The organism is Caballeronia udeis (genome assembly GCF_001544555.2).
In the GTDB taxonomy this organism is placed as follows: Bacteria; Pseudomonadota; Gammaproteobacteria; order Burkholderiales; family Burkholderiaceae; genus Caballeronia; species Caballeronia udeis.
The window spans coordinates 1-52957 of sequence record NZ_FCOK02000070.1 but is presented as its reverse complement, the minus strand read 5'-3'; the positions used below and the strand labels follow the sequence as shown (position 1 = coordinate 52957).

38 protein-coding genes and 4 pseudogenes are annotated in these 52957 nt (G+C 59.9%); 14 read left to right on the top strand and 28 right to left on the bottom strand.

The window, feature by feature from the left end; all coding sequences use genetic code 11:
- Positions 1 to 345 precede the first annotated feature (345 nt).
- Both AWB69_RS34730 and AWB69_RS34720 read right to left on the bottom strand, forming a co-directional pair.
- Positions 346 to 768 carry a DUF3331 domain-containing protein gene (locus tag AWB69_RS34730; RefSeq protein ID WP_156529064.1) on the bottom strand — a complete coding sequence of 141 codons (423 nt, stop codon included), beginning with the start codon at positions 766 to 768 and terminating at the stop codon, positions 346 to 348.
- Positions 769 to 1202: 434 nt separating this feature from the next.
- Complete coding sequence (locus tag AWB69_RS34720) at positions 1203 to 1772, bottom strand: NADPH-dependent FMN reductase (protein WP_062091320.1); 570 nt, start codon at positions 1770 to 1772, stop codon at positions 1203 to 1205.
- A gap of 1478 nt (positions 1773 to 3250) precedes the next feature.
- Between AWB69_RS34720 and AWB69_RS34710 the strand changes: the two genes are divergently transcribed.
- Both AWB69_RS34710 and AWB69_RS34705 read left to right on the top strand, forming a co-directional pair.
- A complete protein-coding gene (locus AWB69_RS34710; protein WP_062091318.1) occupies positions 3251 to 5338 on the top strand; it encodes an FUSC family protein in 2088 nt (695 codons plus the stop codon).
- 842 nt (positions 5339 to 6180) lie between these two features.
- Complete coding sequence (locus tag AWB69_RS34705) at positions 6181 to 6471, top strand: hypothetical protein (RefSeq protein ID WP_062091317.1); 291 nt, start codon at positions 6181 to 6183, stop codon at positions 6469 to 6471.
- A gap of 47 nt (positions 6472 to 6518) precedes the next feature.
- On the opposite strand, the pseudogene AWB69_RS49800 reads toward AWB69_RS34705, so the two are convergent.
- The 17 genes and pseudogenes from AWB69_RS49800 to AWB69_RS34635 form a co-directional block, all read right to left on the bottom strand.
- Positions 6519 to 6725: pseudogene (locus tag AWB69_RS49800) on the bottom strand (transposase domain-containing protein); the annotation flags it as partial.
- Between the two features lie 39 nt (positions 6726 to 6764).
- Positions 6765 to 8321, bottom strand: a complete 1557-nt coding sequence (locus AWB69_RS34700; protein WP_062091316.1) for a methyl-accepting chemotaxis protein — start codon at positions 8319 to 8321, stop codon at positions 6765 to 6767.
- Between the two features lie 678 nt (positions 8322 to 8999).
- Positions 9000 to 9956 (bottom strand): D-2-hydroxyacid dehydrogenase, encoded by a 957-nt coding sequence (locus AWB69_RS34695; protein WP_062091315.1) that lies wholly within the window; start codon positions 9954 to 9956, stop codon positions 9000 to 9002.
- Between the two features lie 58 nt (positions 9957 to 10014).
- Entirely contained in the window at positions 10015 to 10986 is a 972-nt protein-coding gene (locus tag AWB69_RS34690; RefSeq protein ID WP_062091314.1) for a 2-hydroxyacid dehydrogenase, read from the bottom strand.
- Positions 10987 to 11128: 142 nt separating this feature from the next.
- Positions 11129 to 11218 (bottom strand): annotated as a pseudogene (locus tag AWB69_RS48160) (IS6 family transposase); the annotation flags it as partial.
- Between the two features lie 138 nt (positions 11219 to 11356).
- Positions 11357 to 11710 (bottom strand): RidA family protein, encoded by a 354-nt coding sequence (locus AWB69_RS34685; RefSeq protein ID WP_062091313.1) that lies wholly within the window; start codon positions 11708 to 11710, stop codon positions 11357 to 11359.
- Positions 11711 to 11741: 31 nt separating this feature from the next.
- Positions 11742 to 12815 carry a porin gene (locus AWB69_RS34680; protein ID WP_231937326.1) on the bottom strand — a complete coding sequence of 358 codons (1074 nt, stop codon included), beginning with the start codon at positions 12813 to 12815 and terminating at the stop codon, positions 11742 to 11744.
- A 554-nt stretch (positions 12816 to 13369) separates the two neighbouring features.
- A complete protein-coding gene (locus AWB69_RS34675) occupies positions 13370 to 14407 on the bottom strand; it encodes an ABC transporter substrate-binding protein (RefSeq protein ID WP_062091312.1) in 1038 nt (345 codons plus the stop codon).
- A gap of 96 nt (positions 14408 to 14503) precedes the next feature.
- Positions 14504 to 14735 (bottom strand): annotated as a pseudogene (locus AWB69_RS49795) (IS5/IS1182 family transposase); the annotation flags it as partial.
- Between the two features lie 12 nt (positions 14736 to 14747).
- On the bottom strand, positions 14748 to 15104 hold the full coding sequence (locus tag AWB69_RS34670; RefSeq protein ID WP_062091311.1) for a non-heme iron oxygenase ferredoxin subunit: 357 nt from the start codon (positions 15102 to 15104) through the stop codon (positions 14748 to 14750).
- A gap of 88 nt (positions 15105 to 15192) precedes the next feature.
- Complete coding sequence (locus AWB69_RS34665) at positions 15193 to 16602, bottom strand: MFS transporter (RefSeq protein WP_062091310.1); 1410 nt, start codon at positions 16600 to 16602, stop codon at positions 15193 to 15195.
- A gap of 25 nt (positions 16603 to 16627) precedes the next feature.
- Entirely contained in the window at positions 16628 to 17311 is a 684-nt protein-coding gene (locus AWB69_RS34660) for a fumarylacetoacetate hydrolase family protein (RefSeq protein ID WP_062091309.1), read from the bottom strand.
- A 61-nt stretch (positions 17312 to 17372) separates the two neighbouring features.
- Positions 17373 to 18203, bottom strand: a complete 831-nt coding sequence (locus AWB69_RS34655; protein WP_082913716.1) for an ABC transporter ATP-binding protein — start codon at positions 18201 to 18203, stop codon at positions 17373 to 17375.
- Positions 18200 to 18940 carry an ABC transporter permease gene (locus tag AWB69_RS34650; RefSeq protein ID WP_231937325.1) on the bottom strand — a complete coding sequence of 247 codons (741 nt, stop codon included), beginning with the start codon at positions 18938 to 18940 and terminating at the stop codon, positions 18200 to 18202. The genes AWB69_RS34655 and AWB69_RS34650 overlap by 4 nt, the downstream gene beginning before the upstream one ends.
- A gap of 153 nt (positions 18941 to 19093) precedes the next feature.
- Positions 19094 to 20377: a Rieske 2Fe-2S domain-containing protein gene (locus tag AWB69_RS34645; RefSeq protein ID WP_062091308.1), complete on the bottom strand. Its 1284-nt coding sequence runs from the start codon at positions 20375 to 20377 to the stop codon at positions 19094 to 19096.
- A gap of 66 nt (positions 20378 to 20443) precedes the next feature.
- Complete coding sequence (locus AWB69_RS34640; protein ID WP_062091307.1) at positions 20444 to 21931, bottom strand: MmgE/PrpD family protein; 1488 nt, start codon at positions 21929 to 21931, stop codon at positions 20444 to 20446.
- Positions 21932 to 22732 carry an HpcH/HpaI aldolase family protein gene (locus tag AWB69_RS34635; RefSeq protein ID WP_062091306.1) on the bottom strand — a complete coding sequence of 267 codons (801 nt, stop codon included), beginning with the start codon at positions 22730 to 22732 and terminating at the stop codon, positions 21932 to 21934.
- Positions 22733 to 23006: 274 nt separating this feature from the next.
- Between AWB69_RS34635 and AWB69_RS34630 the strand changes: the two genes are divergently transcribed.
- Both AWB69_RS34630 and AWB69_RS34625 read left to right on the top strand, forming a co-directional pair.
- Positions 23007 to 23714: an HpcH/HpaI aldolase family protein gene (locus AWB69_RS34630; RefSeq protein ID WP_062091305.1), complete on the top strand. Its 708-nt coding sequence runs from the start codon at positions 23007 to 23009 to the stop codon at positions 23712 to 23714.
- Between the two features lie 235 nt (positions 23715 to 23949).
- A complete protein-coding gene (locus tag AWB69_RS34625; RefSeq protein WP_063977970.1) occupies positions 23950 to 24966 on the top strand; it encodes a LysR substrate-binding domain-containing protein in 1017 nt (338 codons plus the stop codon).
- Positions 24967 to 25430: 464 nt separating this feature from the next.
- On the opposite strand, the gene AWB69_RS48155 is transcribed toward AWB69_RS34625, so the two are convergent.
- The 3 genes from AWB69_RS48155 to AWB69_RS34615 all read right to left on the bottom strand — a co-directional run bounded on the left by AWB69_RS48155 (position 25431) and on the right by AWB69_RS34615 (position 29097).
- Entirely contained in the window at positions 25431 to 25577 is a 147-nt protein-coding gene (locus AWB69_RS48155) for a hypothetical protein (protein WP_156529062.1), read from the bottom strand.
- A gap of 562 nt (positions 25578 to 26139) precedes the next feature.
- Complete coding sequence (gene andAa, locus AWB69_RS34620; protein WP_062091304.1) at positions 26140 to 27366, bottom strand: anthranilate 1,2-dioxygenase system ferredoxin--NAD(+) reductase; 1227 nt, start codon at positions 27364 to 27366, stop codon at positions 26140 to 26142.
- 675 nt (positions 27367 to 28041) lie between these two features.
- Positions 28042 to 29097, bottom strand: coding sequence for an NAD(P)-dependent alcohol dehydrogenase (locus tag AWB69_RS34615; RefSeq protein WP_062091323.1), 1056 nt, complete (start codon positions 29095 to 29097; stop codon positions 28042 to 28044).
- A 767-nt stretch (positions 29098 to 29864) separates the two neighbouring features.
- Here AWB69_RS34615 and AWB69_RS34610 point away from each other — a divergent pair.
- The 3 genes and pseudogenes from AWB69_RS34610 (at position 29865) to AWB69_RS34600 (ending at position 34424) form a co-directional block, all read left to right on the top strand.
- Positions 29865 to 30989 (top strand): PLP-dependent cysteine synthase family protein, encoded by a 1125-nt coding sequence (locus tag AWB69_RS34610; RefSeq protein WP_062091303.1) that lies wholly within the window; start codon positions 29865 to 29867, stop codon positions 30987 to 30989.
- A 273-nt stretch (positions 30990 to 31262) separates the two neighbouring features.
- Positions 31263 to 32084 (top strand): annotated as a pseudogene (locus tag AWB69_RS34605) (isocitrate lyase/PEP mutase family protein).
- A 459-nt stretch (positions 32085 to 32543) separates the two neighbouring features.
- Positions 32544 to 34424 (top strand): ABC transporter ATP-binding protein, encoded by a 1881-nt coding sequence (locus AWB69_RS34600; RefSeq protein ID WP_062091302.1) that lies wholly within the window; start codon positions 32544 to 32546, stop codon positions 34422 to 34424.
- Between the two features lie 75 nt (positions 34425 to 34499).
- Here the strand turns inward: AWB69_RS34600 and AWB69_RS34595 are convergent, their stop codons facing one another.
- From AWB69_RS34595 to AWB69_RS34580, 4 genes are all read right to left on the bottom strand, one after another.
- Positions 34500 to 35858, bottom strand: a complete 1359-nt coding sequence (locus AWB69_RS34595) for a c-type cytochrome (protein WP_082913714.1) — start codon at positions 35856 to 35858, stop codon at positions 34500 to 34502.
- Positions 35855 to 37633 (bottom strand): GMC family oxidoreductase, encoded by a 1779-nt coding sequence (locus tag AWB69_RS34590; protein ID WP_062091301.1) that lies wholly within the window; start codon positions 37631 to 37633, stop codon positions 35855 to 35857. The genes AWB69_RS34595 and AWB69_RS34590 overlap by 4 nt, the downstream gene beginning before the upstream one ends.
- Positions 37633 to 38367, bottom strand: coding sequence for a gluconate 2-dehydrogenase subunit 3 family protein (locus tag AWB69_RS34585; protein WP_062091300.1), 735 nt, complete (start codon positions 38365 to 38367; stop codon positions 37633 to 37635). Before AWB69_RS34585 ends, AWB69_RS34590 begins: the two co-directional genes overlap by 1 nt.
- A 290-nt stretch (positions 38368 to 38657) precedes the next feature.
- Positions 38658 to 40220: an NADH-quinone oxidoreductase subunit M gene (locus AWB69_RS34580; RefSeq protein ID WP_063977969.1), complete on the bottom strand. Its 1563-nt coding sequence runs from the start codon at positions 40218 to 40220 to the stop codon at positions 38658 to 38660.
- Between the two features lie 745 nt (positions 40221 to 40965).
- On the opposite strand from AWB69_RS34580, the gene AWB69_RS34575 reads away from it, so the two are divergent.
- Complete coding sequence (locus AWB69_RS34575; RefSeq protein WP_062091299.1) at positions 40966 to 41340, top strand: hypothetical protein; 375 nt, start codon at positions 40966 to 40968, stop codon at positions 41338 to 41340.
- Between the two features lie 270 nt (positions 41341 to 41610).
- Here AWB69_RS34575 and AWB69_RS34570 read toward each other — a convergent pair whose 3' ends face one another.
- The gene (locus AWB69_RS34570) at positions 41611 to 42777 is read right to left on the bottom strand and encodes a porin (RefSeq protein WP_062091298.1); all 1167 of its coding nucleotides are present in this window, start codon (positions 42775 to 42777) and stop codon (positions 41611 to 41613) included.
- A 446-nt stretch (positions 42778 to 43223) separates the two neighbouring features.
- Between AWB69_RS34570 and AWB69_RS34565 the strand changes: the two genes are divergently transcribed.
- The 5 genes from AWB69_RS34565 (at position 43224) to AWB69_RS34545 (ending at position 50962) form a co-directional block, all read left to right on the top strand.
- Complete coding sequence (locus AWB69_RS34565; RefSeq protein WP_062091297.1) at positions 43224 to 44147, top strand: LysR family transcriptional regulator; 924 nt, start codon at positions 43224 to 43226, stop codon at positions 44145 to 44147.
- Positions 44148 to 44186: 39 nt separating this feature from the next.
- Complete coding sequence (locus AWB69_RS34560) at positions 44187 to 44861, top strand: response regulator transcription factor (RefSeq protein ID WP_062091296.1); 675 nt, start codon at positions 44187 to 44189, stop codon at positions 44859 to 44861.
- Between the two features lie 273 nt (positions 44862 to 45134).
- Entirely contained in the window at positions 45135 to 48365 is a 3231-nt protein-coding gene (locus AWB69_RS34555) for an efflux RND transporter permease subunit (RefSeq protein WP_062091295.1), read from the top strand.
- Positions 48355 to 49554 carry an efflux RND transporter periplasmic adaptor subunit gene (locus AWB69_RS34550; RefSeq protein ID WP_062091294.1) on the top strand — a complete coding sequence of 400 codons (1200 nt, stop codon included), beginning with the start codon at positions 48355 to 48357 and terminating at the stop codon, positions 49552 to 49554. The genes AWB69_RS34555 and AWB69_RS34550 overlap by 11 nt, the downstream gene beginning before the upstream one ends.
- A complete protein-coding gene (locus AWB69_RS34545) occupies positions 49547 to 50962 on the top strand; it encodes an efflux transporter outer membrane subunit (RefSeq protein WP_062091293.1) in 1416 nt (471 codons plus the stop codon). The genes AWB69_RS34550 and AWB69_RS34545 overlap by 8 nt, the downstream gene beginning before the upstream one ends.
- 88 nt (positions 50963 to 51050) lie before the next feature.
- Here the strand turns inward: AWB69_RS34545 and AWB69_RS34540 are convergent, their stop codons facing one another.
- Positions 51051 to 52229 (bottom strand): porin, encoded by a 1179-nt coding sequence (locus AWB69_RS34540; RefSeq protein WP_062091292.1) that lies wholly within the window; start codon positions 52227 to 52229, stop codon positions 51051 to 51053.
- Positions 52230 to 52602: 373 nt separating this feature from the next.
- Here AWB69_RS34540 and AWB69_RS34535 point away from each other — a divergent pair, with 373 nt between their 5' ends.
- The gene (locus tag AWB69_RS34535; RefSeq protein WP_062091291.1) at positions 52603 to 52884 is read left to right on the top strand and encodes a DUF4148 domain-containing protein; all 282 of its coding nucleotides are present in this window, start codon (positions 52603 to 52605) and stop codon (positions 52882 to 52884) included.
- Positions 52885 to 52957: the final 73 nt, after the last annotated feature.

Genomic DNA, 52957 nt, shown 5'->3' with positions numbered 1-52957 from the left:
GCGCCGCACCAGCGCTTCTTTTCTTTCTGCTGAGTAGGTTTTCATTCACTCTGATTTTACCGCCCCCGGACCATGTCTATAAGAATCAGATAACACGACAAGTAGTCTGACGCCGGGGGAGCACCACCACCTCATAGAGTTGCAACGAAGCCGGTTATGTGAATGATTGTCCAGCCAAGTACGCGGAACGAACCAGTTAAGTGATGTGAAACGATGCTATTTCTTGCTGCGAGTGGTGAGCCGGTATTTAACTCGCCGCAGAAGACCCATGACCCAACGTCAACGGGTGTGTGCTCATCTTTGGCTTGATTCAGCAGGGTAGGCGTGCGCAACCATGCAGATGGGTCAGTCTGCTTTCGCAAGCGCGGTAGCGAGGATCATCTCGTCACAGTTGGCTGGCCGAAGTCGACCTCGCCAGCGCGGCCTGAAGACCTGGTCCCCTCTCTGGATGCGCTGGCCGGTCAACGCGCAGTGCCCGCTGTAGCTGGCCGTGACCCGGCCCCAGACCTGGTCGACGTAGTGACACATCGTAGGATCACACCACGAAATCAGAACACATGCGTCGCTCTGCCTCTCTATCGCCGTAATCCTGTTGTGGGGCACCGCGACCGGCATAGCCTCAAGCGCGTTGCCCCACTTCCCTATCCGCCCCGTGCGTGCGCCGCGCCTGCAGGCGGCGCGCCATGACTCTCCGCCGGTGATATCGCCTCCGCTGGAGAGACGCGACAAAAGCGCGACTACCTGGCTCCACGAGTTGACTTGTTCCATGTTGGCATGCCTCTCAAGTAAGAAGAAACTCTTGCGAAAACAGCGGAATGGACCGCTATCCCGAATCGCGCTCTGCAAACCTGTTCGTTGTCTAGTTGACGAATCGTGGGCACGGGTCCAGTTGGTGGCGCTAGCTCTCAGACCTCTACGGACCCGGAGCTCTGAGCGCAAACCAATACACGACAATGTCGGTGACCATAAGCCGAGTCCAGCTGAGCCGTTACACTCCCGCAACCGTAATCAGAAAATCCCTCCAGGGCTTCGGGCCTGCGGTTGGTCTCGCGACCACCGACAACGATCGGGAGAGAGCGGACCGCCGCTGCGATTTGAGCGACAATCCCATCTCCAACAAGTACGCCAACGCGCGCGCATCGACCTTCATCGAATCTGACTAATCTTCACCACATCAACTCCGGGTGAGTTGGTGTTTCTGCTTATTCCGCTGCTGGCAGGAGGGTGGACACCAGTGACAGGAATTCCGCAAGATATTGTCTGAGAAATTCACGGGTTCCTTCATTCGAAATATTGCTATCGGAACCGATGAGATCTGGTCGGAAGGAAATATATGCTTCACCACCCATTACCAGGCTCCCAAGGATTCCGAGGATCTGGCGCAGATGTTGTTGACCGACCGCCGTGCCGATCGCGCCGGGAGAAGTTCCGGTGATGGCAACGGGCTTACCTTTCCAGACGTTCCGCTCGATTGGCTTAGAGCCCCAATCAAGCGCGTTCTTCAGCACCGCCGGGATTGAACGATTGTGCTCGGGTGTGACAAACAGAGCGGCGTCGGCCGCATCGACCTCATTGACAAAGCGAGCGACGGCGGCTGGCCTCGCAGTCTCGAGGTCGGCGTTATACATAGGGAGATCATCGATTCGAACGAACTCAAACTCGAACTTCTCGCTTTCCCCGAGGCGGATGAGAGCTTGAGCGAACCTGCGATTGATCGATTCTCGACGATTGCTACCGACGATCGTCGCGATTTTATATCCACGAATTTTCATATGATTTTTAGCATTCCATAGTAATTAGTTAATATTGCGCGCCCGGTTTCATGGCCCTCTCTCTTATTTGGCTAGTCGTGTAAGAGCATCGGCACCCAAGCCTCAGTGTACCGACCATGGTAGCCAACACCGGGCTGGCGACTAGGCCAATGAACTCACAAAACCCGACAAGCAGCGTAGTGCAATTAGCGCCCCGTGCGCGACGGACCGGATAGGCAATCAACACGACACGCACTCTAAATACACCGGACACTCTGCCCCGGCCATAAGAGATAAATCACTACAGCAAGAAGAGCGACATCAACCTTAGCCGCAATCGCCACCGCGTTCATCAAGTATTCTGGCCGAAGAGCGAAGCTCTGCGTTTCGGAGACTGCGTCAATCCATCCAAAAAGTTGCTGAATGTCCGTAACCCAGTAGGCAACCGTAATCCCAACCAGCGCAAACCATAGCGAATGCGACGTCGGAGCGGCGGTAAACCACGCTGACACCTCAGCCCAAACCTCCAAATTCATCCTTCGTTCCAAGCGCTTTTGCTAATTGAAGGAGTTCCGCCCATTGTCAAATTTAATCATGACTGTTTCTTCCGGCGCTGAGGCTCTTCCTCTACGCGTTCCAGCTTTTTCCAGCGCGCGCTCATATCGGATAGGCGTGTGAAATTTCGAAAAGAAACTACTGGAAAAGACGCGTCCACGAAAACTTCACGTGAAAATTAGTCTCCTATCGCAATGATGATTGAGTATGTCTAACTAAGCATGTTGTTTGTTGCTAAGAGTTGCGAAGCTCAAATTTCCAAACTATAAAGCGTTCGGATGCTATAGAGTGGGATTGACGAAGTGCCCGCATGAACGCTAGCGCGTTCCATCTAGCGTTGCGACAGCAGCGGTTGGGCTGCGCGCTGAAAGAGTGCGGAGCACGAGTGTCCAATCCACTACTGGCCGTACGTAGGGGACCATGCTGACGCTTGTGACGATTGCATTCGAATCACAAAACACGCGTCCGGACGAGATCCCTATCGGGGGGGCCGATTGATTGGCCAGGGTAAGCTTGCCACCATGCGAACCGTCGAACATGTCTTCGTGACGTTCAAGCACTGCATGAGGTACACGCACGACCTCACACCCCAGCGGCTCAACGGGGGCAACGAGATGAACGTGCACATCCTTGCCTACAACCTCACGTGGGTATTGAGGATTAAAGGCGTATCGAGAGAAATGAAAGCGATGCAGTCTGTGGGGCATGGGCAACCATTGGAGCCGGAGGCAGAGCCAATACAACTGCAGCACAGACCATCAACCTGCTTCAGCTTTTCGTCCTCATCGAATTGGCCGCAAGACCATCAAAGCAACCCCCGCTTTAGCTGGGCTTTGTTCAGAAGGGGGTGTTGCTGTTCGGTCGCGGTTCAGGTAAAACTGCGCGACCATAAGATGTGTGATTCACACATAAGAAAGCCGGTCGCAATTTAGTGACGAATGCCCATGACCCCATCCAGCCTGCGCCGTCTGCCCCTGCGCTATCAAGGGTATTTTCGCAACCTCGCCCGCCGGCGCCCCGCGTGGATGGTGTCGTTCGCCATTGAAGAAGCCAGCCTTTCCGAAGGACTACGCGCCGCGTGTGCGGCAACCGCCATGCTGCTGGTCGGGCGCATGCTTCACAATCACCTTTTCTCGTGGGCAGCAATCGGCGCGTTCTGGACCTGCCTTGCCGATGCGGCCGGCTCGGCACAGCGCCGGTTCGCGTCGATGATGGGTTTCGCCATACTCTCCACCGTATGTGGGGGACTGACGGCGCTCGCGTCCGGCGCAGGCACGCTCGTCGCATGCTTCGCCGTACTGGCCGTGTCGTTCTGCGCGGGTCTCTCATCCATCTGGACGCCCGCCGTGTATCAGGTCGCACTCGTCGCAGCCACGACCTGTGTCGTGATGGTCGACAGTCCTATACACAACATCCGCGAAGGTATGCCTCTGCTCGGTATCTATCTGACCGGCTGCCTTGTCGCGACTGCGCTCAGCTTCAGCGTATGGCGCATTCACCCGTTCGGCCCCGCCCGCTACGCAGTCCGGCTTGTGTATCAGCGCCTGTCCGACGCCGCTCGCGACACCGCCCAGCTCGCCACCGATCCGGCCAGCACGCACGACGACTGGACCCGCCACGCGACGGACTTCCGTGCCGAGGTCAGGCAGTCGCTCGAAGCGGCGCGCAAGGCACTGATCGACATGCCTCAGTCGCGTATCGAGAGGCGCCCGCGGTTCAGCGACCTGCTGCTCGCGCTCGACGACGCGGACTCGATACTCGTGAGTCTGATCGCGATCTCGACAGCAGCCGAACATTCAGGGAATGCCTCGGCCATCCCATCAATGCCCAGACACACCGCACGGCTTGCACGTTGCCTCACGATGCTGGCCGAAATACTCGCGCGCATCGGCGAAATCCTGGAAGAACCATCTGCACCACTTCCGCGGGCGCTGCGTGCCCGCCTGCCGGTACTTGCCAAGCGATTTGAAGCAGCAATGGGCCATACCCTATCAGTACGGTTATGGTCAGCGGGCACTCAACACCTCCCGCCCTTACCCGCATTCGGGAACACCACGCTGCTCGCCGCCGTGCGGCAGGCACTTGCCGCGCTGAAGCCAGACCGGTTGGTCGGCTCGCCCGGCCTGCGCCATGCGACGCGCCTGTGCCTCGCCACAACGGCAGCCTTCCTCGTGGTCAGAATCTTTCACGTTCCGTTCGGCTACTGGGCCACCATGGCCACGCTGTTCGTACTGCAACCCACCAACGGCACCACGCTGCCGCGCAGTCTGGAGCGGGCAGCGGGTAGTGCGGCGGGCGCAATGCTCGCCGCAGCGATCGGCCTGCTCGTTCACAGCCCTCTTTCGATCTCGCTGGTCGTGTTCCCGCTGATATGCCTGACCATGGGGTTACGACGCGTCAGCTACAGCCTGTACGTGGTGTTTCTCACGCCGTCGTTCGTGCTTGTCGCGGATTTCGCCACGCCCGCCAACGAATTGATGTATGCACTCGACCGGCTGGGTAACAACGTGCTCGGCTGTCTCGCCGCGCTGCTCGCTACCTGGCTCGTATGGCCAGTGCGCAGCGATAACGACCTGAAAAGTGCCGTCAGACAGGCAATCGAGACAAACCTTGCCTATCTGGCCGCAGCGGTCCATCTGGAATCGTCCCGCGGTGACGAAATCGAGGCGCTACGCCGCAACGCGGGACTCGCCAGTACGCACGCCGAAGAGCTATACCGGCGCGATTGGCCTGGCCACACAGCCGGGCGGCGTAAAACCGTTGCCATTCTCGCTTTGCTCCGGCGTATCCTTGGAACAGCGGCCCTCATCCAGAACTCGCCGGTGTCGGCGGAACGCGGCTCGCCTTTCCGTGAGGTGCTTGCCGCAGCAATAGACACTATCCGTGAACAGACCGACGCGCCTCCTGGCATCCCCTGCGACATCCGACTCCGTCCCATCGAATACGAGTCGCTCAGACAACTGGCGGAACTCTGCACCCTGTTGCATGACAGCAGCGCGTACGATGGCATGCCAAACGACCACCCACGGTAGCGTTCCATCGGACACCGCAACGCGCTCTGGCGAAGGCTAGGGGATTCCTAGCCGCCAACAATCGCTGCAGCCCCGGCGTCAAATGTGAAGCCAGAGGTTTCTTTTGGTCACCACATCGACAGCGAATCCTTATTCAACAAGGAAAACGGATGGAGAAGGAGAACAGTACGACACCGCTCCAATCAACAAAGCCAAAGGTGTAGCTTGCGTTCCGCCCTGCCGTACTGGAGTTGAGTATCGCGGCCGTTCCATTGACGGCCAGAACCCCAGTGTGATCCGCCGTAAGCTGCAAATTGAAACTCGCCACTGCGGTAGGCGTCATCTGCTGCGCGCCTCAACCTATCGCAAACAACTCGCGGTTAAATTCGTTGCATGATGCGAATTCAGCGAAGTAACACAACATCCGTCGACCGGCTTATGCCGTAGTACATGTGTCAGCTGCCCCTTGGGCAGAACCAGTTCGGCACGCTTCACGCCCTCCCGAAAGGCTGACCACGCATACCCTACTTACGCTCAACGGTCAGATGCTCAGTCAGGCGATGGCGATGGCGTTGACGAAGGCGCTCGGCAGCGGCTATCGCGCCGATCTGGCCGTCGAACCGACGCCGCGTTGACCGGCGCGCCGGCTAGGGTCAGCCGGCAATAGCGAGGCAGGTCCGTTGCTTTTATTTTTTCGTTAATGGAGGTCACCGTCGTAGCTGTCGGCATTTCTGGTCTGGTCTTAGCGTTTCGTGTTACCCAATCCACGGTGGCTCGGACTTTTGTCATCATCGAGTTTCGTTCTGCCTTACGGGTCGCGTCACTTGAGCTAGACTGGCTTGAGTAACCGGAAGGAGACTTGGATGATACGCAAGACGCTCAATGCCTCGCAGCTTCAGCAGGAGGTTAACCGGCGAATCCATCGACTGCAGGAAATCGTCGAGGATGGCGTGAAGATTCGTGTGCCGCGACCACAGTTGCAAGAGGCCGACAAGACAGGCTGCAACTGGAACATGACCCACTTCGGTAACGCGGTCGGCTTCGAGCGCGACATCGAGGGTGTGCTCAAGGCCATGCGTGCCGAATACAACCTCAACACTGAATTGAAAGACACCGGCAACCCGTTTGGGGACCAAGCGTTTCGACGAACTTAAAGTCAACGTGCTTGAGGTAAAGACAAGACGGCGTCAGCGGCGCTAGCTCATGTCGTATCCTTCGCATGTGCATAGGCTTTACGCTTACCGTCGGTTGAAAACAGTACAGTGGACATAGTTGCGCTTGTACAGTTGCACGACCAAGTTCCACGCAACAGTTCGTTGATACGGGTGATCCGGATACGGGTGAGCACATGCCGCAGATATACCTTTGGATCGAGACCGCCGAGCTTACACGAGCCGATCAGGGAGTACGCCGCCTGTGTTGACGCCCACGCTCAGCACGTGCGCCCTCAAGGTTTGAGCTTGAAAACCGAGACCAGTTCTCGCAATGAATTCGACTGAACTGCCATGGATTGCGCCGCAGCTGATGCCTCTTCCACCAATGCGGCATTTTGCTGCGTGACCTCGTCCATCTGCATGACAGCCGTATTGGCCTGCTCGATGCCGGTATGCTGCTCGACCGACGCGGAGGCGATTTCTCCCATCAGGTCTGTCACCCGTTTCACTGACTGGACTACTTCGTCCATCGTGCGCCCCGCCTGGTCAACAAGCTGCGAACCCGCTCTTACCATGGCGACCGACTCACCGATCAGACCCTTGATTTCCTTGGCCGCAGTCGCGCTGCGCTGGGCCAGTGTGCGCACTTCGCTCGCTACGACCGCAAACCCCCGCCCCAGTTCTCCGGCCCGTGCTGCCTCGACCGCCGCATTCAAGGCCAGGATGTTGGTCTGGAACGCAATACCTTCTATGACGGCAATGATTTCTGCGACTTTCGACGAACTCGATGAGATGTCATGCATGGTGTCCACCACCCGGCCGACAACTTCGCCTCCCCGGATCGCGACTGCCGAAGCGTTCGCGGCAAGCGCATTCCCTTGGCGCGCGTTTTCGGCATTTTGCTTGACCGTGGCAGTCAACTCTTCCATGCTCGCAGCGGTTTCTTCCAGCGATGCCGCTTGTGCCTCCGTGCGCTGGCTCAGGTCGGTGTTGCCGGCCGCAATCTGTGCGGAGCCTGTCGCAATGCTCTCGCCGCTCGCACGCACTCGTCCCACTATATCCTTTAGGCGTTCGTTCATATGCTTGAGTGACCGCAACAAATGGCTTGTTTCGTCCCTTCCATTCGTTTCGATATCCGACGTGAGATCGCCCTGGGCTACGCTTTCTGCAATGACGACCGACCGGCGAATTGGAACAGTGATAGACCGCGTGATCAGAATCGCAATCGCCACGCTTGCGCCTAGCGCGACACCAGTCAACCCGACGGTAACGATCAGCGCTTGATGAAAACTGTTGCCCGCCTCATTGCTCGCGTCCTCCGCTCCTCGCCGGTTGAGCTGGATTTCTCGCTCAATAATGCTTGCAACGGGTGCAAATGCGAGCGCCGAGTCCGCTGCCACTTTTGCTCGGGTGTCCTCAAAGGTACTTTCATTGACGACGGGCAGCGCATTGGCCGCTCGGTCGAGCGTCATGTACGCCGCCCATGCCGCTTTAAAGTCGCTGAAAAGGTGTTCTTCCTGAGCAGAAGCTACCATTTTTCCATACGTACCGAACGCGGCATCCAGCTTCACAATGGCGTCGTCGTGTCGACTCCTTTGCAATTGCTTATCCTTTGGCGTGACGGCCAACATAGATTCAAGGGTCGTCTTTCGAACAAGGCTAGCAAGGGAACGGACTTCTCCCAGCGTTTGAATGCGCGGTAGCCAGTTGGCCGCCAATTGCTCAGTGCCATCGAAAACACGAGAGGCCTGAACGAGCGCCAGCACGCCGATAAGGCACAGCAACAGTAGAGTGATGCCGAAGCCCATGCTCAGTCGGGTGCCGATTTTGATGTTGTTGATGAAATACATGATTGCCTCTTTGTATACTGTAGACCGACTAGCGGCACCTGAGCGCGAAGCTTTAATGCGAAGCGCCCTTTCCTTCTCGACCGGGACAATGGTCGCTTGCATTTAAGTGGCTCTGCATCGGAGCGATCTACAGTCAATGGTTTTTCGCCTGCGACCTTGCGTCGACATTTCCGTTGTCAGCTGAACAGCGCAACATTCAGCGATGTTGATAAGCCTTAGACGCGTTACGATCTCCTGGGCGCGAACCTTTTCGGCGATGACTGTGACGCTTATCTGGATATGGGGCGGAAAGCCGACTGTCGAATCGGTCTGTTCTTTCGGCGCTTACCCGACCATCGCGTCGTTTTCCAAGCTCGATAGTCGGCCCTGGTGAATTGGCAATCCTCTCTCTTTCGATCGCAGCCGGAAAACGTCGCTTCGATGACCACCCCTACCAAGTCCCGCGATGCGGCGCCAGCGCCGCCCGGATCTATGCCGGATCGTTGGGTAAGCGCCGTCGGTAGACGATCCGGTCAGCTTCATCGCCGACCACTAAAACACTGTTGTTCGGGTACAGGTCGATTCCACTAAACTTGTTCATGCCGGCCCCCTGTGCGTCAAGTCGCTGTCCGCACCCCGACTCTACGCCAGCCGTTCTACTGGGACGGAGGCAGGCCGGCTATATGATTATCAGAACCGTCAGGCCTTGCTAACTCTGTTCACAACATTGATTGGCAACCCTGAATTATAAGCGTTCAGATTCTCCCCGACACCCTGATTTAGTCTCCATGCTCCATTGGTGGCAGCCCAACTGATATGCGGCGTCACGATTAAATTCCGGTGAGAGCAGTGGAGCAAACGTTCCGTGATGTCGGGAGGTTCTTTTGGCAGGACGTCCAACGCTGCCCCACCCAGCCGGCCACTAGTCAAGGCATCGAGTAGTTCAGACGTATCGATAAGGCCGCCACGCGCGCTGTTCACCAGCATTGCGCCTGGCTTTAGCGAAGCCAACTCGTTTTTGCCGATAAGATTCTGCGTTTGATCGGTGAGCGGACAGTGCAATGACAGGACATCGCACCGTCGCAGGACTTCCTCGAACGGAAGAAAGCCTTCGCGCGCATCGGCACGCCCACGGTGCTCCGCGTAGATCACGTTCATTCCGATTGCGCTCCCGAGACGAGCGGTCGCTTGCCCAATAGCTCCCCGTCCCACAATGCCAAGTGTCGTACCGGCAATGTCAAGGATAGGCGCGCCATGTACACAGAACGATTGAGACGACGCCCACTTTTCGAATGCAAGAGTCCGATACTCTAGCAACTTGCGACGTAAGGCGAAAATTGAAGCGATTACCCACTCGGACACACTCTGCGCGGAATACCCTGGAACGTTCGACACGGCGATCCCCCGTTCGCGACATGCGTCAATATCCACGCAATCAAAGCCAGTAGCGGCGAGGCAAATGAAACGCAACCGAGGCAGGCGTTCCAAATCAGCGCGGCGGATCGGAACTTTGTTAGTAATCGCGATGGTGGCATCGCGTAACGCATCGACCACATCGCGGGGCTGGGTTGCCAAACGGTCGACCCAGCCTGTTGCCCAAGCCGGGCGAGCGATCGGTATAGGGAGCGTACCGGCATCTAAAATGACAACGTTCATCGGGGTTTTGTCTCTAATCTTACTGCTTCAAAAAATTCATTCCGTTGTAGGAAGTTCTTTAGGCTTGGACCACTGGCGTAAGCAACACCTTCCCGGCGAAATAGGCACGTAGGTTGTCGACCACGAGTTGGGCCATGGCCGCGCGCGCCTCAAGCGTTGCGCTCCCGACATGTGGCAGCAACACGACGTTGTCGAGTGCACGCAATTCATGTGGCACATGTGGCTCATGGGCGAAGACGTCGAGAGCAGCCGCACCGAGCGTTCCGTCGCTCAGCGCATCGATCAGCGCTCGCTCGTCAACGATCGAGCCGCGGCCGACATTGATGAGCGTACCCCCCGAGCCGAGCGCGGCAAGTACGCGCGCGTCGACCAGATGGCGTGTCGCAGTTCCTCCCGGTGCGGTGATGACAAGGTAATCAACGTGGCGTGCGAGCACCTCGAGATCGCTACAATAGGCATAACCGACATCAGGCTTGCGCCGTGGTTCGTAATAGCTGATCCGCATGCCGAACGCCTGCGCTCGGCGTGCAAAGGCGAGACCGACGCAGCCGAGCCCCAGTATGCCGACGCATGTGCCGGCGACACTGCGCCTCGGCGGCGGTAAGGCTTCCAGCGAACCGCGCGCACACGCGGAATGGCGGCCGGGGGCGATTTGATACGCCACGTGAAGCACCAGCGCCATCGCGAGATCGGCGACAGCCTCGGCTGTTACTTCGGGGGTGTTCGTGACCGCGATTCCGCCCGCGCGCGCTGCATCCAGATCAATATGGTCGAGCCCGGTCGACATGGTCGAGACGATCTTTAGGTTCGGCAGCGCATCGAGCAGCCGGGCGTTCACGGGGCCATCGGCGGATGTGACTAGCGCTTGCGCGGATTCGGCCCATGACGCCAAAGCCGCGTTGCTCTCGGGCGCCTCCCACAGCCGAAAAACCGTAAATTCTTTCTCCAACATCTCCAGCATCGAGGGAAGGATCGGCACCACGAGCACGACCGTGGGCTTGCCCGCCGCGCTCCGGGTCAGCCCGCGCATAGCCATTCCTCAGCTATGTCGGCCGCACCGCGCAGCGTCAGTCGACCGCGTTGTGATCTCATCGCAATTTTCCGGGGGATGGGCACTTCGCTCCTCCTTTTATCTTCGTCTGACCTTTCACGACCATGTGCATGATCTGGATAACGTACCATCGGACATAAATCAAGATCACCTCCAGAGGATAGGATAGGCGTTTCAACACCTTGGCCAGCGCCGAATTCAGCGTCTTCATCCGACCTCTCATGAGCGCATTTTGGATCGCCGTAGTTCTACCGCCCCATATTCACGCGGCACGACTGCTATGGGCGGCGGCTGCCTCAATGCAATGGCTACCACCGCAGAAGCAATGTGATATCCCAACGTCACCAAATCAGGCGAGCGCCGTCACCGATATCTCAACCAGCATGTCCGCCGCAGCCAGCTTCGCCTCGACGGTTGCCCGCGTCGGCGCGCAACCGGGCGGGAGCCACGCTTCCCACACCTCGTTCATGGCGGCAAAGTCGCGGGCAATGTCGGCCAGCCAGACTTGCGCCGAAACCAATCGCGTCTTGTCAGCGCCCGCCAGCGAGAGAAAGCCATCAATATTGGCCAATACTTGCCTTGTCTGCACTTTCACGTCGAACGTCCGGTCATTCGACGTCTGGCCGCCGACAAATATCAAGTCAGCGGCCTTTACGACCCGACTCATCCTTGAGTCGGTCGCAATCCTGACGATGTCACTCATTCGCGCGAATCTCCATTCAGTTAAACCGCCCTCAGAACTTGTGCAGTATCGCGATCCGCGCGTCGCTCTGATTGTCGCTGGTGGATGGCGCAAAGTGGCCACCGATCACCGGGTACACGCCGCTGGAGGCTCGCAGATAGTCGAAGCCGCCATACACGAATGTGGCTTTCGACAAGTGGTAGGTCAGGCCGGCCGCGAGCTGATGCCAGTGTGCGCCTTCGAACGTCGTGTACTGATAGCCGCCCACCGCCTGCAACGCAGGAGTGATGTTGTAGATGGTGCCCGCCTCCCCAACCCACATGCTCGACGTAACACCGTTCGCCTTAAAGGTCGTGCGCGTGACGTTGGCGATGATTCTCGCAGGGCCGAGCTGATAGGCGCCCGCCAGCACGAGCGCGCCGGAATAGTCGAGCCGGAAATTACCGGACGAATACAGGTCGGTCACCGCGCCCGTGTTGGGGTTGACCGTGGCGACACGCTGGCCCAGGAAGGAGGTGAAACCGATCTTCGCAAAGGGGTCGGTCGTCGTGCCGTTCAGGCGGGTATAAGCCAGGCCCACCTGCAGCGGTCCACCCGAATAGTTTCCCCCCGCGCTCCAGCCGCTGCCATCGTAGAAATCGCCTGCGGTGTTGCTGAACGAATACATGCCGCCAAACGAAAAACCATGTATGTTTGGGCTCACATACTTGACCGCATTCGGCAGCCGGTCTGTACCCATCCGGTCATAGTCACCCTGGTGCGAACCGTAACCTGTGACGTCGCCGCTGACGTTGTCGTTGGCTGCGTAGTCGTTGATGAAGTCATACTGCAGGCCAAAGGTCAAGGTACCGTAGGTATTGTCGCTCAACCCGGCGTACGCCTGCCTGCTGAACGCCGCCCCACCGCCGAGAGCCTTGCCGGTGCCGAGCGTGAAACCGCTTTCCAACTTGAAGACGGCGCGCGTGCCGCCGCCCAGATCCTCGACTCCCGTCATGCCCCAGCGATTGCCGGTATACACGCCGTCGGCGAACTGATAGAGCTTCTTACCGCCGTTATTGCTGGAATAGCTGATACCCGCATCGAGCAAACCATACAGCGTCACGCTGCTTTGCGCCTGTGCCGGCAAGTCATACGCCAGCAAGGTCGCTAATATTATTAGGTATACAAATTTTATCTTAGTGGTTTGAGCAGGCAATTTCACGGATACTCCAAAAAGTCGGTCTTTTTCTCTTATCCGCGAAGAGAGAATATCCGCCTTCGAATATTCACCGTGCGGCGCTTTCACATTACTTATTTGCTCTCGTCTTCGCTCGGTTTGGCGCGACGACGTTGCCGGCGGTCATTCGCCGCTTTTTAAAGTATTCCCGCGTGAAACGGCGAGTCCATTGAACCAATGAAATCGCACGACTCTCAGATGCTAAGAAAAATAAATCCAAGTAATGGCGAACGCAGGAATGTCTCCATGAGCAAGATTGACCGCCCAAAAAACAAGCGTCTAATATTATTTAGCTGTCGCTCTTAGTGGTCAGTCCTATAAGCGAGAACACCCGGCAAGCGCTTAACGCTGCGATAAATCCAATGTCGGCCATCAGGGCTCCGGCCGCGCGCCGCCGCGTCCAGCATCTGCAGATGCTGGTTCTGTGGCCCTAACCCTGCAACGCTCGCATGACGTTGCCGCGCCTAATTTGACGCCACAAGCGGCTTGTACGGCCCAAGCTTGGCCACAGCGGCCGCGGCAAATGAATCGTCGACGACATCACTCACCTCGATGTTGCCGCTTACATAGCCGCGCGCCTTAAAATATTTCAGGTCATTGGCGAGCGCCACTTCGTTGACGCTACCGTTCGGATTGGTTGCGGCTGGGGTAATCCTGCGATAGAAACCCGCATCCTTGATTTTGGTGTTCTTGATCAGGATATCGATCACCTTACTGGACGTCGGCCCTGCCAAACGGCCTCCCGAAAGCGCGTCGTTGTAAAAACGGACGGCGCGGATATACGCGATCATGAAGCGCGTCGCCTGGTCGCGGTCCTTCATGAACTTGTCGGAATACACCACCACGGCGTTCTGCTGCCCCGGATAAATCGCCTTGGGACTTGCCTTTACGGCGATAGCGCCCTCGATCGCGCGAGTGATCGTCGGTTCGTCCGTGATGCTAGCGTCGATTTTCTTGTTTTCCAGCGCGACTAGATGATCGGGAAAGCCAAGATAGACCACATTGACGTCATGCATCGTCAAGCCGCCCTTCTTCAATGCTTCGTTGAGCGCCGATTCGGACCCGGCCCCTTTGGCTGCGACTGCGACCGTCATGCCCTTCAGGTCGGCAAAGGTCTTGTAACGGCCGCTATCGACCAGGTCCTTGCGTATCAGTAGCGTCGAGTAATCGTAGCCTTCCTGGACGGAGCCCTTGTCGGCAACCACCTTGATTTTCACGCTGCGCAGCACCGCGTTGTAGAGACCGGCCGATGCGGTACCGCTGCCGACATCGAGCTCGCCGGTCGCGAGCGGCGCGATCATCAACGCCGCCGAGGCGAACGGCACGAGCTTGACGTCGATGCCCTCATCCTTGAAATAACCATTTTCCTTTGCGATCAGGACGCCGGCGTCAGCGCTGGTATTGGCGATGCCGACCGTGACCGTGTTCTGGGCCTGCACCTGGGAAGCCGTGGTCAGCGAAAATGCGAAGCAAACAGCCGATAGAAATTTGAAAAGAGACATTTTTTTCACCTCAGTGATCCTCAATGGTTAGAGACGGTTTTCTAAGACTACTCCACTCATTGGAGTGTATTCGAGCAGATCAAGCAACAGCCGAGTTGAGGAATGCTGCGTGCATGTCTCCACGCGCCGACGTTCGGCGATCAGGGGCTTGAAGCCGCGTTCGCGCAGTTCCTGCCGATATGGCTCGGCATAGTAACTGCGGTCGGCAAAGATGGCTTGAGGCTTTTGCAGAGGGTGCCCGCGCGGGCCACGAATCGGAGGAACCGCGGGAGATCAGGGCCAGCGGTTGCGTGGCATCGTGACTTTTTGTGCCGGTCAGGATCGCGGCGCATGAGTGAGTTCAACCCTGCGTTTCACGCGCGTTCGCCATGCGGGTGATCTCGCCCGGATCGATCTCGATGCGCCCGGCGACCACATGCGCGGTCCAGCTCCGAACCGGTTGGGAGCAGGGTGGTGCGGTAGGTTGACCGGTGCGGATGTCGAAACGCCCCTGATGAAAGGGACACTCGACTTCGCAGCCCTCGACATAGCCCTGCGACAATGAGCCGGGGCCATGCGAGCACATGTCGCTGAGGACGAAATAGTCGTCCTCCAGGACGAACACCGCATAGGCAACGCCGTTGCGCTCGCAGCGCACCGGCATATCAGTCGAGACCTCGCTGCTGTCGCAAAGAGTCAATCGCGTTGAATCTGTCATTAAATTGGTTCCTTGAAGAGATGAATCCGCTGTCTTTTTCAGACAACTCCCGCAACGGCCAACAGGACGATTTCAGCCCTAACGGACTTCAACGCGGTTCGGTATGGCGTTGCAAGGGCTGGCGACCGCTCAGCTCCGCGCCGGCCATGTCCGCCATCGCCCGGAACGGCCAGGCCGCGCCCAGCGCGATCGCGCCGATCACGAACAATGTGATGCGCATGTCGAGCGCGCTTAGTCGGCCGTGCGTGCTCATTACCCGCAGCAACAACGCGCTTGCGGCGATGCCCGCGGCCGATGCGAGTGGTTGGAGCATACTGGCGAAACTGGTCGCCGCGCTCATCAAGGCAGGTTCGACATCCGCATAGACCACGGCGTTAAGCGCCGCGAACTGCAAGGAGCGGGCAAAACCGCCCGCCAGCAGCGCCACCGCGATGACGAGGAGCGATGTCGCGAGGCCGAAGCCCATGCACACCAGGATCGACAGCGCGCTCAAGGCGCCATTGCACAGCAGTACCGACCGAAAACCGAAACGGCGCAGGATAGGCGGGGCGGATCCTTTCATCACGAAGGCGCCCAGCGCAGAGCTGAACACCAGTACACCGGCTACGAACGGCTTCATGCCCAGGACGATCTGCAGCAGCAGCGGCAATACAAAACCGAAAGCGGAGGCGGCCAGACGAAACAGGAAAGTGCCGCTGGCGCCTCGCGCAAACGTCGCCTTCGCGAGCAGTCGCAATTCGAGCAGCGGATGCGGGCACGCCTTCAGGTGACGGACCGCCAGTGCCCCGCTCACCGAACCGACTACCGTCAGCAGCGCCGCGATCGATATCCCGGGCGATGACGCCAGCATGCTCAGGCCCGCGATCAGGCAGCCGACCGCCACGCCCACGAGGCAGGCACCCCACCAGTCGAACCGCGAGCGCACCTCCCCAGCCTGCTCGTCCATCAGCCACGTGACAAGGCCTACACCGAGCAGCCCTATCGGCAAGTTGACGAAGAAGATCCAGCGCCACGTCAGGTAGCTGGCGAAAAATCCGCCCAGCAACGGACCCATGATCTGCCCTACCACGCCGGGCATGGTGACAAGCGACATCGCGCGAACATACTCGGCGCGGCTCGTGGAACGCAGCACGATCAGGCGTCCTACCGGCAGCATCATCGCGCCGCTCATGCCTTGCAGCGCGCGGGCCGCGGTGAATTCGGCCAATGTAGCGGAGACGCCGCACAGCATGGAGGCGAGCATGAACAAACCTATCGCCGCGCGGAAGACGGTCTTGCTACCGTAGCGGTCAGCCAGCCAACCGCTCACCGGAATGAAGATCGCGACCGCGAACATGTATGCGGTAATGCCCGCGCTAGCGGCCGGCGCACTCGAGGCAAACGAACCCGCAATCGAGGGCAACGCGGTGGTTATCACGGTGCCGTCGAAGTTCTCCATGAAATACGCGGACGCGACTATCAGCGCAACGATCGTGCTCTTCCCCTGTAGCTTGTCCATGTGCGGTCCCCAGGATGAGCGGGGCCTACTCGATGGTGATCATGAGGTCAGTCAGGCCGTCGACGTGCCCATGCATCGTCTCGCCCTTCTTCACCGGCCCGACGCCCTCTGGCGTACCGCTGAAGATCAGGTCGCCCGGCGCGAGTTCGACCAGGCCGGAGAGCGCCGAGATCGTTTCGGCGACATTCCAGATCAGGTCGGACAGGTCGCCTTGCTGACGCGGTTCATCGTTCACCTTCAGCCAGATCGCGCCCTTCGACGGATGCCCGACCTCGGACACCGGCGAGATCGCCGAACACGGCGCCGACCGGTCGAAACCCTTCGACATGTCCCACGGACGCTGCATTTTCTTGGCCACGCTCTGCATATCGCGGCGCGTCATGTCGAGCCCGACCGCATAGCCATACACCACGTCCAGCGCCTTCTCCACCGGGATATCGCGACCGCCTCCCTTGAGCGCGACGACCATTTCGATCTCATAGTGGTAGTCCGCGGTCTGGGTCGGATAAGGAATCGTGCTGCCGCTCGCGACGATCGCGTCCGCCGGCTTCATGAAGAAGAACGGCGGTTCGCGGTTCGGATCGTGGCCCATCTCGCGGGCATGCGCCGCGTAGTTGCGGCCGACGCAATAGATCCGGCGTACCGGGAACGATTCGCCGTTGGTGACCGCGACCGTGGTCACGTCAGGCGTGGGTATGGCGTATTGCATGGATGGTTCTCCAACGCAGCAACTAACAAATGAATCGTTTTCGACGCGGCGCTGCGAAGCCTCATCGTTGACGTGCTTTTTCCACTTCCTCGCGCAGATGTCCCCATATCTCGTAGACGATTTCGCCGTAACGCCGGTCATGGCGAAGCTCGACCACATTGCGGGGACGCTGCAGCGGCACTTCGATAATCTTCTTGATTCGGCCTGGCTGCGCCGTCATCACGATGATCTGGTCACCGAGCGTGACGGCTTCGTCCACGCTGTGCGTGATGAACACCACGGTCTTGCGGTGCACCTCCCAGATCCGCAGGAGCTCTTCCTGCAAGATGGTCTTGTTCTGCTCGTCGAGCGCCGAAAAGGGTTCATCCATCAGGAGGATCTCGGCGTCGTTCGCGAACGCTCGGGCGATCGACACTCGCTGGCGCATGCCGCCGGAAAGCTGGTGGGGATACATGTGGGAGAACCGCGTGAGCCCGGTCTGCTCCAGAAAATGGCCGACCGTATTCCGTATCTGCGTTTTATGGACTCGGCGCATCTTCAGGCCATAAGCGGCGTTGTCCCACACTGTCATCCAAGGGAAGATGGAGTCGCCCTGGAACACGACAGAGTTTCCCGGCACGCCCGGCATCGGATTACGCACCGACAAACTTCCAGCGGTGGCCGTATCGAGACCCGCGAGGATCCGAAGCAGGGTCGTCTTGCCGCAACCGCTTGGACCCACCACGCAACAGAACTTGCCATCGGCGATGTCGAAACTCACATCGTCCAGCACGGTCATGCCGTCATAGCGGCGCGTGAGGCCATCGACCCGGATCTTGACCGGCGGGCTCGTTATCTCGCACGGGTCTTCCGCTTCGTTTCGTACAGCATTCAAAGACAACACATGCTTCATTTAGAAGCCCCTTTCCAAGGCACGACGCGGCGCTCGAGTTCGTTGAAAAGAACGGTCAGCAAATAGCCGATCAGCGAGACCACGAACAAGCCGACATACATCTGCTCCACGTCGAAAGTCTCCCAGGCGCTCCAGATCATGTAGCCGAGTCCAGTTTTCGCGCCCATCATCTCGGCGATGGAAATCAGGATCAGGCCGAGCCCCGCGCCAAGCTTCGCGCCGGTCATGATGAAAGGCAGCGCTCCGGGCAGCGCGACCGTGCGAAAGATATCCCAGCGGCTCGCGTTGAAATTGCGTCCGACATCAAAATAGATCGGGCTGATCTCGCGCACGCCGCTGGTGGTATTGATGGCGATGGGATAGAAGGCGCCAATCGCCACCATCACCACCTTGGACGACTCCCCCAGCCCGAAGATCAGTAGGATCAGCGGCAGGATCGCGCTCTTCGGAATCGGATAGGTGGCGGCGATCAGTGGATCGAAGATCAGCCGCAGCGGGCGGTAGACGCCCATCAGGATACCCACGGCCAAGCCCGGCAAGCCGCCCAGTACGAAGCCGAGCAGCAGGCGCTGCAGCGTCGCCTTCGTATTGACGAGCAGCTCGCCTGAACGCATTGAGGAGACCATCGCCTTTGCGACATTGCTTGGGGCCGGAAAGAACCGCACGTCGATCCAGCCAAGCCGCGCGGCGAGCTCCCAGATCGCGAGCAAGGCAAGCGGCACGAGCAGACCCATCATCCGGTCGCGTGCCGACAACGTGTTCCGGCGTGAACGGATTGTCGTTGCTGGCGCTTTGGGCGGGGCGGAAATACCGTCCTGAAAGGCTGTCATATTGTTCTCCTGGAAACCGATTGCCTCGATTCCGACGTCGCTCCCGACCGCCCACTACCACTATACGGCAACGTGCGCTTCGCCTTCTCGGACCCTGACTGCATCCTCGATTGTCGCGCGGAAATTGCCCTCAACAGGCAACACGAAAGATGCCGAGCGCAACCGTTGCTGTTCGGGCGTGAGACCGGGCACCGGGCTTTGCTGCTGCGCCGCCTTGATGGCCTCGGCAAGGCGCTGCCGGGCCAGAATGATGGCGTTGTCGGTAGACACCAGATTCTCGACTGTCCGATCGGCAATGGCACCCATGCTCTCCTGCAACGACGCATCCTGGATGGCGATTCCGGCAATGCCGCTGTAATGCCTCCCGGACTTCTGGGCCTCGCGGTTCATCAGGTAGTCGTTGTCGCGATTGGCTACCGGACGGAATGTACCGGGGATCAGGTCCACGTGCACCCCGCGTCCGCTGGTCATCGCCGAGACTTCTTCCTCCGAGAGCGGCCGCACGGGATGGAACGTCATGCTCCATGCCGTGCAGTTTTCATCGTCAATCGGCACCCAGGCGTGGCCGTTCAGCGCGTGGCCGCCGCCATAGGGTGGAATCAGTGTGTACCACGGCATAATCCATTGTGTGATGCGCCAATAATTGAAGCCGGGATCCGCATCGCGTCGCGCGCCGATGATCAGCCCACCGCCGGACTCGACCACGTCGAACGTGGTGTTGGTCGAGCGGGAGTATTTTGCGCCGGCCGTGTCGCGGTGCAAGGGATCGGTGTCGAGCTCGCCGCGGTGCAAGAACGAGACGTGGCTTGAATCGATCCCACCCTCCATCGCCTGCAGATAGTTCGTTTCCTGGATCCGCTTGGACAGGAAGCGATGCGATGCCGGCAAGCCGACCCATTCAAACGATGGGGGCGGCGGCTGTAGTTCGGGCGGCCCCATGTAGGTCCAGATAACCCCGCCCATCTCGATGCACGGATATGACGTCAGTTTGATTTTCTTGCAGTAGCCGCTCTCCGCCGGCTCAGATGGCACCTCCGTGCATTGACCGTCGGTGTCGTACTTCCAGCCGTGATAGGGACAGCGAATGCCGGTTTCCTCGTTGCGGCCGAACCATAGCGACACCCCGCGGTGAGCACAGAATTCGCTGATCAAGCCGATCTTGCCGCTGGTATCTCGAAAGGCGAGCAGCTTCTCCGAAAGCAACGGCACCCGGACCGGCGCGCAATCCGGCTCCGGCAATTCCTCGGCGAGCAGCGCCGGGATCCAATAGCGGCGAAAGGTTTCGCCCATTGGCGTACCAGGGCCTGTGCGAGTCAGCAGGCGATTTTGTTCTGCGGTAGTCATCGGTCAACTCCTTTGCGATTCGTTTCAGACTGTAAGCAGGCGCGCGTTAGGCAACGCGCGCGCGTCTCATTCGGCGGCGAGCGGTACGTCGACCTGAGCGGGAGCATCGAATGCAAGCAGTTCCATCAGGCTGGTGAGATCGGGCATCCGGTCGAGTGACAGCATTGCATCACCCAGGCGTTGGGCGTGGCTCTTGCCAATTAAGGGTGCCGCGTTTTCGCTCAACTTGGCAAGCAGGTCGCTGTCCGAGAACGGATTGTCGGGATGTCCGGGGAATGGACGCGGCGCGCCGTGAAAGATCTGGCCGTCGAGCGTCTCCATTTCCACCCGGGACAGGTAGCCGGCCGCGGCCCGCGCAAGCTTGCCACCCGCCAGCGTGCCGAGTTCCGGCGCCGAACTGACCTTGATCTTGTCTTTCAGGAACTTGCGCCGCAGCGGGTCCAATACGGTGCCGAGATTGAAGCTGTCGACGTGCACATAGCCATCTATCGCTGCTGCTGCGACGATATAGGGCAGCGAGTGATCCGCCGTCTCACGCGAAATTGGCTCCCATGGCGCCGTGCGGATCTGCACGAGATGTTCATAGGCGCCTTCCTCGGCAAAGACCCGGATCTCTTTGAGACGGTCGATATCGCCGATCTGCGCGCGCGCATCGAGCGTCGCCTGGATCGCGCTCTGTGCTACGGATCCGACAGGCCAGCGCTTCATCATGGCTTGGCCGATGCGGGCAAGCGGCCGTTCGGTAACGAGCACCTCGCGCAACACCGCAAGTGGATCCCAAGTGTTTTGCATCTTCTTCACGAAGCCGCACTTGCCGACGAACGGGCGAATCGCGCCTTCGACGCCCACGGATGCCAGTAAGCAAGCCTGCAGCGCATTGCGCACCGCATCGCTGCCGTTGAAGCGCTTCCACATTGTCAGGTCGCCTCGCGCGTTGAGTTCACCCGACTCGATTTCATCGCTGGCGAAGTGCGGGACCACTGTCATCGCCAGCGCTTCGCGCGTTTGCGATTCATCAAGCTTGAGCACGGTCGCGATCGCAGCGGTCGCGCCGATCGCGGTCAGATTCGTATAGTCCCAGCCACCGGGCGCGGTGGAAAACGCGTCGAACGCGGCGCCGACCAGTTCATAACCGACCGCAAGCGCCGACAAAAGCTCCGCACCCGATGCGCCGGCCCACTCCGCCGCCGCGATCACGCCGCCGACCATGTCGCTCGGATGCCCGCTGTTGCGCTTGCCGACCATGAAGTCGTTATAGTCATAGCAGCGCAGCAGGACCCCATTGGTTAGCGAGGCGAGTTCGGGACTCGTGCGTTGCTTCGTACCCCAGATCAAGGCGCTACCGGTCGCGCCGGCGAAGCGATAGGCGTGCTGCCTTGCCTTTTGGGCGGCCGGATGGCGCAGTGCGCCGACCGACACCGCCATGGCGTCGATCAGCACGCACTTGGCCGCACGCTCGGTATGCGCATTGAGTTGCTTCGATACACCGACGACATACGAGGCGATCAATTCAGCGATTTCGTCGCGGAATGCTTCATTCGGGCGCGAGCTCATTTATGCGTAACCTCTTTGCTTGGTGCCTTGAACGGCTGAGTCACCGAACGCGGCGGTAATTTCTTTATCCATCGCGGACGGAATCAGCGACGAATCCTTGGCGAACGTGACGAACCGAAAGCCCTTGTCGGCGAACTTGCGCGCCGCGCGGCCCGAGCCGCATTGAATACCCGCGACAATTCCATGCTTCTGGCAGGCCTGCAGGACGCGCTCCACCGCCGCGACGTGCTCCGGCTCCTCCTTGTCGAGGTTAGGCGGCAAACCGAGGCCGAGCGCGAGGTCTGCGGGACCGACATAGATGCCGTCGAGACCCGGCGTGCTTGCGATCTCGTCGATGCGTTCCACCGCATCGCGAGTCTCCACCATGACGAAACACAGCATGCTGTCGCCGACCACCGCGACATCGCGTGAATCCAGGACCATGGAGGCGCGTACTGGCCCGAACGAGCGGGCGCCTGCTGGCGCATAGCGGCATGCGGCCACCGCTGCTGCCGCCTCGCTGCGGTTGTTAACCATCGGCACCACCACGCCTTGCGCACCCGCATCGAGCGCCTTGCCGATCATCCAATTTTCATTCGCAGGAACTCGGGTCAACGGCACCACGCCGCGGCCTTCGATGGCGCGCAGCATGCCTACCATGTCCGAATAATCGACCAGCCCATGCTGCTGGTCGATGCACACATATCCCACGCCCGGAACGCACATCAATTCGGCAGCAAATGCGCACGGCAACGCCGCCCACGCACCGAATACCGTCTCGCCGCGAGCCCATCTCTTTCTCAACTCGATTGCCGTTGTCACCTTACAGTCCTCCTGTCTCTTGTCCCGATGGATCGGGCTCCCGCGGCATGCTGGCATTGCTATTCCGACAGACCGTAGGCAAACCATACGTCCGCCATAAATGCCCTTCCAATACTGAATTGCGCCTGCTCTTATAGGACAAAGCTATAAGAATCCCGGCATCACATTCCCCTTTCACTAGTGATTCCGCGCTTGTGGTTCGAAATATGAAGGCATATCCTCACGCCGTTCGAACGGGAAACGGGTCCGATTAACACCGTACTTGGGATGAGAAATGATTTCGACTTTGAAGAAGCGCCTAGCGCAAGGTGGCAGTGTCGTGATGCTGAACCCTAGCCATGTCTCGATGACCCTGACCGAGACGCTGGCGAATGCGGGAGCCGATCTGATCTTCGTGGACTGCGAAAGCGGAACGGCGAGTTACGAGCAATTGCAGCAGATGGCCAAGGGTGCACGGCTCAGCGGCGGACGGACGATTGCGCGGCCGCAAAATCAGGAGCACTCAATGCTCGCGCGCTGTCTGCACTGCGGCGCGGACGGCTTGATGGTGCCGCTCGTGAATACAGCGCAACAGGCCCGCGAGGTAGTCGCGACGGTGCGCTACAACTGCCCGGACAAGGAAATTGCCGAGAAGCTGATCATCGTCATGATCGAGACCACCGAGGCCGTGCACAACCTCGACGAGATCCTCGCCGTGGAAGGCATCGACGTCTTCTTTATCGGCCCCGGTGACCTCTCGATCACGATGGGCTATTCACCGCGCGTGCCGCCCGGGGGCACGCGCCCTCAACCGGTACTGGACATGGTCGAGTGGGTCATTGCCCGCATCCATGCGGCGGGCAAGGTTGCGGGTACGCTGGTGACGAAGCGCGACATCACTCACTACGCCGCGCTCGGTACGCAATTGCTCTACTACCACGTGGATCCCTTACTGGCTGAAAGCCTGCAGGTGATGCGTGAACTGGCCACGATCGATAAGTGACGATGGGGCGAGTGTGCAACATGCGTTTCCCGCTTTCGAAAGGCGGTGATTGTTACCTGAGGACATGACCGGAGCAGTGCTGGTGTCGTTAGGCCACTGAAATTCAGACCACTCGATGTCAAGGGTGACCGAATTCTCTTCGCCGCGAGCTCACTCACGCCTGGTCCACCGGCCGGCCCACGCGGCTCGACGCTTGACGACGTGGAATGGGGACTGACTGCTTAAAAGGCGAACCATGGAACTCCGGCATTTCCGCTACTTCATCGCTGTTGCTGAGGAGTTGAGCTTCACCAAAGCGGCACGGCGATTGCACATCAGCCAACCACCGCTGAGCCAGCATGTGCAGGAGATTGAACGCGAACTCGGTGCGCTTTTATTTCGGCGCAATCGCAGTCACGTAGCCTTGACAGATACCGGCCGCCTCTTTCTCGAGGAGGCGCGCTCGGTGGTTCAGCAGGCTTCGCATGCGGTCGATATGGCCAAGCGCGCGGGGCGGGGCGAAGTCGGCGTGCTGCGGATCGGCTTTACCGCCACGGCGCCGTTCACCCACGTGTTTTCGGCCGCGATTCGCGCGTTCCGCCGCGAATCGCCGGGAGTGCGGCTGAATTTGGAGTATTCAATGACCGAGCCGGTGATCGACGCGTTGCGCAGCAGCGAACTCGACGTCGGCTTCGTGCGGCCCATGGCCAACTCGCTGCCAGATGACATCGAGACGATCCTGGTAATGACCGACAAATTGATGGTAGTGCTGCATGCCGACCATCCGCTCGCTGCATCAAAACAACCCATACCCATCGAGATGCTTGCTAAGGAACCGTTCGTGTTGCGCGCGAGCGGCGCTCATTCGGGTTACTACGAGCAGATCTATCAATGCTGCACGCAGGCCGGCTTCTTTCCACAGATCTCCCAGGAGGCGAAGGAAGCGGCGACCATTCTCGGCCTTGTTGCCGCTGGGCTCGGCGTGACGATCCTGCCCGCGTCGCTGAGCGCAATTGCCGTCAGTGGCGTGGCATGGCGCGACTTGCAAAGCCAATCGGAAGCAACGAGTCAGGTGCTGCTCGCGTTCAACGCCCGGGAGAACGATACCGCGCAGCGCGCGGCTTTCATTCGGCTCGTGCAGGACGAGGTCGGTCGATCCGATCATTGCGCGACCGGACTGCATCCTTCGCAGGCACGGAACACGCAAAACGGCTGCTCGCTCGACTTCGCGAGCCATGCCCCGTCGGGTTCACGCATCTGTCACTGTGGATGAGCGGCCTCTTACGAAGCGGCTGGCAATCAGCTGTGACAACCAGGCTAACGGGATAGCGCGCTCAAATGCGCCGTGCGCGAGGCGAAATGAAAAGGCAGCGGTGGGCCCGACGATGTCATGGGCGACCTAGCCGCGCAGGAAATGATTGTACCGGGGACTAGCTGGTGAAAGGTCGCGGTCGACCGAGTGCTCGGGAGCGGCGTCCTGTGGCACCCATAATTCATATCACCCGCCAGCGGAACGGCACCATGCTAACCGCGTTGCTCGACGAGACGAACCTTGTGCGGCGCGAGAAATCACGTTAGGCCGGGGACAGATGCTCGATCGTACAGTCCGTGCGCACGCTGCACCGCGTGAGCCGAAGTGATGAACGAGCGTCGTCCTTGCGACGTCGGCTTCAGCCGTTTGTAGTGAGTCGCCCGCGTAGGATTTACAAGGCCGGGCGCTGCAGTCGTGGAACCATTTCAGTCACACTCGAGCGCTCGAGGCTGAATCTCGCTCACCAGCGTGTTGTGGCCAATCTCGCCCAAGGCATCGGGCATGGTCAGCAAGCCGTATTGCACGCATTTGCCAGTCTCGTCCGCAAAACAGGAGCGCTGCAAATTGGGCATGCGCCGGATCAGGAACCTGGTACTTTAAGTACGCTGGTACGATCCGCCCGATGATCCGCCAACATGGCGGGAATCCATGATGAGCGACACATTCTGCCAGCCGATCGAACTGACGACCAATCGCGCGAAGGTATCGAGTCCGGTCGCTCGAACGAGCCGGGCCGACTTCAGGCGTTAGTCAGGAGATGCTGTGCGCCGCCAACATCGGCTACGCATAGCCTAAATGCTGTTCGTGCAACTTCCTGGCGAACGGCATGCCGATGCGCTCGCGCATCACGCCCGCAATCACCTGTGCCTGTTTCGACGTGCAAAGCATCGATGGCGTCGGCAACTACACGCGATGGACCAGTTAGGCGCGGGATCACGACAGATCACCCGCCGGAACGCCGCTATTGAATACGTGGCACGCTGATGACGGCGTGCCACGTCGCGACCGGCGAGCTCGACGCGCGGGCGGGCAGAGTTGTGAGGCATCACTTCGGAGCGCTAACAGCGACTTCCACATCGCTAAATTTTACGCGACCAACACAGCAGTCTAACAATGCCATCGACAGCTGTGTCGCTACGCAACTGCGAGCATGGTACGTAGCGCAATCGCGGGGTCTGCAAGGCGCGCAACATCGAGCGCTTTTCCCGCCACCATAAGCCTGCGCAACACGCTAATGTCGCGCCCGCAGTTTACCGCCGCCACGGCTTCAAGTTTACCATCCAAGCCGAGCCCCAACAGGCAGAAAGTGCCGCTCGCCGGATCGCCACGCATGACAGTGTTCAGATGCGGGGCAAAGAGGCCAAGCGTCTGCACGTTGCAATCGTAATGGTCCGACCAGAGCCACGGCACTTCGTCGTAGCTTTGCTTGCCGCCAAGCATGTTCGCTGCAGCGACCGCCGGCTGATTTTCCGCCACCTGCCACGACTCGACGCGCACGTGCCGGCCGAGCCTTACGTTGAAGTGATTCGTGACCTCGCCCGCGGCGAATATCAGGGGATCGGCGGTTCGGCATTCCAAGTCCACCACGACGCCGTTCTCGACGGCAAGTCCCGCGGCTTGCGCGAGTTCACTGTTTGGCAGCACGCCGATGCCGACCACCACTACATCCGCGGGCACCTCGCCGCGATCCGTATCAACGACAGCGCCTCCCGCCGCAACGCGTATGCCCGCTGGTGTGACGCCGAGGCGCATGTCCACGCCGCGGCCCGCATGCAGCGCCAACAGATAGGCGCCGATCGCTTCCGGCATCGAGCGCCGCAGCAGGCGGCCGGCCGGTTCCAGCAACGTCACCGCGCAACCGCGCATGATTGCGGATGCCGCCACTTCCAGCCCGATGAAACCGCCGCCGAGTACCGCTACTCGCTTACCAGGCAGGAGCGCGTCGCGAAGCCCGCGCGCGTCCGCAACCGTCCTAACGTAATGCACCTGAACGCCCTCCTCCACGGGTCCGGCGAAGCGGCGCACCCGTGAGCCCGTCGCGATCAGAAGGCGCTCGTAGGCGATGCTCGCTCCGTCGGCGAGACGCACCTGTCGAGCCGCTCTGTCGATTTCCGCGACGCGCGTTCCCAGTAGCATCTCGATGCGCTGCTCCCGGTACCAATCGGCATTGCGGATAAATGCGCGCTGCTCGCCTTCGTGGCTGAGCAGCGCATCCTTTGAGAGCACGGGCCGGTCGTAGGGCAGATCCGGCTCCTCACCGACCATCAGGATGCGAACATCCGTCGCCTTCTGCCTCAGCGTCTCCGCGGCGCGCCGCGCCGCGTGTCCCGCGCCGACTATCACATACGGTTCATTCGACATGAATTTTCACCTGCTCTCGACGAGGCGGACCGGATACGCGCACACTGGTTCGGTAATCAGCGCGCTGCTCGCGCAAGCGAAGGTCCACGCTATGGCGTCGGAAAAGAAGAGTTCGCACGCTGACGGCGGATCCTAGCACGCATCGCTTGCCTGACAAACCCAAACAATGCAAATGACTGCCGCTCAGAGGACTGCCGCTCAGAGGCTCTGTGTCACGACGTCAGGTCTGTTGGGTAAGATCCCACGATGAAGAATGCAAAATCTCTTTATCAACTGGTTGCGGGTTTCGATCGGGCTCGGCGCAGCGCGGTTGGACGAGTTCTTGGGATGGGAAGAAATGACGGGGGCAAAGCGCGCGATGCGATGATGTGTGCGGTTGTGCGAAGGTTCCGGCATGACAGGGTCGAGCGGGATCGCGACGCGCGGCGCCGGCGATGAGGGGAAGATCTCGGGCGTATGATCAGCTTCGGCAGTAGTGCCGAAGGTTGTCGGGTAGCTGGGCGCGGTCACCCGCGTCCAGCCCCCTCAGAACCGTGCATGGGTCTTTCGATCCACACGGCTCAAGCCTCTGCAAAGGCATCTTTCGACACCCGGTTTCACAACTGTATTTCCGGCCGGGTATCAAACCGGTTATCGTTTCAGTCGATCGCGGACGAAACCCATACCAGCAAAGGACTACGCGCTGAGTGTAGCCATGTCGATCACGAAGCGATATTTGACATCGCTTTTGACCATGCGCTCGTACGCCTTGTCGATCTCGTCCATCCGGATCATCTCGATGTCCGACGTGATGCCATGCTTGCCGCAGAAATCGAGCATTTCCTGCGTTTCCGCGATTCCGCCGATCAATGAACCTGCCAGCGCACGACGCTTGAAAATGAGGTTGCCGACTGACGGCGACGGATGGGCATGCTCCGGTACGCCGACCAGCGTCATGGTTCCGTCGCGCTTGAGCAGCGCGGTGAACTGGTCGAGGTCATGGGAGGCCGCGACGGTGTTGAGAATGAAATCGAACGAGTTGACGTGTTGCGCCATCTGTTCCGGATCTTTCGAAATCACGACCTCGTGTGCGCCAAGCCGCTTCGCGTCCTCAATCTTGCTGGCCGACGTGGTGAACAACACCACGTGCGCACCGAACGCAGCGGCGAGCTTCACGCCCATATGACCGAGCCCGCCCAGCCCGACAATCCCGACCTTCTGCCCGGCCTTGACGTTCCAGTGACGCAGCGGCGAGTAAGTGGTGATCCCCGCGCATAACAACGGCGCCACGGCGGCGAGGTCAAGGTTCTCGGGAACACGCAGCGTGAAGGCTTCGTCCACTACGATCGACTTGGAGTAGCCGCCATAGGTCACGCCGCCCGTGTGTTTGTCGGGCGCATTGTAGGTGCCGATAAAACCGCTGCCCTCGCAATACTGCTCGAGACCTTCCTGGCAAGACGGGCAAGTCCGGCACGAATCCACCATGCAGCCGACACCCGCCAGCGTGCCTACCTTGAACTTCGTGACTTCAGATCCGACCTCAGTCACCCGGCCGACAATTTCGTGCCCCGGCACGTTCGGGTACACCGTACCCGCCCATTCGCCGCGCGCGGTGTGCAGGTCCGAATGGCACACGCCGCAATAGAGGATCTCGATGCGGACATCGTGCGGACCGGTATCGCGGCGATCGAAGGCGAAAGGAGCAAACGGCGCATCGGCGGAATGCGCTGCATAGCCATAGGTCTTGTACATGGTGTGGTCCTTGAAATTGTTCGTGTGTTTGTTGCTTGTTCGTCGCTGGTTCATCGATACCGGTCCGCGCTGTCCGTTCAAAACCGCGCACATCCGCGTGGGCAGACAACCCTGGCCTGTGTCACAACGGCCGGATCGACAGGCGAAAAACTGTGGAGAAGGCTTCTTTGGGCTTGACGACGTCTGGAACCGCGCCAGGCATGATCCAACTTTGCTTGTATCGACATTACCCGGTTGTGCGGTTGCACAATCAGAGACGCAATTGCGTGCACGCTGCCGGACTTCGTTTCCAGGTCTGAATCTGAATCCGGATGCCCGGAACATCCGGGCGCCCCTTCGCGGAACAGTATGCGAATTCCGGATGAACCGCTCAATGGAAATATTGCGATTTCACAATTCCAATTAATGGAATGTCGTGTTGCAGCAATTCGGGGATTGGTATCGGGGAGTTATTTGCAGAGGCGATACGCCCTGCTCGCGCATCGCTTGATCGTGATCAAACCGGACATGCGCCATCATGCATTGGATCAATGCGACGCAACGCCATCCCGACTGACTTCCCGTGACGCCTTCATGACCGTTAGCCAAGCCCTTGTAATTGTGAAAACCGGGTTGCCACTCTCGTGTACGATGGCTTCACATCGGGCCCCGGCCAAGCCAGGCGTGACAGACAACGCCATGCCGCGAGCACGGTGCAATAACCCGCGCGCATGAGCCGGTGTTGCGCGTCAATCTGCTGTTTTAGCCGTCACTGGGTGGGGATTTCCATGCCACGTTCCAACTGGACCCGTGAAGCGATTCGCAAGATTGAAGCCGACTTCAACCGTTGCGCCGATACCCACCTGATTCCGCTCGACCTGCCCGGCTATCCGGCTATCCGTTTCTATTTCAAGGACGAATCCAGCCATCCGACCGGCAGCCTGAAACATCGGCTGGCGCGATCCTTGTTTCTCTATGCGCTTTGCAATGGCTGGCTGCGCGAGCAAAGCACGATTGTGGAAGCGTCCAGCGGATCGACCGCCATTTCCGAAGCGTACTTCGCGAGACTGCTCGGCCTGCCCTTCGTCGCGGTGATTCCGGCGGGTACCTCCCGGATGAAGATCGAGGCCATCGAGTTCTACGGCGGGCGTTGCCATCTGGTCCCCAACCCCGCGGGCATTTACGCCGAATCGCACCGGCTCGCGGCGGAAACCGGCGGTCATTTCATGGACCAGTTCACCTACGCCGAACGTGCGACCGACTGGCGGGCCAACAACAATATCGCCGAGTCGATCTTCAAGCAGATGGACGACGAGGAGTACCCCGTACCGACGTGGCTCGTGTCCAGCGGCGGCACCGGCGGCACGATCGCCACGTTGGGCCGCTACGTAGCGTACCGGCGGCATACCGCGCGCATTCTTTGCACCGATCCCGAGAATTCGGTATTTTTCGATTACTTCAAAAGCACGCTGGCGGGCACGCGGGACATTGGCCTGACGCTTGATGTCGGATCGAGGATTGAAGGCATCGGCCGTCCGCGTGTTGAACGCTCCTTTATTCCGACATGTATCGACGCCATGCTCAAGGTCCCCGACGCGTTGTCCTTTGCCGCCATGCGCTATCTGGCCGGACGCTTCGGGCGCCGCGTCGGCGGCTCGACAGGGACCAATTTTGTCGGTGTGCTGTATCTGGCCGAGCGCATGAAGCAGGCGGGCAAACACGGATCCATCGTCAGCCTGCTGTGCGATAGCGGGGACCGTTATAGCAACACCTACTATGACGACGCCTGGTACCAGGCGCAGGGAATTCCGGTCGCGCAGCCCGATGCGCTGATTGCTCGCGCGGTAGCGGGCGAAGCAGTGCTGACCCAGCAAAGCGTGCCGGGGATGGAGGCAGCGGGAGTGGGGATTTAAAGCGCCGTCCTGAAGCGCGGTCCGCTTGGGGGCGCTTGGGGGCGCTTGGGGGCGCTTGAGATCGCGCATGAGCGTAACGAGCAGCCACCTGAATCTGACGCGCCCATATGAGACTGCGTATCAACGTTTTTACGTTCGTAACCATGTCCGCGCTGATGCGGTCCGCGGTAGATGAATCAGGAAGTTATCCGCACCCAAGGCTGCATGAGCGGACACATGTGCGGACTCGCATTTGCAACCCCGATTTATTCGCCCACACACGATGAGGTTCCGATGACCCGTACTGTCGCCGAAAAACGCGCGGCCTTCCGCGCGCTTCACCAGCAAGGCTGTTTCGTGTTGCCCAACCCGTGAGATGCAGGCAGCGCGCGGATGCTGCAGCATCTCGGTTTCGCCGCGCTGGCATCGACCAGTTCAGGCTTCGCGTGGTCCACAGGCCGCCCCGACTACGCGGTGACCTGCTCCGACGCCCTGCAGCATCTCGGAGCCCTCTGCGAGGCTGTGGACCTGCCCGTCAACGCCGATTTCGAGTCAGGCTTCGCTTCCGACCCGGCCACGCTCGCGGCCAACGTCAGCCTCGCGATCCAGACGGGCGTGGCGGGCTTGTCGATTGAAGATCGCGACGTGGAAGCGCCGTTCGGACTCTACGACACCGCTCTTGCAGTGGAACGCGTGCGCGCGGCCCGCGCGGCGATTGACCGGTCCGGCGATGACGTCATCCTGGTCGCACGCACCGAAGGCCTGCTTAGCGATCCGGGCGCGCTCAGCCAGTCCATCGATAAACTCGTGGCTTTCGCGGCCGAAGGCGCCGACTGTTTGTATGCGCCGGGCGTGGTCGATAAGGCCGATATCGCCGTCATGGTTCGCGCGGTGGCGCCCAAGCCGCTCAACGTACTGATGATGCGGCCCGGCTTGAGCGTCGCCGAACTGGAGGACCTGGGCGTGCGTCGGATCAGTGTTGGCGGAGGGTTGGCGCGGGTTGCGTGGCAGGCCATGCTGACGGCCGCCGAACACATGAAGGCCGGTTCTTTCGATGGCCTAGCGGGCGCCGCGTCGGGCAAGCAACTGAACGATATTTTCGGCGGATTCGCCTGAGCCTGAGGGCCCGGCGCAACCGCGGTCATTTCGTTAATGTCCCTGCAGCGCAGGGACATTCAACCATCTCGATCGATCGTGCCGCGGTCATGCAGGGGCCATGTCGCGGTCGCTCGTACTGTATCGGCTCGACAACATGTGCGTGGCCCAAAGCGGCCGAAAGGGGTTGGCAAGCTCCATAAGTGCCTGATAATATTTATACGTGGATGGCCACCCGGTCCCACGTCACTCAAGCTTCATTTCTCAAAGGGAGGCGAAAAGATGCTCACATTCGATTGCGCCGTCCCTTACTCGATGCGCCGGCCAGTTTAGGTCGCCATCCGCGTGGGCATAGCAGCCTGCGCCATTTCCAGACAGCCCGTTATCAGTTCGCCCGCACATGCAGGCGCGCTCTTGCTGTCTCTCCCATTTTCTCTCGACCGGATAGCTTCGGGCGCTTGGCGCTACGGGCTGTGGCAAATGGCTTATACGAAAAAATTCGACTTCGGCGGACGGGCGTTCAAGGACGTTCTCGGCTTCACTGTCGTTCACTGGGGCAAACAACCGTGGCGCATCGTCGCCATTGTTGCGCTCGCGCTGCTGTCGGCACTGGCTGACGTCCTCACGCCGCTCTACGCAGGCCGGCTTGTGGATGCACTCGCCGCCGGCGCGGCCGGCAAGGAGCTGGCATGGCGCGCGGCAACCACCGCGTTCAGTATCCTGGCTTGTCTCGGGCTGGCCGGCACGCTGCTGCGTCAGCTCGTTTTCATGAACATCATTGTGCTGACGCTCAAGATGATGAGCGAGATTGCCGCCAACGCGTTTCATCGCGTGCAACGGTTTTCCGCTGACTGGCACGGCAACAGTTTCGCCGGTTCTACCGTGCGCAAGATCACGCGCGGCATGTGGGCGCTCGACCTGCTCAATGACACGCTGCTCATCGCCCTGCTCCCGTCGCTGGTCATGCTGGTCGGCGCAACCGTGCTGCTCGGCATGCACTGGGCCGTGATGGGGGTGGTCGTGGGCCTCGGGTCGCTGCTCTATATTGCGGTGACGGTCGGCCTGTCGCTTGGTTTTGTTGCGCCGGCCGCTCGCCTGGGCAACGCTTGGGACACCCGCATGGGCGGGGCGCTGGCAGACGCGGTGAGCTGCAACACGGTCGTCAAGGCCTTCGGTGCGGAAACGCGCGAGGAGGCGCGGCTTGCCCGCGTGATCGGCAAGTGGCGTCACCGCACGCGACGCACCTGGGCACGCGGCACGATCAACGGCGGTGTGCAGGGCGGCATGCTGGTGGTCATGCAAGCGGCAATCCTGGGTGCTGCCCTGTTGCTGTGGGAAGCCGACAAGGCCAGCGTGGGCGATATCACGTTCACGCTGACCATGTTCTTCATGCTGCAGGGTTATCTGCGCGAAGTCGGAATGCATGTGCGCAATCTGCAGCGCTCGGTCAACGACATGGAAGAGCTCGTATCGCTTGAAGGTCAGCCCCTGGGCGTGGAAGACAAGCCCGATGCCGGCCCTATCGCGATCCGTGAAGGCGAGATCCGCTTCGAGCACGTGACCTTCAGCTACGACGGCCACGCGAAGCCGCTCTATGACGACTTCTCCGTGCGGATTGCGCCGGGAGAGCGTGTCGGGTTGATCGGTCACTCGGGGTCCGGCAAGACGACGCTGATCAAGCTTATCCAGCGGCTGTACGACATCTCGGGCGGCAGGATCATGATCGACGGGCAGAACATTGCCGATGTCGCCCAGGCGTCGCTGCGCGGTCAGATCGCGATCGTCCAGCAAGAGCCGGTGCTGTTCCACCGCTCGCTTGCGGAGAACATTGCGTACGCCCGGCCGGGCGCCACCCGCGCGGAAATCGAGCGGGCCGCAAGGCAGGCCAGCGCCCACGATTTCATCGCGGCGCTGCCTCAGGGTTATGAAACGCTCGTGGGTGAGCGCGGCATCAAGTTGTCGGGTGGCGAGCGCCAGCGTGTGGCGATTGCCCGGGCGTTCCTCGCGGATGCGCCCATCCTGATCCTGGACGAAGCAACGTCGAGCCTCGACAGCGAGAGCGAAGTGCTGATCCAGCAGGCAATGGAGCGGCTGATGGTCGGCCGCACCACCGTGGTGGTCGCCCACCGGCTTTCCACCGTGCGGGCGCTCGACAGGCTGCTGGTGCTCGACAAAGGCAGGATTGCCGAGGAAGGCAGCCACGAGAAGCTGATCCAGCTCGACAACGGCTTGTACCGGCGTTTGTTCGAACGGCAGGCGCTCGGCTTGACGACCGATCGTGCCGCGCCGGAAAAGACTGCGCGGGCGAGCAGCCGGCCAAGCGGTTATGCCGACGATCCCTCGTTGAGCACCAGCACGTGATGCAACGGCCGGGGTAGCACCCGGACCGTTGTATTGCGTCGTTATGTTTACGTCAAAGCGACCGTTCGATCGCCTCTAATGGCTGGTCTGCGCATTCGTTCCATTCGTATCTACCTCCGCGCTGCCGCCAATCGGCGGCATGCCCGGCGGTTTCACCAGCTTCCTCATTTTCGCGACCTGTTCCGCTGTCACCACCGAACCGGTATTGCCCCAGCTCGTGCGCACGAAGTTCGAGACGTCGGCCACTTCCTGATCGGAGAGACGCCATCCCAACGGCGGCATGGTGAATGACGAGGGCGCCGTGCGAACGCTTGGCAGCGTATTCCCCGAGAGCACTACGTGAATCAGTGAACTCGCGTCCTCGCCCTGCACCACAGGATTGCCGCCGAGCGCAGGAAACACGCGCGTGTAACCCTTCCCGTCGCTGCGATGGCACCCCATGCAGTTATCGCGGTACACGGCAGCGCCCGGCTTGCCGACATCGCCTGTACGTAACGCCCTGGCAACCGTGTCGTCGTAGACGTACGGCGTTTGCCCCTGAAGCTTGGGTGGCAGGCTCTTCAAATAGCGGGCGATCGCGCTCAGATCGGCGTCAGTCATGAACTGCATGCTGTGGGCGACCACGTCAGTCATGCCGCCAAAAGCCGCCGTGTGCGGGGAGCGTCCGGTCTTCAGGAATTGAACAATGTCGCTCTCGCTCCACATGCCAATGCCCGTCCTCTGCTCGCCACGCAAGCTTGCCGGCACCCAGCCGTCGATAGGTGCCCCACCAGACAGATAGTCGGGGCCGTCAGCATCGGTCAGCGCTTTTTCCTGCATGGTCACGGCACGTGGCGTATGGCAGGCGCCGCAATGGCCCGCGCCCTGCACGAGATAAGCGCCACGCGCCAAAACGGGGTCCGCGCCGGCCGGCACCGTGAACGGTTGCGGCTTGGATGCAAACGCCGTGCGCCACAATGCGAGCGGCCATCGCATTGACAGCGGCCAGACGATTCCCGTCGCGCGATTGCTTTGCTGAACCGGGCTTACGCCATGCATGAAATAGGCGTAAAGCGCATGCACGTCGTCACCCGACAAGCGCGAATACGAGGGATAAGGCATCGCCGGATACAGGGTGTCGCCGTTCTTTTTAACCCCTTCACGCAGGGCCCGGTCGAATTCCTCGAAGGTGTACGAACCAATACCCGTGCCAGAGTCAGGCGTGATGTTGCTCGAATAAATCGGCCCGATCGGCGTGTCCAGTTTCAGACCGCCCGCAAACGGCTTGCCGTTCAAAGCCGTATGACACGCGATGCAATCCGATGCACGGGCAATGTATTCGCCGCGCGCAATCATCGCGGAATCTGCCTGAGATTGGGCTTGATTGGATTGAGCTTGCGCCAGCGATGCAAGGGCGAACAGCGCGGCGGCCGCCGATATTTTAATTGTCCTCATGCGCTCACCAGCGGACCGGGATTCTTCAGATACTGCTCGCGGATCGCCTTGGCCGACCAATAGGCCAACGCCGCCACGAGGCCCGTCGGGTTATAGCCAATCCCCTGCGGAAACGCCGACGACCCCATCACGAACAGGTTGTGCACATCCCAGCTTTGCAGGTAACGATTCAGCACACTGGTCTTCGGATCCGTCCCCATGATTGCTCCACCCACGAGATGCGTGGTCTGGTAGCGGCGCGTGTCGAAGTGGGCGCCGAACTCGCGCGTGTAGACGTTGATGGCGACCGGCCCCATCGCCTCGGCAATCTTGTGCATCTGCCCCGTTACGTAGCGCGCCATCTTGATGTCGTTGTCCTTCCAGTCGAAGGTCATGCGCAGGAGCGGTTGACCGTAAGGGTCCTTATAAGTCGGATCCAGGTCGAGATAGACATCGCGATACGTCATGTTCGATCCATGCGCGTCCATGGAGACCGTATGCAGGTAGTTGTCCTTCACTGACTGCTTCCATGCGCTGCCCCAGTTCGGCGTACCCGCGGGAGTCGCAATGCCGCTGATCGGCTTGGTGCCCGCCTGGTTGACCCAGCAGGGAGAACCGCCGACGAAGCCGAGCGGCCCGTGGTCGAAGTTGTCGGCGTTGAAGTCGTCCACCGCAACACCGTTGCCGCCCGCGCCAATATACGGATTGGTGTACGTGTCCTTGTCGAAGAAAGCGGTGATGGTCGACAGGTTCTGGTACGCGAAATTCTTGCCGACTACCCCCTCGCCCGAGACCGGGTCGTAAGGCTTGCCGATACCCGAGAGCAGCAGTAGCCGGACGTTGTGATACTGGAACGCCGCGACGATCACCAGGTCGGCAGGCTGCTCAACTTCGCGGCCGGCCGCGTCGAGATAGGTCACGCCAGTGGCGCGCTTTTTTGTATCGTCGAGATTGATGCGCAGTACGTGGCACTTCACGCGCAGCTCGAAGTTCGGCGTCTGTTTGAGCGCCGGCAGGATATTCAGGTTAGGCGATGCCTTCGAGTACATGTAGCACGCGTAACCGCTGCAAAAACCGCAGAAGTTGCAGGGTCCCATCTGCACGCCATAGGGATTGGTGTACGGTCCCGACGTATTCGCCGACGGCAAGCGGTAGGGATGCAGCCCCAGTTCCTTGGCAGCCCGCCCGAACCGCTCGGCGGAATACGTGTTCAGTTGCGGGGGCAACGGGAAATGATCGCTTCGCGGAGCGTCGAAAATATTGCCGTCGCCAACAATCTGGTCCTTCACCTTGTACGCTTGCCCCGAGGTTCCGAACACCTTCTCGGCGAAATCGAAGTGCGGTTCAAGTTCCTCGTAGCTCACGCCGGCATCCTGGATCGTCATGCCTTCAGGAATGAATTTTTTGCCGTAGCGCTCCTCGTAATGACTGCGCAGACGCAGTTCTTCAGGCGCCACGCGAAAGTGCACGCCCGACCAGTGCAAGCCCGCCCCGCCCACGCCCTCGCCCGGCGTGAACGCCGCTAGCTGCCGATACGGCAGCGCCGCGTCATTCACGCCATGGCGGATGGAGACGGTGTTTTTCGACAGGTCGATGAACAGCTTCTTGCGCACGCTGTAGGTGAGCTCGTCGATCGTGTTCGGATACGCGCCGTCGGGATAGGTGTCGCGATACTCGCCGCGCTCGAGCGCCACCACTTTCAATCCGGCTTCGGTCAGCTCTTTCGCGAGGATCGCGCCCGTCCAGCCAAAACCGACGATCACCGCATCGACGTGCGGCTTTTTCTGTGCGGCCATCAGGTGCGCTCCCCCTTGATCGAAACCGGTCCATACGGATAGGGCTTGCCATCCTGGTTGACGAAGTCCATGAAGTCGGCGCGTGCACCCGGAAAACCGATGGTCTTCCAGCCGACCATGTTGCGGTTGCCGCCGTGCACCGGATCACAGAAGAAACCCTCGCGGGTGTTTTGCAGCAACTGCGCGAAGAAAGTGCCGGCGGGGACCTCGTCGAGCTCGATCTTGTTGGCTTCGAGCTGGCCAAGCACGGTGTCGCGGGTGGCCGTGTCGAGCGCCGCGAAGGTCTTGTTGTAGGTCTTGCTGCAGTACCCGTCAACGGCCGCAATACCCATGCGGTACACGTCGCGCGGTACGAGTTTCAACTGATAGCCGAGCTCAGGCGGACCTTCTTGAAACGGACCCTGCATGTACCAGAGCGCACCGTGCGCATAAGGCGTATCCATCTGGCGGTCGATGAATTCAGGCACGCCCGCGTCGATTGCGCCGGGTCCGTTCGCGTCGGCGGGAATCAGGCGGTCGACGGCCGCACCGACGAATGCCCACTCCTTGGCGTCGAAGAAAACGGGTGTATAAGGCGACGCGCTTGCTTGCGTTGCGGGAGTACCTGTGTTGGACGGAGTGGTCGAAGTGAGGTCGCAACCGGCGATGCTTGCGATTGGCACCAAGGCGACGGACTTGCGCAGGAAAGTGCGCCTGCTGTCACTGGGTTGCTTGACGCTGAGAAACTTGAGCATGGAGAAGTTTCCTTTAATTATTCTTGGGGAGCTTATTTACTGCCAGCTTCATTGCCAGCTTATTCGCCAGCTTGTTCGCGTCCGTTGTTGCTTGCCGAGCCGCTGATTTGGCTGGGATTTCATGAACAATGAACCGATCGCCGGCGATGAGCAAGCATGCAGCGCTTGCTGCATGCTTGCTCTGCGAAGTTATGCGGCGGTCTGTTGTTCGAGTAGGCCTCGCAGAAAACCCTCGTGGGACACAAGGACTCGCTACGTGCAGCGCGATATCCCGGAGGCTCGATCAAACATTAGAACCCTTTGGCGCGGACCAGGAACGGCGCCAGCGAGTGAATCGCTGCATGCAGTCCGGTGTCTGGCCCGGGGAGATAGTCTGTGTGCGGTTGCTTCGATTCATCCGCTTGTTTCAGCAGATTGGCGGCGGATGCATCGATGGCATCGGTCAGTGGTTTCGGATAAACGCCGATTGCCAGCACCAGCACCGCGAGCGCGCCCAGCATGCTGAACTCTCGCTTGCCGAGGTCCCAAAGACCGGCCACACCCGCATTGCCAACGGGCCCATAGATTGTTCGTTTGTACATCCAGAGCGTGTACGAAGCGCTCAGGATCAGCGTGGTGCAAGCCAGCGCTCCGATCCAGAAGTTGAACTTGACCGCGCCCATGATGACCATGAATTCGCCGACAAAACCCGAGGTACCGGGCAAGCCTACATTGGCCATGGAAAACAGCATCGCGAAGACGGCGAACCGCGGCATCACGTTGGCGACGCCACCGTAGGCATCCATGGAGCGCGTATGCAACCGCTCCCACAGAATGCCGATGCAAAGAAACATCGCACCCGAGACGAAGCCGTATGAAATCATCTGAACGATTGCGCCGTCCATGCCTATGTCGTTGAACAGGAACAGCCCCAGGGTGACGAGGCCCATGTGCGCGATGGCCGAGTACGCAAGCAGCTTGCTCATGTCGGTCTGTGCCAGCGCAACCAGGCTCGCATAGATCACCGCGATCAACGACAACACGATGATCACCGGCGAAAAGAAATGCGCCGCGTCGGGTGTGACAGGCAACGCGAAGCGGAGGAAACCGTACGCACCGAGTTTCAACATGCCTAGCACGACCGAGGCGCCCGTGGGTGCCTCAAGGTGGACCTGCGGCAGCCATGTGTGGATCGGCCACATGGGAACCTTGACCGCAAAGGCGGCGAAGAACGCGATGAACACCAGCACCTGCGGCGTGAAGCCCATGGGCAGCGCCTGCCAGTTGGCGAGATCGAAGGTATGCGATTGCTGATACAGATACAACATCGCCATGAGCATCATGAGCGAGCCGACCAGCGAGAAGAAGAAGAACTTGACGGCCGCCACCACGCGTCCGCTTCCACCCCAGGAGCCGATCAGCAGGTACATGGGGATCAGCGTCGCTTCGAAAAAGACGAAGAACAGCATGCCGTCGAGCGAGGCGAACGTACCGATCATCAGCCCCGACAGAAACATGAACGACGCGAGATATTGCCCGACGCGCACCGTGATCACGTTCCACGAGGCAATGGTCACGATCAGGGTCGTGAACGCTGTGAGCACCGTGAGCCACATCGAGATGCCGTCGACACCGAGGTGATACGAGATGTCGAAAGCCGGCAGCCAGTTCACGCGCTCAACGAACTGCATGACGGCGGAATGCGTTTCAAATCCGGTGACAAGCGGCAGCGTGACGATGAAGCAGATGGCGGACCCGGCGAGCGCGAGCCCGCGAGCAGGCATTGGGTTGCGGTCCGACCCGATCCGGAGAATCACGACGCCAAAGATAATCGGAAGCCAGATGGCAAGACTGAGAAGCGGTAAGGATGACATCGCTGAGATAAGACCTTGTTTAAGCACTGATCGGCACTGCCTGAGGCATAGCCGGTGCCAAGAGTGAATTAATGAAAGCTAATTGTCAGTCTGTTTTCCATGATCCGACGTTAAACCCCGGGTGTAAGGAAACGAAAACTCGCCAGCGATTGCGAGCATTCAGACTACGGGTTAACGAGCATAATTCAGGAATAAATATTTTGCAGTGCAGCAGCAATGAAATTTTTTCGATGCTCGCTTAACGTTTGATTTGATGACGTTTTAGCGCATAAGCGGGAGTGAAGAAATGTGCAATTGCACAATATTTTGTGGGAAAATGACCCGAAATATGGGACGTATCTGCGGCTGTTGGGTGGCTTGATGTTCCGTTGAATGACTCCAGGCGTTGCTTACATCAATGCTTTCGTTCTTATTTCTTACAGCTGTATTCGTTCAACTGTGGCTCTGTGAAGTTCTACCTCGCTGCCGGGCGGTTTGCGGACGCGCATCGTGAAAACTCCAGGCTGAGGACACTCGGGAATCGTCAGTAGTTTTCGCGTTTTCCGCTTCAAATACTTCGTATTACTTGACATATTGGCGCAGCGCTCACCTTTCTGCGCCCGGCAGACGTGTTGCAGCCAGCATCGGAGCGCGCACAATCCTGTCAAATCTAAAAAAAACTTCATGCTTCGATAGCGTTGTTTCAGACTTCGCGACTCCCGGAATTACATAATGAATGGACCGATTACACATTGGGAGTTTCGCGATGTACCAAACACTACTAGTCGAGGCGGTCCACGATTCCGGGCGTCAGGCAGTACGCTTCAATATCGGGTCGAACGCGGCAATCCTCGATGTCGACGACGTCGACTTGCTGATCGAACGTCTCGGCCACATTCGTTCAGGACTCTCGCCGGCCTTGCCGCAGGAACCGTCGCGCACGCATAACTATGTGATAGAGATTGATCCGTGCTGGTATCTGGACAAGAATCCGCTGTTCGACGGGGTGGTCTTGCTGTTGCGTCATACCGGGCTCGGCTGGGCAGGATTTGCGATTCCTCAATCCAGCCTGGAGCGCCTGCAGGACGCTATCGTCAAGCCAGTGCAAAAGTCCTTTGAAGTGAGCCAGATACCGAGTTGATCGGGGTTACGCCATCAACGAATTTGTGAACGCTGCCACGTGGGCCGCACGCACTATTACGCGTTACAGAAGGCCGGCGACGAGCCGGTCGACGTATAGATCGGGGCCCCGCGAAGAACCCTGAGCGCTATCCACACAACCTACCGCCTCCGCACCGCCCCATCCGCTTTTAAGCTCCGCTGTCCGCATCACATACTCACCCATATGAAAAAAATCGGCGCCGCGTGAAACCACGCGGCGCCGATCATTTACCCACTCAAGCCCTGCAGCTTAGAACCGGTGACGCATGCCAACCGTCACGGCTACTTGCTTGTTTGTCGTAGACGGGCTCAGGCCGTTGATGTCTGCATCGCCCAGAACCGTACCGTTGCCGCCCGACGCGTGTTGAAACACGCCTTCCGCATACACGTCCGTGCGCTTGCTCAGGTCATAGTCGGCGAGCAGCGAGAACTGGTGATACTTCGGCTTTGCGTCGCCGGCAGCCGTGCTGAACGAGCCGTTCGTGAACGTGTAAGCGCCCTCAAGACTCATGGCCGGCGTCAACGCATAACGCGTATTCACTTCGTAGTTGTCCAGACGCAAGCTGTTACCCGACAAGGCTGTAGAACCGTCGTTCATGTTGATCGCATCAAGGCCGTCAAGCTTCGTGTGGGTGTACACGAATCCAACCGTGGCCGGGCCAAAAGCGTAATTGACGCCACCGCCGAACGTGCGTTGACGCGCAGCGACGAACGTAGCCGTGTTATTCGCGCCCGACACGGCACCATTCGGATTGTCGCCCTGGCCCGGGTTGTTGATCTGCAAATACGACGCAGCGATGCTCAACGGACCATTGGCGTAAGACGCGCCCGCGCTGTAAGCGCGATTGTCCGAGAACGCACCCGCCTTGTTCGAAAAGCCGTACAAGCCGCCGAACTTGAAACCGGCGTAATCGATGCTCGCAAACTTCACCGAGTTGCTGATGCTGAAGCTATTGTCCAGGTTGTCGTTATCGAACGGGTGGGCAGCAAGGTTATTTCCCAGGCCCTGGCCGGCTTCCGACAGCGGCGCCAGATAGTCAACCGTTGAATCGTATTGCTTGCCGAGTGTCACCGTGCCGTACTGGTTCGATTGCAAACCCACATACGCCTGACGGCCGAAGATCGAATTCGACTGCGTGAGCGCACCGTTGTTCACGTTGAAGCCGTTTTCCAACTTGAAGATGGCGTGCATGCCGCCACCCAGGTCTTCACTGCCCCTCAAGCCCCACAGTGTGTTGCTCACATTACCGCTACCCACACCCCACGATTGACCCGACGAAGCTGAACCCGGCGTGTGCGAGTTGTTCGCATACACCACGCCGGCATCAATCACGCCATACAGCGTGACGCTGCTTTGTGCATGAGCGGCTACGGCGAAAAGGCCGGAAACAGTTGCAGCCAACAGAACTTTCTTCATCTTGAACTCCACATAGATAACGGGTTCCGGGCCAGGAGGCAGCTTGCAACGCTGCTTGCCGTTGACACAGCGCTTAAGCGAAGCAGATAGTGCTTCGAGCGGGAAGACATGCAGCGTTGAGTGCGGCCCTGACCTCAGAGCATCGAAGTCTACGGAGCGAGCGGCGCCCGGCAGCGTGGTCGAACTGAATGACAGATTTTCAGTTTTCGAAAGCAAGGTTTGGACAGTCAGCGCAAACGCAGACGTACGCTAGGTTTGAGCGACATTCCTGTTTTGTCGCATTTCCATCATCGAGGGTTTGCGTGTATCGAATGCACCACGTTGTTGATCTATGGTTGTCTTAAGAACGGCCGACAAAGTTAAAAAAGACTTAATAAAGCAGGCGCGTCCTTGTTACGTCACGTAGCAGATCATGCGGTCAGTCAAATCGATACAGGCTGCCCGTCATGAACCAGCTACAAGCAATGCGCGTGTTCACCCGCGTCGTCGATCTCACCAGCTTCAGCCTGGCCGCCAAGCAGCTCGGCATGTCTGCCGCCGCTGTCACGCGCAGCATCAGCATGCTGGAAGCACACCTGAACATGCGCCTCCTGAACCGCTCCACCCGGCGGCTCTCGTTGACCGAAGCAGGACAGGCCTATGTGGATGGTTGCCGCACGATCATCCAGCAACTCGATACGATTGAAGAGAGCCTCGTGCGCTCGACCCGCGATCTCAGCGGAACGCTGCGCGTAGCGGCGTCGACCACCTACGCCGCATGCGGCCTGAGCAATCTTCTTGCGGCGTATCGCGCTGCATACCCGCGCATTGGCTTTGACGTGACGACCTACGATTCGCCTATTGAGTTAATAGAAGGCGGTTTCGATGTTGGTTTTTCCGCGGATCGCAACCTGCCCAACTCGTCACTGGTCTGCCGCCATCTGACGGCGTTCAAGGAGGTAGCGGTCGCCTCGCCCGGTTACCTCTCTCAACACGGCACGCCGGTGAATCCCGCGGCGCTGGCCCATCATCATCTGCTGTCGATCTCCGACGGCTCCGCGCGCAATTGGGAATTCTCGGACCAGAACGGCGTGTATCGCGTGGCGACCGGCAACGCGCTGCATGCAACGAGCAGTGCAACGGTTCGTTCGGCCGCGCTCGCGGACATGGGGATCGCACTGCTGCCGGCCCCGCTGGTGAAGGACGATCTTGCGAAAGGCTTCCTGCTTCCCATCCTCGGCCAGTTCCAGATAGCGGGCGGCATGCGCCAGGTGTCCATTCTCTACACCGGCCGCAACTACCTCTCCGCGAAGGTCCGGCATTTCATCGACTTCTCGGTGAGCCAGTATCGCGCGCCTGATAACGCGGTAGGACTGCGTGCCGCGGCTTAACGTGCATTCCGTGCATCCCCCACTCTGGAGCGCGTTGTAATGCCAAAAGTACTTGCCATAGAAGACGACGAACTGATGGCGCAGGAAGTGTCACGCGCGTTGTCAGCACCGGGCTATACGGTCCAGGTTGCCCGCACCGGCCGCGACGGTATCGCCAAGGCCATTGGCGGCGGTTATGACATCGTCACGCTCGATCGCATGTTGCCGGACCTGGATGGCCTCACGATCGTGACGACCATGCGAGGCGTAGGCATAGACACGCCTGTGCTGATCGTCAGTTCAATGAGCCACGTGGATGACCGCGTGCGCGGTCTGCGGGCCGGCGGTGACGACTATCTCACCAAGCCCTTCTCCCACGATGAAATGCGCGCACGCGTGGAAGCATTGCTTCGACGCAAGGCCGGACCGTCATCCAACGAAACCGTCTTGCGCGTGCATGGCCTCGAACTCAATCTGGTCCGCCGCCGCGCGACGTTACACGGCCGTGTGCTCGACCTTCAGCCGACCGAGTTTCGCGTTCTCGAATTCATGATGCGTCACGTGGGCCAGGTGCTGACGCGCACGATGATCTTCGAAGGCGTATGGGGCTGCCGTTTCGATCCGGGCACCAACCTGATCGATGTCCATGTCGGGCGCCTGAGAAAGAAAGTGGATGACTCCACCGGCCGGCCGGCGATCCGCACGATTCGCGGCTCTGGTTATCTGCTGGACTGATCTCTTCATCATCGAGCGCAACCACAAGGTGCTGAACACCTTGTGGTTGCGCTCGAGTTTCGTTAGGTTCCCTGCTTTCCCGAAACTAAAACCAGTTTCATTTTTCCCGTACGTGGGCGTTAACCCGATCCTTCCAGAATGACTGACACCCGCGCTGTCATTGCCAAAGTCAACCCGATGCGCAGTCCGATACCCCGATGTTCTTACGTCCTTGATGGTCTTACGTCCTTAAGTCAGCGCGAACCATGCGCACCCTGAACGGAGCCGTTCTCAATGTTGAAAATTGTCCGATTAGCTTTGACTCGGCCCTATACGTTCATCGTGCTGGCGATGCTGATCGTGTTGATCGGTCCGCTCGCTGCACTCCGTACGCCGACGGACATCTTCCCCGATATCCGCATTCCCGTCATCAGTGTCATCTGGAACTACGCGGGGCTCCAACCGGACGACATGTCGGGCCGTATTGTCACGTACTACGAGCGTACGCTCGGCACGACCGTCAACGACGTCCAGCATATTGAATCGCAGTCGTTCCGGGGTTATGGCATTGTCAAGATATTCTTCCAGCCGACCGTAGACATCCGGACGGCAACCGCGCAAGTCACCTCAGTCTCGCAGACGGTGCTCAAGCAAATGCCGCCGGGCATTACGCCGCCGCAGATCCTGAACTACAACGCATCGACGGTTCCGGTCCTGCAGATTGCCCTTACCAGCAATACGATCGACGAGCAAAAGCTTGCCGACTACGCGACCAACTTCATTCGTCCCGCGTTGGTGAGCGTGCCCGGCGTGGCCATCCCGACACCGTACGGCGGCAAGACCCGCGAAGTGCAGATCGACCTGGATCCTCACGCGTTGCAGGCAGACCGTCTGTCCGCTACGGACGTAGCGAACGCGTTGGCGCAGCAGAACCAGATCGTGCCGGCAGGGACCCAGAAAATTGGCGACTTCGAATACAACATCAAGCTGAACAACAGTCCGCTCGCGCTTGACCAGCTAAACAATCTGCCGGTCAAGACAATCAACGGCGCGACCATTTATATCCGCGATATAGCACACGTTCGCGACGGCAATCCGCCGCAGACCAATATCGTGCGTCTCGACGGTCACCGTGCCGTGCTGATGAGTATTCTGAAAAACGGTTCGGCCTCCACGCTCGACATCATCGCGGGCGTCAAGGCGAAGTTGCCGCTGATTCGGGAGACCCTGCCGCCAGGCCTCAAGCTCGTCACCATGGGCGACCAGTCCGTGTTCGTGAAGGGGGCAGTGAGCGGCGTGGCGCGCGAAGGCATCATCGCCGCCGCGCTGACCTCGCTCATGATCCTGTTGTTCCTGGGAAGCTGGCGCTCCACGCTGATCATTGCGTCGTCGATTCCACTGGCGGTGTTGGCTGCCATCGCGGGGCTCTCGGCGATGGGCGAGACGCTCAATGTCATGACGCTTGGCGGACTAGCGCTTGCGGTCGGTATTCTCGTCGACGATGCAACCGTCACCATTGAGAATATCAACTGGCACCTGGAACAGGGCAAGCCCGTCAGGGATGCCATCCTGGATGGCGCCGCACAGATCGTCACGCCTGCTCTCGTCTCACTGTTGTGTATCTGTATTGTGTTCGTGCCCATGCTGCTGCTCGACGGCATTGCACGTTTCCTGTTCGTGCCCATGGCCGAGGCCGTGATCTTCGCGATGATCGCCTCGTTCGTGCTCTCCCGCACCTTCGTGCCGATGATGGCGCAATACCTGCTGCGTCCGCACGCGTCAGGCGGTCATGCGTCGGGCGAGCTTGCCGCGAGCATGGACCCGCACGGCACGATCCATCACGCGCCTTCGAACAATCCGCTGGTGCGATTCCAGCGCGGTTTCGAACAGCTATTCGGGCGCTTGCGCGGCGTGTACCGCATCCTGCTCGGGATGGCGCTCAGCAGCCGCAAGCGGTTCATCATCGGCTTCCTTGCCGTGGTCGGGGCGTCGTTTCTACTCTCGCCGTATCTTGGGCGCAACTTCTTTCCGAACATTGATTCCGGTGAAATCGCGTTGCATGTGCGAGGTCCGATCGGCTTGCGGATCGAACAGACGGCCGACCTCTTCGATCACGTCGAGAACACCGTTCGCCGGACTATTCCGCCGAACCAGTTGCGAGCCGTCATTGACAACATTGGTCTGCCGAACAGCGGCATCAACCTGACCTATAACAACAGCGGCACGATGGGACCGTCCGACGGCGACATCCTCATCTCGCTCGGCGAGGATCACGCGCCAACGGCCGCGTACGTCAAGAAACTGCGCCGGCTGCTGCCCCGCGAATATCCGGGCGTGACCTTCTCGTTCCTGCCGGCCGACATCATTTCGCAGATTCTCAACTTTGGTTCACCGGCCCCCATCGACATCCAGGTTGCCGGTCCGAACCAGGACGCCAACTATGCGTATGCCCAGCAACTGCTGCGCAAGGTGCAACTGATTCCGGGGATTGCCGACACCCGGATTCAACAGGCGACAACCTATCCGCAATTCACGGTGTCGGTTGACCGGACCCGAGCCAACGAACTGGGTATTACCGAGGGCGATGTGACGAACTCCGTGGTGGCCAATCTCTCCGGCACGAGTCAGGTTGCCCCGACCTACTGGCTCAACCCGCGCAACGGCGTGTCGTATGCGGTTGTCGCGCAAACGCCGCAATACCGCATGACCTCGCTCAACGACCTCGGCAACCTGATGGTCACCGGCAAGACCGGCGAAGCGCAGATTCTTGGCGGCATTGCAACGATCAAGCGCGGAGTGGGTAACGCAGTTGTCTCGCACTACAACATCGAACCCCTGTTCGATGTCTATGCGACCACCCAGGGCCGCGATCTGGGCGCCGTCGCCGCGCGGATCAATACGATCGTGCACCAGAGCGCCAAGGACGTGCCGAAGGGTTCGCAAGTAACGGTGCGCGGCCAGGTCCAGACCATGAACAGCGCATTCATGGGACTGGGGCTTGGCCTGGTTGCGGCAATCGTGCTGATCTACTTGCTGATCGTGGTGAACTTCCATTCGTGGAGCGACGCGTTCGTGATCGTGACCGCCTTGCCGGCGGCGCTCGCGGGCATCGTCTGGATGCTGTTCATTACGCACACGCCACTGTCCGTCCCGGCGCTGACGGGCGCGATCCTCTGCATGGGGGTCGCCACGGCGAACTCCATCCTGGTCGTCACCTTCGCCCGTGAACGGCTGGCCATTACCGGCAACGCACTGGTCGCCGCCATGGAAGCAGGCTTCACGCGGTTCCGCCCGGTTTTGATGACCGCGCTGGCCATGATCATCGGCATGTTGCCGATGGCGCTGGGCCTGGGCGACGGCGGCGAACAGAATGCCCCGCTCGGGCGGGCGGTGATCGGCGGCCTGATGTGCGCCACCATCGCCACGCTGCTTTTTGTCCCTGTCGTCTTCAGCCTCGTGCATCGTAATGACAAGCCTCAAGAAGATCACAAACCTTCCGGATCAGGAGAATCGCATGTCCACTGAAATTGAAATCAATTCCCCCAAGCGCTTGCGTCATCTGAAACTGATCAGCGTGATCCTTGCGTTGATTGCTGCCGGCGTGGTGGCCAACGGCATCATCAGCCGCTCGCGCGCCGAGCGTGAACTCACGACCTGGACCGACGCGCAAGCCGTGCCGACGGTGGCCACCGTCACGCCCCAGTTGCCCGCGGCCGAGCAGTCGCTCGAACTGCCGGGGCAGCTCGCCGCTTTCGTCAATGCACCCATCTATGCCCGCGTGTCCGGCTACCTGCAAACGTGGTACGCCGATATCGGCACGCACGTGAAGGCGGGCCAGTTGCTGGGCGTGATCGATACGCCGGATCTCGATCAGCAACTGCAACAGGCACGAGCCGACCTTGCCAATACAGTAGCGAACGAAAAACTCGCGGCAACCACCGCGCGACGCTGGACGCAGATGCTGAAGCAGGACTCGGTGTCGCAACAGGACGCCGATGAAAAGACCAGCGACCTGGTTGCCAAGCAGGCAACCGTGGATGCCAGCCGCGCGAACGTCGCGCGCCTCGAAGCGCTTGAATCGTTCAAGCGCATCACGGCGCCGTTCGACGGTATTGTGACGGCGCGCAAGACGGATATCGGCGCATTGATCGACGCCGGCGGCGGCACCGGTCCGGAACTGTTCGCGGTTTCGGACGCACGCCGCTTGCGGGTCTATGTGAACGTGCCGCAAAGCGATGCAGCTGCGATCAAGCCTGGACTCACTGCGAAGCTGACCGTGCCGGAACGTCCGGGCATGACCTTCGACGCGAAACTCGTAGACACGGACGACGCCATCACGCCCGCATCCGGCACATTGCTGGTGCAGTTGTCAGTGGACAATTCATCGGGGCTGCTCTTGCCGGGCGAATACACCCAGGTCAACTTCGCGCTGCCGAACAGCGGCAACGCACTGCTGGTGCCGGCAAGCACGCTGATTTTCCGCACTAACAACATGCAGGTTGCGGTCGTCGATCCGAATAATCACGTGCACCTGAAAGACGTGAAGATCGCGACCGACCTCGGCACCCATGTCCTGATTGCGTCTGGATTGTCGGCGAGCGACCGGATCATCGACAACCCGCCGGACTCGCTCGCCGAAGGCGAACTGGTGCGCCGTCCCGCGACCGCCGTGGCCACCGCAGCGACCGGGCATCCGGAGCATGAGCATGGTTAAACGCCGTATCCTGGTCGCGGTAGCCTGCGCCGTCGCGTTGAACGCGTGTTCGTTCGCTCCCACCTACAAGGTGCCCGCCACCGCGATTCCCACTACCTTCAAGGAAGCCGGCCCGTGGCAACCGGCGAAACCCGCTGACCGCATCCCGCGTGGTGGCTGGTGGACCATGTATCGCGATCCGGTATTGAGCGCCCTGGAAGCCAGGATTGCGACAGCGAATCCGAACGTGGCGGCCGCCGTCGCGCGGCATGATGAAGCCAGCGCTTTTCTTCAGGAAGCCCGCTCCGGCCTGTTCCCCACGATTGGCGCCGAAGCCGATGTGTCGCGGCAACGGCAGTCGGATAACCGGCCGTTGCGCGGCGTGGGCCAGCCTTCAACGTACAACACGGTAGACGCCGACGTAGCTATTGGCTATGACCTCGACCTGTGGGGCAAGGTGCGCAATCAGGTCAGCGCCGGCCGCTCACAGGAGGAAGCCAGCGCGGACGATCTCGAGTCGTTGCGCCTGAGCCTTCAGGCAAGCCTCGCGTCGACGTACTTCGAACTGCGCGGCCTCGACCAGCGCGCGAAACTGCTCAACGACACCATCGATACCTACAAGCGTGCGCTGAAGCTGACCGTCAGCCGTCACGGCGGTGGCCTGGCCTCGGGCATGGATGTATCGCGCGCGCAGACGCAACTCGCTTCGGCCCGTGCCGCCGCCGACGACACCCAGGCGAGCCGGGCGCTGCTCGAACATGCAATCGCGACGCTCACCGCAACGCCGGCTTCGTCGTTCTCGTTGCCGCCGGACGTTGCGTTCAACTATTTGCCGCACGTACCCATCGGGCTGCCCTCGACACTGTTGCAACGCAGGCCCGATGTTGCGGCGGCGGAGCGGCGCGTGGCGGCGGCGAATGCAAATATCGGCGTAGCGAAAGCAGCGTTCTACCCGGACATTTCACTCGGCCTGGATGGCGGATACCAGAGCGATACCTTTTCGCCGTGGCTCGCGGCGCCTAACGAGATGTGGTCGGTGGGACCGCAGTTGCTGTTCACGATCTTCGACGGCGGCAAGCGCAGCGCAGCCGTGGCGAACTCGCGGGCGGAACTCGCCGAGAACGGCGCGAAGTACCGGCAGACCGTGCTCGTGGCATTCCAGCAGGTCGAGGACGGCCTGGCGCTGCTGCATCATCTTGGCGATGAGTCGGTCAACGAAGACCAGGCGTTGAGCGCCGCGCAGCAAACGCTCGCGCTGGCGACGTCGCAGTATAAGGACGGCGTGGTGAGTTATCTGGACGTGGTGACGGCGCAGACCACGGAGTTGACCGCGCAAATCTCGTCATTGGACCTGCGTACGCGGCAGCTGACGGCTTCGGTATCGTTAATCCAGGCGCTGGGTGGTGGATGGACCGGCAAGCCCGCCTGACGCTTGTTTGAGTTGCAGAAGTGAAAACCGCCGCCGGGGCATGAAATACCCCGGCGGCGGTTTTACATCGTGCCCTGCCCGGGCAGGATCAGAAGCGCATACGAACACCCGCTGCGACCACGGCCTGCTTGCCGTTCGACGACGCGGCCAGGTTGTAGATCGACGCATTGCCCAATGCATTCACCCCTGTTGCTCCGGTCGCGTGCTGGTAGACGCCTTCGAGGTAGACGTCGGTACGGCGGCTCAGCGCGTAGTCCGCTTGCAGCATGAACGCATTCCACTTCGGCGAGAGGCTCGACGTGGCGGTGTCGAACTTGCCGTCCGTGAACGTGTACGAACCGCCCAGGGTCAATGCCGGTGTCAGTGCGTAGCGAGCATTCAGTTCGTAGTTGTTGAACGTGAGCTTGTTGCCGGAAAGCGCGGTGTAAGAACCGCCCTGCAAGATCTCGCTCGGGTCGTCGAGTGTCGTGCGCGTGAACACGGCGCCAATGGTCGCGGCGCCAATGACGTAACGCGCGCCGGCGCCCATGATGCGCTGGCGGCCGCCGACGAGCGTTGCATTGCCGTCACCGCTTGAAAGCGCGCCGCCCGTGTTGGCCGGCGCCGTGACGCCGCCCGGATTGTTAGCCTGGAAGTATGCGGCAGCAAGACTCAAAGGACCGTTGTTATACGACGCGCCCGCCGTATAGGCGTTGTTGTTGCTGAAGCCATTCGATGAATTACTGAACGCGTAGGCACCGCCGAACACGAGACCGCCGTAATTCACGCTGCGGAACTTGACCGCATTGTTCATACGGAAGTCGTTGTTCAGGTTGTCGTTGTCGAACGGGTGATCGGCTATGTTGCCGCCGAAGCCCGAACCCGTTGCCGACAGCGGCGCGACGAAGTCCACCATGGAGTCGTACTGGCGTCCCAGCGTAATGGTTCCGTAAGCGGAGCTTGAAATACCGACCCATGCCTGACGCCCGAATTCGTCGCCGCCGTTCGAGAACTTGCCATTGTCGATGTTAAAACCGTTCTCGAGGTCGAACACGGCCGCCAGACCACCGCCGAGGTCCTCCGTGCCCTTCAGGCCCCAGCGATCCGTGCTCACGTTGCCGCTTTGCAAGCCCCACGCGGCATTGCCACCCGTTGCGGCTTTCTGGTTGGAAATATAGTCGATACCCGTATCAAGTGTGCCGTACAGGGTAACGCTGCTTTGTGCGTTTGCGGCTTGAGAGACCGCGGCCGCGATCAGGCTCAAGGAGGCAATCAACGCTTTGTTCATGTGTGCAATTCCAGGATTATGCGGCTGCTGTTCCGCTCCCCGGCATGGTGAAGACAAGATGGCGAAGTGCAGCCGCCCGACTCGCCATGCGGACCGGGGAAAATTTAGGCGGCTGGCATGACGTGGACGTGTCTGAATCGCGCTGCTTCATGAAGAATAATTTATAAAGCGGATACAAAATATTTAACTTAGTTATCCGATGTTATTTGACTGGTCCTTTATCACACTTCATGAACCGCTCTACATGAACAACTCTTCACGTTTGAGCGTCTTTCCCGACAGGGCCGACTCGTTAATCTGCTTTCACCGGACAACGATCACACCTCTGCATCGAAGCCCGGTCACTCGTTAAACGGACTTTTAGGAAAGCGCCATGAAGACCATGATGATTGCCCTCGCTTTTGCTGGCCTGGCCGCCACGGGCTCAGCCTTTGCCCAGAGCAACGCACCCGCTCAGGTATCCCCTCAGGCATCCGCTCAAGCGCCTGCTCAGGCACCCGACCCCATCACCGTCGCACAGGCTGGTCAATGGGTACCCCCGGATGGACAAGCCATCGCGCCTAAAACGCGCGCGGAGGTTTATCAGGACCTCGTGAAGTCTGAGCAGGATGGCCAGCTGGATTACCTGAACCGCACGTTGTACTGGCATCACTAGTGTTCCGTTCCGTTGTTAACTGAACTATGTTTGCGTAGAATGTTGGTATCAACGAAACGGGAGATACCAGCAT

Excerpts from the sequence above, each read along its gene's own strand:
- AWB69_RS34710 (WP_062091318.1), top strand. The coding sequence starts at position 3,251 with ATGACCCCATCCAGCCTGCGCCGTCTGCCCCTGCGCTATCAAGGGTAT.
- AWB69_RS34595 (WP_082913714.1), bottom strand. The coding sequence starts at position 35,858 with ATGAGGACAATTAAAATATCGGCGGCCGCCGCGCTGTTCGCCCTTGCA.
- AWB69_RS34590 (WP_062091301.1), bottom strand. The coding sequence starts at position 37,633 with ATGGCCGCACAGAAAAAGCCGCACGTCGATGCGGTGATCGTCGGTTTT.
- AWB69_RS34655 (WP_082913716.1), bottom strand. The coding sequence starts at position 18,203 with ATGAAGCATGTGTTGTCTTTGAATGCTGTACGAAACGAAGCGGAAGAC.
- AWB69_RS34575 (WP_062091299.1), top strand. The coding sequence starts at position 40,966 with ATGTACCAAACACTACTAGTCGAGGCGGTCCACGATTCCGGGCGTCAG.
- AWB69_RS34650 (WP_231937325.1), bottom strand. The coding sequence starts at position 18,940 with ATGATGGGTCTGCTCGTGCCGCTTGCCTTGCTCGCGATCTGGGAGCTC.
- AWB69_RS34610 (WP_062091303.1), top strand. The coding sequence starts at position 29,865 with ATGCCACGTTCCAACTGGACCCGTGAAGCGATTCGCAAGATTGAAGCC.
- AWB69_RS34630 (WP_062091305.1), top strand. The coding sequence starts at position 23,007 with ATGATTTCGACTTTGAAGAAGCGCCTAGCGCAAGGTGGCAGTGTCGTG.
- AWB69_RS34570 (WP_062091298.1), bottom strand. The coding sequence starts at position 42,777 with ATGAAGAAAGTTCTGTTGGCTGCAACTGTTTCCGGCCTTTTCGCCGTA.
- AWB69_RS34730 (WP_156529064.1), bottom strand. The coding sequence starts at position 768 with ATGGAACAAGTCAACTCGTGGAGCCAGGTAGTCGCGCTTTTGTCGCGT.
- AWB69_RS34670 (WP_062091311.1), bottom strand. The coding sequence starts at position 15,104 with ATGACAGATTCAACGCGATTGACTCTTTGCGACAGCAGCGAGGTCTCG.
- AWB69_RS34700 (WP_062091316.1), bottom strand. The coding sequence starts at position 8,321 with ATGTATTTCATCAACAACATCAAAATCGGCACCCGACTGAGCATGGGC.
- AWB69_RS34535 (WP_062091291.1), top strand. The coding sequence starts at position 52,603 with ATGAAGACCATGATGATTGCCCTCGCTTTTGCTGGCCTGGCCGCCACG.
- andAa (WP_062091304.1), bottom strand. The coding sequence starts at position 27,366 with ATGTCGAATGAACCGTATGTGATAGTCGGCGCGGGACACGCGGCGCGG.
- AWB69_RS34640 (WP_062091307.1), bottom strand. The coding sequence starts at position 21,931 with ATGAGCTCGCGCCCGAATGAAGCATTCCGCGACGAAATCGCTGAATTG.
- AWB69_RS34545 (WP_062091293.1), top strand. The coding sequence starts at position 49,547 with ATGGTTAAACGCCGTATCCTGGTCGCGGTAGCCTGCGCCGTCGCGTTG.
- AWB69_RS34645 (WP_062091308.1), bottom strand. The coding sequence starts at position 20,377 with ATGACTACCGCAGAACAAAATCGCCTGCTGACTCGCACAGGCCCTGGT.
- AWB69_RS34615 (WP_062091323.1), bottom strand. The coding sequence starts at position 29,097 with ATGTACAAGACCTATGGCTATGCAGCGCATTCCGCCGATGCGCCGTTT.
- AWB69_RS34580 (WP_063977969.1), bottom strand. The coding sequence starts at position 40,220 with ATGTCATCCTTACCGCTTCTCAGTCTTGCCATCTGGCTTCCGATTATC.
- AWB69_RS34705 (WP_062091317.1), top strand. The coding sequence starts at position 6,181 with ATGATACGCAAGACGCTCAATGCCTCGCAGCTTCAGCAGGAGGTTAAC.
- AWB69_RS34585 (WP_062091300.1), bottom strand. The coding sequence starts at position 38,367 with ATGCTCAAGTTTCTCAGCGTCAAGCAACCCAGTGACAGCAGGCGCACT.
- AWB69_RS34600 (WP_062091302.1), top strand. The coding sequence starts at position 32,544 with ATGGCTTATACGAAAAAATTCGACTTCGGCGGACGGGCGTTCAAGGAC.
- AWB69_RS34540 (WP_062091292.1), bottom strand. The coding sequence starts at position 52,229 with ATGAACAAAGCGTTGATTGCCTCCTTGAGCCTGATCGCGGCCGCGGTC.
- AWB69_RS34555 (WP_062091295.1), top strand. The coding sequence starts at position 45,135 with ATGTTGAAAATTGTCCGATTAGCTTTGACTCGGCCCTATACGTTCATC.
- AWB69_RS34685 (WP_062091313.1), bottom strand. The coding sequence starts at position 11,710 with ATGAGTGACATCGTCAGGATTGCGACCGACTCAAGGATGAGTCGGGTC.
- AWB69_RS34675 (WP_062091312.1), bottom strand. The coding sequence starts at position 14,407 with ATGTCTCTTTTCAAATTTCTATCGGCTGTTTGCTTCGCATTTTCGCTG.
- AWB69_RS34695 (WP_062091315.1), bottom strand. The coding sequence starts at position 9,956 with ATGAACGTTGTCATTTTAGATGCCGGTACGCTCCCTATACCGATCGCT.
- AWB69_RS34565 (WP_062091297.1), top strand. The coding sequence starts at position 43,224 with ATGAACCAGCTACAAGCAATGCGCGTGTTCACCCGCGTCGTCGATCTC.
- AWB69_RS48155 (WP_156529062.1), bottom strand. The coding sequence starts at position 25,577 with ATGCCCAATTTGCAGCGCTCCTGTTTTGCGGACGAGACTGGCAAATGC.
- AWB69_RS34665 (WP_062091310.1), bottom strand. The coding sequence starts at position 16,602 with ATGGACAAGCTACAGGGGAAGAGCACGATCGTTGCGCTGATAGTCGCG.
- AWB69_RS34625 (WP_063977970.1), top strand. The coding sequence starts at position 23,950 with ATGGAACTCCGGCATTTCCGCTACTTCATCGCTGTTGCTGAGGAGTTG.
- AWB69_RS34690 (WP_062091314.1), bottom strand. The coding sequence starts at position 10,986 with ATGCGCGGGCTGACCCGGAGCGCGGCGGGCAAGCCCACGGTCGTGCTC.
- AWB69_RS34550 (WP_062091294.1), top strand. The coding sequence starts at position 48,355 with ATGTCCACTGAAATTGAAATCAATTCCCCCAAGCGCTTGCGTCATCTG.
- AWB69_RS34560 (WP_062091296.1), top strand. The coding sequence starts at position 44,187 with ATGCCAAAAGTACTTGCCATAGAAGACGACGAACTGATGGCGCAGGAA.
- AWB69_RS34660 (WP_062091309.1), bottom strand. The coding sequence starts at position 17,311 with ATGCAATACGCCATACCCACGCCTGACGTGACCACGGTCGCGGTCACC.
- AWB69_RS34720 (WP_062091320.1), bottom strand. The coding sequence starts at position 1,772 with ATGAAAATTCGTGGATATAAAATCGCGACGATCGTCGGTAGCAATCGT.